The following is a 56,830-nucleotide window of genomic DNA, read 5'->3' on the forward strand; positions in this document are numbered from 1 at the left end:
CGGGCCGACGTCGTCGAGACCCACGGTCGCGGCGACGAGCGGTGCGGGGTCCACCGTCCCCTCAGCGTAGGCCCGGATCGTCGCGTCCAGGCCGGGGGACGCGGACAGGACGCCGACCGCCGTGACGTCCTTGAGCAGGAGTGTGCGGTGGTCGAGCCGGGCGGGTTCGCCGGCCAGGCCGATGTACACGACGCGTCCGGCCGGTTCGACCAACTCCAGTGCCCTGTTGGGCAGATGGGGCGCGGTCGAGGCGTCCACGACCGAGTCGAACGGCAGGTCCGGCAGCGTGTCCTCGGTCCAGGTGTGCGCGAACCCCAGGCCGCCGGCGAAGGCGAGGGAGGTCTCGGTGACGCCCATCAGGTGCACCTCGGCACCGGCGGCCCGCAAAAACATCGCGACCAGCAGCCCGATCGTCCCCGGGCCCAGCACCAGGGCGCGGTCGCCGGGCTCCGGCGCGGCGGCCCGCGCCGCGCGCAGGGCGTTGCCGCCCGGCTCCACCAGCGCCCCGAGCACGGCGTCGACGGAGTCCGGAAGGGTGTGCAACGAGGAGGCGGGTACGGCGAGTTGCTCCGCAAGCGCCCCGGCCCGGCCCCCGCGGATGCCGACCTCCTGCCGCTTCTCGCAGACATGTCCGCGCCCTCGCAGACAGCGGCGGCAGCTGCCGCAGCCGAGCATGGTGTCGCCCATGACCCGCCGTCCGAGCAGACCGGGGTCCACACCGGCTCCGACGGCGGCGACCCGCCCGGCCCACTCGTGGCCCAGCCGCATCGGGTAGGCGGAGTGTCCCTGGTGGAGGTAGGCCATCTCACCGGTGAAGAACTCCACATCGGTGCCGCACACCCCGACCCGCTCGACGTCGACGACGACCTCGCCGGGCCCGGCCACCGGCGCCGGGAGGTCCTGGACCTCGTACGTACCGGGGCCGGTCAGGACGAACGCGCGCATGACGGGCGGCTCACCGGTCCCCGAGCACGCCTCGGCGCCACGCGCCGGGCCTCTCGACGCCGTGGTCGACTCGGGCGGCGGGCTTCTCGGTGCCGGGGGCACCGGCGCGCATGAGGTGCACGGGCTGTCTCCAGGGGGCGAGGTGTCGGCTGCTCGGCTCGTGCCGCAGGGCGCGGATCTCGTCGAGGGGAACGATCAGGGCGGCGAGCGGTGTCCGGTAGGCGGCGCGCTGACGCTCATCGCGCCGCGGAGGGTGGCGGGGGAGGTGAGAAACGCCAGCAGGGCAAGGCAGTTGACGCCGTTCTCGTTCTGCTGGTCATCGACGCCGTACCCCCGCTCCCGCGTCGCGGCGAGTTCACGGTGCGACTCGGGCGCCGCGCACAGGTGACTGTCGGCCTGTCGGCCTGTCGGCCTGTCGGCCTGTCGGCCTGTCGGCCTGTCGGCCTGTCGTGCGTCTGCGTAGGCTTCATCGCGTTCCGAACAGTAGACCGCCGTACCGACTGTTGGAAGGGACCCTTGGTGAGGCTCCGCAGCGCGCAGTGGTACGAGGGTCAGGACCGCAACGCCTACATCCACCGCGCCTGGATGCGCCGGGGCGTGCCCGGCGACGCCTTCACCGGGCGGCCGCAGATCGCCATCGCCAACACCGCCTCCGATCTGACCCCCTGCAACGCCCACCTCGACGAGGTCGCCGCCTCCGTCCGCAACGGCGTCTACGAGGCGGGCGGCATCCCGCTGGACCTGCCCGTGGTGTCGCTCGGCGAGACCAACGTACGGCCCACCGCGATGCTCTGGCGCAACATGGCCGCGATGGCCACCGAGGAGATGCTGCGCGCCAACCCCCTTGACGGCGTGGTCCTGTTGGGCGGGTGCGACAAGACGATCCCGTCGCTGCTGATGGCCGCGGCCTCGGTGGATCTGCCCGCGGTCGTCGTGCCCGGCGGCCCCATGCTCAACGGCACGTTCCGGGGCGGCCTGCTGGGCTGCGGCACCGCGGTGTGGCAGCTGTCGGAGGAGGTCCGGGCGGGCACCCTCTCCCAGGAGGAGTTCACCCGCTCCGAGTCCTCGATGATCCGCAGCCGCGGCCACTGCAACACCATGGGCACGGCGTCGACGATGGCCCTGGTCGCCGAGGCGCTGGGCACGGTGATCCCGGGTGTCGCGGGCACCCCGGCCCCGGACAGCCGGCTCCTGGAGGCCGCGCACCGCACCGGACGGCTCGCGGTGGACCTGGTCGCCGCCGACCGGCGGCCGGGCACCTTCCTGACCAAGGCCTCCTTCCACAACGCGATCGTCGCGCTGGCCGCCGTCGGCGGCTCGACCAACGCGGTCGTCCATCTCCTGGCGATCGCGGGCCGGTTGGGCATCGAGTTGTCCCTGGACGACTTCGACCGCATCGGCTCCCGCGTGCCCGTCCTGGTCGACCTCCAGCCCGCGGGCCGCTTCCTCATGGAGGACTTCCACCGCGCCGGCGGTCTCCTCGCCGTCCTGCGCGAGGTCCGCGACCTGCTCGACCCCGACGCGCTGACCGTGACCGGCACACCCCTGGTCGACCACCTCGACGGCGCCGTCGTCTGGGACACCGAAGTCATCCGCGGCCGGGCCGAGCCGCTCGTCGCCGAGGGCGGGATCGCCGTCCTGCGCGGCAACCTCGCCCCCGACGGCGCCCTCGTCAAACCCGCCGCGGCCTCCCCGCACCTGCTGCGCCACCGCGGTCGCGCCGTCGTCTTCGACTCCGTCGAGGACTTCCGTGCCCGCGTCGACGACCCCGACCTCGACGTGGACGCCGACTCCGTCCTCGTCCTGCGCGGCTGCGGCCCCAAGGGCTACCCGGGCATGCCCGAGGTCTCCAACATGCCGCTGCCGAAGAAGCTCCTCGAACAGGGGGTGCGCGACATGGTCCGGATCTGCGACGGCCGGATGAGCGGAACGGCGTACGGGACGGTCGTCCTGCACGTGGCCCCCGAAGCGGCGGCCGGCGGTCCGCTGGGGCGGGTGCGCACGGGCGACCTCGTCATCCTGGACGTCGAGGCCCGCCGGATCGACGTCGACGTACCGGACGACGAACTCGCGCGCCGCGAGCCCGCCCAGGCCATGCTCGACGGCCTCGCCGCCCCGCGCCGCGGCTGGGAGCGGCTCTACGTCGACCACGTGCTGCAGGCCGACACCGGAGCCGACCTCGACTTCCTGCTCGGCTCCAGCGGTTCGGACGTCAGCCGCGAGTCGCACTGAGCGCCGACCCGCACATGACCGCCGATCACGCGTGAGGCGGCGGGGGCGCAACCCTCGGCCGGGTGCAGCCCCGGTCCGAGTGGCCCGTCACAGTCCTACGCCCCCGGGCGGTGACTGCGCGCGGAAGGTACGGCGATAGGTGTCCGGGGGCACGCCGACCGTGCGGTGGAAGTGCCGGCGCAGAGTCGTGGCGGTGCCCATGCCGGTGGCCGTCGCGACGGCGTCGACCCCCGCGTCGGTGGTCTCCAGCAACTCCTGGGCACGGCGGATGCGTTGGGTGAGCAGCCAGCGCAACGGGGTGGTGCCGGTCGCCGCCTTGAAGTGCCGGGCGAGGTGACGTGAGCTGATCCCCGCCCGGCGGGCCAGGTCCTCCACGGTCAGCGGCTGGTCGAGGCGGTCCAGCGCCCACGGCAGCAGCGCGCCGAGGGGGTGGTCGTCGCGGGCCGGCACCGGGGCGGCGACGAACTGGGCCTGGCCGCCCGCCCGGTGGGGCGGCACCACCAGACGCCGGGCCACGGCGTTGGCGACGGCCGATCCGTGGTCCAGGCGGACCAGATGGAGACACAGATCCATCGCGGCGGCCTTGCCGGCGGAGGTGAGCACGGTGCCGTTGTCGACGTAGAGCACGTCCGGATCGACCTCGACCCGTGGGTGGCGGGCCGCCAGCACCTCGGTGTGCGCCCAGTGCGTGGTGGCCCGCCGACCGTCCAGCAGCCCTGCCGCGGCCAGCACGAACGCGCCCGTGCACAGGGACGCCACCCGGGCTCCCGCCTCATGGGCCGCACGCACCGCCTCGACCAGTGCGGCGGGCGGTTCCACGTCGACGTCCGCCCAGCCCGGGACGATCACCGTGTCCGCGCGCCGCAGGGCGTCCAGCCCCTCGTCGGGCTCCAGCCGGAACCGGCCCACGCGCACGGCGCCGGAACCGCACAGGGTGACGTCGTACCAGGGGACGGTGACGCCGACCGGGGCGGCTTCGAACACCTCGTAGGCCATGGAGAGTTCGAAGTGCAGCATTCCGTCGGTGAGGGCGAGCGCGACCGTGGGCATGTCCGAAAGTGTACGGGACTCGTCGTTTCGGACACTCACAGGTGAGCCCCCGTCTTCGACAAGATGGTCCCAGTCGATCAGCGGCAGGTCAGCGAGCTGATCAGTGAGGACAGGGGGAGATCCGATGGGTACCGGACAGACGGTGACGGTGTACGGCGCGTACGGGCACACCGGGCGCTTTGTCGTGGCGCACCTTCGGGAGCGCGGGTTCGTCCCGGTGGCGTCCGGCCGCGACGCCGGGAAGCTGCGGGAGCTGGCCGCCGACTTCCCCGGTCTCGAGGTCCGGCCGGCCGCGGTCGACGACGCGGGCGCGCTGGACGACGCCCTGGCCGGCTCGGACGCCGTGATCAACGCCGCCGGGCCCTTCGCGACCACCGCCGCCCCGGTGATCGAGGCGGCGCTGCGCGCCGGGATCCCTTACGTGGACGTGGCGGCCGAGATCGAGGCCAACGTCGACACCTTCACCGGTTTCGCGGAGCGCGCCCGGGCGGCGGGCGCGGTGATCGTCCCCGCGATGGCCTTCTACGGCGGCCTCGGTGACCTGCTGGCCACGGCCGCGATGGGGGACTGGACGGTGGCCGACGAGGCGCACATCGCCTACGGGCTGAGCGGTTGGCACCCCACCGCCGGGACCCGCGCCGCGGGCGAGGTCTCCCACGGCCGACGGGGCGGACAGCGCGTCCGTCACACCGGGGGGCGGCTGGAGTACCACGACGACCCGCCGGCGGTCGTGAAGTGGCCCTTCCCGGAGCCGCTGGGCATCAGGGACGTCATGGCGGAGTTCACCATGGCGGACGTCGTCACCATCCCCAGCCACCTGGCCGTCCCCGAGGTGAGCACCCACATGGCGGTGGAGGCGGCCCGGGAACTCGCCGCGCCGGACACCCCGGCACCGGCCGCCGCCGACGACCAGGGGCGCTCCGACCAGACGTTCCTCGTCGACGCCGTCGTACGCTCCGGCGGCACCGAACGGCGGGCCGTGGCCCGCGGCCGGGACATCTACGCCGTCACCGCACCCCTCGCGGTCGAGGCGGTCCACCGCATCCTCACCGGCCGGACCAGGACGGTCGGGGTCGCCTCCGCGGGCGAGATCTTCGACGCGGCCGACTTCCTGCTCGCCCTGTCCGACCATCTCTCGGTCGAACTGCGCCAGTAGCGACAGCACGGCCCGGCGGCGCCACGCTCCCCGCCGACGCCCGCCCGGTCCGCTCGCACGCCACCGCCGACGCCCGCCCGGTCCGCTCGCACACCACTGGCGACGTCGTCGACGCACCACGGCACGGGCCGTCCGAGGACAAGGCCACCTGCACGGGGGCACGGGGCGGCTCAACAGGCCCGCGCGGGAGCGGAGTTGACCGAGGCCCGCGCCGGACGCGGCCCCAGACGGTGCCCACCGCTCAGGGCAGCACCTTCACCTGCACCTCCGCGATCCGCCCCCGCTCGTCGAAGCCCACCTCGACCGCGTTGCCGCCGCCGAGGTCCGCCACGATCCGGTCCTCCTCGACCTGCTGGGTCACACCGTGGTGGTCGAAGTAGCCGCCGACGACATGCCGGGCCGAGTACCCGACCAGTCCCGCACCGGTGAGCAGGGTGCGCGGCAGGGTGACCGGGTCCGGGCCGGGGCGCGGGACGCGGCTGTCGTCGGGCAGGAAGTAGACCTGGGTGGCCGGGCCGGCCGGGACGCCGATGTACCCGGAAGCCTCGGCGACTCCCATGCCTGTGAAGGCGAGCATCTCGGCCGCCCGCCGTGGGTCGTCGAACCCGGACAACGGCACGATCTCCTCGGCGAGTTCGGTGATCCCGTGCACCCGCCCGTACCGCCGGACGGCGCCGCCCAGCGCCACCACCTCGGTACCCCGCAGACCCGGGTTGGCCCAGCCCCACATCCAGGACTGCTGCTCCATGTCGTATGTGCCCAGCACCGCCACCCGCAGCTCCAGATCCCCCTGCCGGTAGGTGCAGGAGGGCAGGTCGGCGCTCCAGGGCCCCTCGGGCAGGAACGCGCCCAGCGCCTCCAGCTGTGCCGCTCCCCAGGCGGCATGCCGTTCGGTCTCGAGGAGGAACGCGTCGCTGAAATGGCTCACCATGCCCCGACCCTATGAGGCCCTCGCGATCACAGCTCGGGCAGGGTCGGTCGGCCGAGCTTGTCACCGCAACGGGGTCTTGCCCCCAGGCACGGGATCTCGCACGCTCGACACGCTGCGCTTCCTGCGTTCCGTTCCCTGCGTTCCCTGCGTTCCCTGCGTTCCTGCGTCGAGGAGGACCCGTGCCCGCTGAAGCCGACATCCTGGCGCCGCCGCGCCGAGTGGTCGAACAGGCCGCCCGTTGGGACGCGTTCGTCGACGCAGAGGTACCGGCGAAGGAAGACGGCGCCAACCTCCTCGTCGCCACCTGGAACCTGCGCGCCTTCTCCGACCTCACCAAGGCCTGGACCACCCCGCAAGGCGCTTCGCCGAAGCGGAACTTCACCGACCTCCACCTCATCGCCTCGGTGATCCGCAGGTTCGACGTGGTCGCGGTGCAGGAGGTGCGCGGCAATCTGCGCTCCCTGCGCCACATGCTGAAAGTCCTCGGTGAGGACTGGGCGTTCATCCTCACGGACGTGACGCGCGGCGAGGCGGGCAACAGCGAGCGGCTGGCATTCCTGTTCGACACGCGCCGGGTGAAGCCGTCGGGACTGGCCTGCGAGTTGGTGGTGCCCATCGAGGAGGAGGCGGGCGTGCCCGAGGGCGCGTTGCGGCGCCAGTTCGCGCGTACGCCCTACGCGGTCAGCTTCTTCTCCCAGGGGCAGACGTTCATCCTGGTCACCCTGCACGTCCTGTTCGGCGACCGGGCCGCGGACCGGGTCCCGGAACTGCGGGCGATCGCACAGTGGTTGGCGAGCTGGGCGGAACGGGAGTTCGGCTGGGACCACAACCTCGTCGCGCTGGGCGACTTCAACATCGACCGCGCCGGGGACCCGCTGTTCCAGGCTTTCACCTCCACCGGTCTGGTCCCGGCGCCGTTCCTGGACGGTCTGCCGCGCACGATCTTCGACGACCCGGGTGCCGAGCACTTCTACGACCAGATCGCCTGGTTCACCAAGGGGCAGCGACGCCGGCCGGTCCTGACACTGGAGGCCAGGACCGGGGGCCACCTCGACTTCGTGCCCGGGCTGCGGGGCGATCGGACGCTCAACGAGCTGTCCTGGCACATCTCGGACCACTACCCGCTGTGGGTGGAGTTCGGGATCCCGGCGCCCTGAGCTATTTACGCAGCCAGAAGCCCGACCGCTCCAGCCACAGCGACAGCAGGCCGGCGTCCCCGAACACCTCCAGCGAGGGGTCGGCCGGGGTGCGGCGGCCGTAGAGCAGCAGGACGAGGTCGCTGAGCGGGGCCCGTACCGCCACCGCGGCCTTCGCGTGGGTGTGGCTCCAGATGACGGGTACGCCGGTGAGGTCCACCAGCCACTCGGCGCGGGGCGCGTCGGTGGCGTGCAGATGGAGCGTGCGGCCGGGTCCGGTCAGGGGCGGGGCGTCGGGTCCGGCGGCCTCCAGGACCCGGGGCAGCGCGCCGAACCCCATCCACTCGTCCAGGGCGTCCCGGGCCAGTTCCTCGCGTACGGCGAAGGGGGCGCCCGTGACCAGGGCGGCGTCGGCGGCGTGCAGGGTCGTCTCGTGGGTCATGCGCCGGGCCCAGAACCCCGCGACACCGCTCGGCGCGACGGTCCACACCGGTGCCTCGGGACCGGCCTCGCGCAGGGCGCCGACCAGCTCCGCGGACCCCTCGGCGAGCCAGCCGTCCAGGTCGGCGGCGGCTTCGGGGCCGGGCGAGAAGACGTCGTCGACCATGTCGTGGGCGACGGGTCCGGTGGCCCGGGTGGCGACGATCCGCGCCGCCCACCGGTGGGTCCCGCCGACGTGCCGGGCGAGCTGGGTCAGGCTCCAGCCGGGGCAGCTCGGCACGACGGTCGCGGCCGGCCCCGCCTCGGCGGCCCTGACGGCGGCGCGCAACTCCTCGGTACGGATGACGATTTCGGTGCAGTACGTGTCATGCGTGACATCACTCACCGGGCCACCGTAAGCCGGACCCGGTCACGGCTCAACGCGGTTGGGACCCGCGCGCCGACGGAGAACGCCGCCCGCCGACCGGACCCGCGTCCGGTGTGACCGGGGGGCACGCGCCGCCGGACGACGGGGGCCCGGCCGGCGGACCCTAATGCCAGTCGCTGATCCGGACGTCGTCGGGAGCCGGCCTGCCGCGGCCGGTCTCGGCGTACTCCTTCAGGCTCATCAGGAAGATCGCCCACTTCGTGCTGCAGTGGTGCATGAACTCCACCGGTTCGCGCCAGCCTTCGTGCCTGAACAGGACGATGGTGTAGTCGTCGTGTCGGCTGAGCTTCCAGTCGATCTCGGTGCCGATCCACTCCGCGGGGCCGTCCGTGACGCGCCACCGCACATGACCGGCGGGGTCGAGTGCGAGGATCTCCATGTCGAAGCCGCCGACGTCGCCGAAGCGGAACGCCAGGCGGCCGCCGACCTCGCTCTTGCCGGTGGTGTCGGTGGTCCACCAGCCGGCGATGCCCTCGGGGGTCGCCAGCGCTTGGTAGACCTCGTCCAGCGGCGCGACGGCGCCGACGCGGTGCAGGATGTCGACCATCTTCATGCTCCTTCTGTGGTGGTGCGGCTTCGTTCGATGGCTTCCGCGAGGTGCTTGACGCGACGGAGCCGGGCGTCCCAGGTCGCTCCGACCGCGGCCAGTTGCCGGGCCGCGCGGGCGAGTTGGTCCTCGTCGACCCGGTAGCGCCGCTCCCGTCCGGCGGGCTCGGCGTGGACCAGCCCGACACGGTCGAGGACGGCGAGATGCTTCGCCACGGCCTGTCGGGTCACGGGCAGGCTCGCGCTGAGCGAGGTGGCGGTCCCGGGCCCGGAGGCGAGGAGGAGGTCGATCATCGTGCGCCGGGTCGGGTCGCCGATCGCCGACCACAGATCGTCGTCGAGCGGCGTGCTCACCGGGCCGACGCCAACCGTGCGACATAGGTGCCCAGCCGGGGGATGTAGTGGTCCCACGCACTCGCGTGCTCGCGGTACCGCTCCTCCAGCACCGCGGCCTCCCATCCCATCTCCCGGAACCCGGTCTCGGTCATCCGCACCAGGGTCCCCGTCGGGGTCGGCACGAGATCGAAGGTGACCAGCAGCGAGTCCCCGTCGCGCTCGGCGCCGGTGTGGCACCACCGAAAGGAGAACCGCTTGGGCGGGTCGACCTCGACCACGGTGAGCGCGACGGTCATGGTCTCGCCCGTCGACTCGTCCCGCCAGAAGAGCTCCCCGGGCGCCCCTTCCGCGGGCTCGAACCGGGCGTCGTCCGGCCACCACTCCCGCATGTGCTCCGGCCGGCTGACGACCTCGTAGACGACCTCGGGCGAGGCGTCGACGTGGATGTCGCGCTCGATGCTCCCGTACTCCATTACCGTACTCCCATTCGCAACCATCGGTTGCGTATCAGCCTACGCCGGGGTCGGGTGATGTGCAACCATCGGTTGCGGAAAGTCGGTGTCGGCGGCCGTCAGTTCCGGTTCAGGGTGCGAGTGACGCCCGCGAGCACCGCGGTCGTGAGGATCCAGCCCGCCGCGATGAGGGCGTACGACAGCCAGGCAGCCGTACCGCCGTCCCAGTACCAGGACGTGCGCTGGCCGAGACCGCCGATGGGGATCAGCAGGTCGAGGGTGTAGACGAAGGGGTTGAACGGCGGCACCTGGCCGGGGTCGGTCGCCTTCGGCGTGTGCGTGGCGAAGACCGTGCTGCCGAGCAGGACGAGCGCCGCGAGCCACACACCCGCACGCCAGGGCCGGTAGCCGTAACCGACCGTGGCCTCCAGGAGGTGGCCCCACAGCCGGGCGGGCGGGCTCAGCGTCCTCCTGCGGTGGCGCTGCTTGGCCAGCAGGACCCGGCGGGCATCGTCGTCATGGCCGATCTGCCGGTACCAGGCCGCCAGTTGCTCGTACGGCTGGGCCGCGTAGCCCGGGTGCCGTCGTATCCACGCCAGGCGCCGCTCCACGGCGGATGCCTGGTGTTCGCCGTTCTCGTGCAGGGAGCCGTAGGTGAAGCCCTGGAGCCGTAGCGTCTGCGGCCAGGCGTCCGCACGGTCGTGGAGGGTCGCGGCCCGGGCGTCCTCGAGGTTGACCACGCCGGACGGCGGTTCGGCCGGAGTGAAGACGAACCCTCCCGCCTGCATACGGGCGCAGTCCAGCGCCGTACCGGCGGCGCGCAGGACGGCGCCGTCGAGGGTCACGTGGTCGGAGATCTGGGTGTCCCGCAGGCTGACCGTCCCCTCGGCGGTGAATTCCTCGGCCAGGGTGAGACTGCGGATCACGGCATGATCGGCGAGGAGGGCGAACCCCTCCGGGTGGTGCAGTCGCGCCCATTCCATGTGCAGGCCGCCGGGCAGGTGGGCCCCGAGGAGCCGTACGCCGCCGTGCACCGTGGTCCGGCGGCAGAACATCCCGCCTTCGGTGACGAGCCCGCCGGCGAAGAGAGCCCAGCCGCCGGGGTGGGAGAGGACCGCGTCGGTGAGGATCAACTCGCCGGACAGACGGGCGTTGAGCAGCGCCACGCTGCCATCGATCACGGTCCGGCGCAGGGACAGCCTGCCTTCCACGCGGGCCGTGCTGAGGTCGAGCCCCGGCAGCCGGCTGCCCTTGATGGAGATCGTCCGGGTGGCGGCGCCGGCCAGCCCGACGCCCTGCTCGAACCAGCACCCCTCGAACCGCATCGCATGCCCGATCTCGGCCCCGCCGAGCTCCAGCGCCCCGCTGATCCGCGCGCCCGCGACCCGCAGCGCCGGCACGTGCCCCGGTTCGGCCGGGATCACCCCGAGGAGGAGTGCGGCCACGACGCCCGCCCTGACGGTCCGGTCCTCGCCCCACCCGTCCCCGTGCGCGGGGTCGTCCTCCGGGCCGCCCGTGCGGAAGTCCACCGTGCGGCCCTTGGGATAGGCGTCCCACAACTGTCGTTCCGGCGCGGTGAGTTCCTCGTACACGTGCACGCCGGAAGAGTAGCTGGCCGGGGCGCCGGTGCGACCGAGCGGGCGTGGGGTCGGCTAGGTTCGCGCCCTGGACCCTCGTCACGACCCGTGCGCCTGAACCGCCGGTGCGCCGAAAGGGAGAACACGTCGTGCCGCATGTGCTGACCCTCTGGCGTCAACAGCTGGGCGCCGTACCGGAGTCGGTGTGGGACCGGACCGACGTCGAGGTGCTGATCCTGGCCGACAACGGGCTCACGGAACTGCCGCCGGAGATCGGACGGCTGAGCCGGCTGACCACGCTGGATCTGGGACACAACCACCTCTCGGCCGTGCCGGCGGCACTCGGGCAGCTGACCGGCCTCGACGGCTGTCTCTACCTGCACGACAACGAGTTGACCGAGATCCCGGAGACCCTGGGCGACCTGACCCGGCTGCGCTACCTCAACATCGGCGAGAACAGGCTGACCGCCCTGCCGGACAGCCTGGGACGCATGACCGGACTGATCGAACTGCGGGCCCAGCACAACCGGTTGACCGAACTGCCGCACAGCGTCGGCGACCTCCCCGCCCTGCGCGAGCTCTGGCTGCGGGGCAACGCGCTGCGGAGCCTCCCGGCGACGATGGCCGGCCTGCACGAGCTGCGCCACCTCGACCTGCGCGAGAACGCCCTCCGTGAACTGCCGGAGTTCCTGACCACCTTGCCCCGCCTCGGCCGGCTCGACCTGCGGAGCAACGGACTCACCCGACTGCCGGAACACGTACTGCACATGCCTGCCCTGGAAAGGCTGGACCTGCGCTGGAACCCGTTGGAGCCCCCGGCCCCACTGCTCGCCGAGCTGGAACGGCGAGGGTGCTTCGTTCTCGTATAACGGGTTGGTGAGCGCAGAGAGGGCTTCCCGGAGGCGCCGCGGCAGACTCAGCCGGTCGGCGCTTACAGGTCCTGGGCAGGCAGCCTGCCGTCGGCGGCACGCGCGGGCGCAGGACGTGTCAGGTCAGGTTGAGTCCGCCGTCCAGGATGATGACCTCGCCGGTGAGGTAGGTGCTGGCGATGACCGAGGCCACGAGCCCTGCGACGTCCGAGGGCTGGGCGGGCCGGCCCATGGGGGCCCGGTCGCGCCACAGGGCGTGGGCGTGCGTCCAGTCCTCGGTCATGGGGGTGTCGACCAGACCCGGGGCGATGGCGTTGACGCGTACGTCGGGGGCGAGGGCGGCCGCGAGGAGACGGGTGACGTGGTTGAGCGCGGCCTTGCTCGCCGCGTAGGGCACCGAGGAACCCTTGGGACGCACCCCGGCGTGGCTGGTGATGTTGACGACGCTGCCACCGCCGGGGGACCGGCGCAGTGCGGGGAGCGCGGCCGTGCAGAGCACCCAGGGGGCGATCAGGTTGACCTCCAGCACCTGCCGCCACTCCGCGGGGGTCGCGGCGGCCAGGTCGTCGTGCGGGATGGGCCGGCTGATCCCGGCGTTGTTGACCAGCACGTCCAGCCGGCCGCAGTGGTCCAGGGCCTGCTCGACCAGGGCGCGGGCCTCGTCCTCGACCTCCAGGTCGGCCCGCACGTACACCCCGTCGAGCTCCGCCGCCAGCGCCCGGCCCGCGTCCGCGCTGCGCCGCGAATGCACGACGACCCGCATGCCGTCCGCCGCCAGCCGCCGCGCTACGGCCTCCCCGATGCCCGAGGTGGAACCGGTGACCAGGGCGACGGGGCGATCCGTGGATCCAGTGCTGCTCATGTCCCCGGATCCTGCCATGTTGATCAACACCGGGGACAGCCGGCTCCTGCGGATGCGGATGCGGACGTGGACGTGGACCCCGAGGCCCGTAGTGCGCTGGTCCTGGGTGGGGTGGGGCCGTCGAGTGTGGCGGGACGGCACGACCAGTGCGCCCGGCCGGGGTTCACTCCCGACGACCGCCGACGGTGACTATGCCGGTGATCTTCGAGCTGGTGGCGTTGTCGTAGACGACGTCACCGCCGGACTTCTTCCAGATCCTGAGGCGGAAGCCGTCCGGGGAATCGGTGGCGGTCACGCGGAAGGCGTAACCGCCGGTGCCGTTGACGGTGCCGGAGCCCTGGTAGACCGCCTGGGAGCCGGTCACCACGAGCCAGTCGGAGCCGGTGGAGCGGAACTTCAGTTTCGCCGGGGCGAAGTCGAAGGTCAGCTGACCGAGGGGAACGGTGCCCCATGTCGAGTAGAAGGCGGTGAAGAAGAAGCCGGCCGTGCCGGTCAGGGCCGGCTTGGCGGGGAAGGCGCCGGCCGGCGAGGTGAGCAGACCGGTGCCGAACGCGGGTCCGGCGGCGCGGTCGTAGACGATCAGCTCGGGCAGCGTGCGGCTGTCGGAGGCGCCCTCGTCGTCGGTGAGGGTGATCACCGGGTGCCGAATGCCCGCCTTGCGGAAGGTGTGTTCGGCGCGGCAGCCGTTGGCGGTGACGGTCCCGGCGCTGGGCTCGGTGCCGTCCTTCCAGTCGACCGCGCAGGTGTGGGTGTCCCGGGTGCCCGGGTCGGTGAACCCGGCGGTGACGACCGCCGCCTTGCCGACGGACACCGGCGACTTGGGACCGGCGGCGGAGGTGATGGCCGGCGCCGCGTCGGTGACCTCGACGGTGGTCGTGTCGCTGCTGCGGCCGCCGGTCAGGGTCATCTCGAAGGTGCCGTCGTCGGCGCAGGTGACCGTGGTGCTCGCGGACCCGGCGTCGGCGAAGGTGCAGGGTGCCCCCTCCTCGGCCGTCCACGTGGCCTTGCCCGCGCCGGAGAGCGTGCCGTTCAGCCGGATCGCGTCGCCCTCGGTGCCCTTGGTGTCGGGGCCGGCGTGCACGATGGACACCGGGCCGACGCCGGTCAGCGTCGGCACGACCTTCTTGATCAGACCGTCCGCGGCGAACTCCAGCTTGTCGATGGTGGTTTCGCGGTGGGTGCCGTCACCGCCGGGGATCGCGAAGCGGTGGTAGGCGACGTACCAGTCGTCGGTGCCCGGCACCCGGACGATCGAGTGGTGGCCGGGACCCTTGATCCCGAGGGAGAGGTCCTTCTCCAGGATCACGCCCCGCTTGGTCCACGGGCCGGTGGGCGAGGGGCCGGTGGCGTAGGCGACACGGTAGTTGGGGTCGCGGGTGTCGTTCTCCGACCATGTGAGGTAGTAGGTGCCCTGGCGCTTGATGACGAAGGTGCCCTCGTTGTAGCCGCTGGGGGTGATGTCCTTCATCCTGGTGAGGTCCAGCGAGGTCATGTCGCCGTTCAGCGGGGCCACGTAGGCGTGGCCGTTGCCCCAGTAGAGGTACGACTGGCCGTCGTCGTCGTTGAACACCGCCGGGTCGATCATCTGGCCGCTGAACTGGCCCGCCTTGAGCAGCGGTTGACCCAGCGCGTCCTTGAACGGGCCCGTCGGCGAGTCGGAGACCGCGACACCGATGTTGGCGTCGGCACAGAAGTAGAAGTAGTACCTGCCGTCCTTCTCGGCGATCGTGGGCGCCCAGGCCCTGCTGTCGGCCCAGGAGACGTCGGGGCCGAGGTCGAGGATGACGCCGTGGTCCTTCCAGTGGACCAGGTCGGTGGAGGAGTACGCCTTGAACTGCGTGCCGCTCCAGCCCTCGAAGCCGTCGGTGGTCGGGTAGAGGTAGAAGGTGTCGCCGAACCGCACGATGTTCGGGTCGGCGTTGAGACCCGGCAGCACCGGGCTCCTCATGACGAGCGCCGACACCGTCCAGGTGCGCTTCTTGCCGTCCGACCCGGTCACCTCGTACGTCACCGGCTCGCTGAAGTCGTGCACGCTGCCGGAGGCGGGGCTGATCGCCGCGCCGTGGGCGAGGGTGAACTCCGGTGCCAGGGAGGTGAGATCGGTGCCCTCGGCGAGCGGCAGGGTGACCTTGCCCGCGGCGGCGTCGACGATCGCGTCGACCTTCAGGTCCGGGTGCGTGGCCTTGGCGATGCCCGTGGTGTTGCCGCTGAGCTCCATCACCTCCGAGGCCGACAAGGCGCGGTCGTAGACGCGGAAGTCGTCGACCTCGCCGCCGAAGTAGGGGTCGGAGGAGTACAGGGAGCGGCCGATGTAGCCGCTGTGGTCCTTGTTCGCGTCGTACAGGTCGGACGGCCTGATGGTGGTCGTGGTGCGGGCCGCCTCGAGGCCGTCGACGTAGAGGACCATCGTGCCGGTCGACCCGTCGAGGGTGACGGTGACGTGCTCCCACTGGCCCGGCGTGAGCTGTGCGCCGCCCGTCAGCTTGGACTCCGCGGACCAACTCGCCTTGGTGATGGCGGAGTAGAGCGTGGAGCCACCGTTGGAGGGGGTGGCGAACAGGTACTTGTCGCTGTCGGGGCCGAGCCCGAACAGCCACTGGAAGCTGCTGCCACCCTTCCACTTGGCGTACGTCGAGACGGTGACGCTGTCGACGTCCTTCAGCACGCCGTTCGGGATCTTCACGTACGGCGAGTCCGAGGCGCCGGACATGGCGAGCGAGCCGCCGTGCACACCGGTGCCGAAGGCGGGCGTACGGACGTAGGTGCCGTGGTAGCCGTGTCCGCTGGTGTCCCGGGCGATGTTGCCGCCGGTCTCGTCGAAGTCGTACTCCAGCAGCAGGTCGGCCGGAACGTCCGGGCCCTCCTCGGAGACGGTGACCTCGGCCTGGACGGGGATCGCGGCGCCTTCGGGCAGGGTGCCGGTGACCGTGAAGACTCCGGCCCGGGCGTACGCGGATGCCGGTACGTCCGCCCAGTCGACGGAGACGGGGCGCTTGACGCCGTCGGCGTACTCGGCGATCACCGTGGCCGGCAGGACCGGCGCCTGGCCGATCCTGGTCTCCACCGAGATGTCCTCGACGCCGCTCACGAACTGGTCGGGCTGGTAGGCGCGCAGCAGTCGGTCGTACTCGGCCTGCGTGACCGGCAGGACCGTGCCGTGGCGCGGCTTGGACGGCAGGTCGTAGCCGGTGGACGGCGTCCAGGTGCCGGAGTCGAGGTCGGTCGTCTCGAAGGGGATGTAGCCGCGCCCGCCGAACTCGTCCAGGAACGCGTACCACTTGTCCTCGGTGTTGGACTTGAAGACCAGCGGCCCCTCGGCCGCGTTCATCGCGCCCTTGCCGATGCCCTCCGCGACCGCCGTCCACGACGGGGCGAGGATCGAGTCGCTCTTCTCCTCGAAGATGAACTTGCTGTTGGGCGTGGAGGAGGTGTTGTTGCGCTCGTCCTTCGACAGACGGTAGTAGGTGCCGTCGTGCTGGATCATCGTGGAGTCGATGACCGAGTAGCCGCGGTCGATCCAGACCTTGGGCTCGCTGAAGGTGTAGAAGTCACGGGTGGTGGCGTACATCATGCGGTTGTACGTGTCGCCCGAGTGCGCCTCGTTGTCGTACAGCTTCGACGCCCAGAAGACCACGTACGCGCCGAGCTTCGCGTCGTAGAAGGCCTCCGGTGCCCAGGTGTTGCCCGCGCTGTCGGGGGAGACCTTCACCAGCCGCTGGTTCGTCCAGTGCACCAGGTCGGTGGACTCCCAGACCATGATGGACTTGCTCCCGGTGCGCTGGGAGGCGTCCCAGTCGCCGTTGCCGTAGATCCTGAGGTCGGTGGCGATCTGGTAGAACTTGTCGCCCTCGGGGGAGCGGATGATGAACGGGTCGCGCAGGCCCTTCTCGCCGAGCGTGGAGGTCAGGACGGGCTTGCCGTCGTTCAACTCCCGCCACTTCAGCGGGTCGTTGCCCTTGCTGAGGGCGGCGTAGAGCTGTTCGCCGTCCGAGGTGCCCTCGCCGGTGAAGTAGCTGAACATGTAGCCCTTGAGGGCTTCCTGCCGCGGGAGTTCGGGAACCTTCGCGGTGAAGGACCGGCTCGTCGTCGCGGTGCCCTTGGTGACGGTGGCGGTCAGCTCGACGGTGGCGGCGCCGTCGCCGTGCGCGGGGCGGTGGACGACGCCGGCGGCGGTGATGACGTCCGGGTCCGCGGAGGCCCAGGAGACGTCCGTGCCGTAGTCGCCGCTCGCGGGGAGGGTGAGGTTGCCGCGGACGTCGTCGAGGTTGTGGACGGTGAGGGCGTCGGCGGCCCGCTCGGTGGCGGTCCGGTCGTCGAAGGCGGCCTTGACCGTGACGTCGAAGGACTTGGTGTCGGTCACGGTGCCCTTCTTCAGGGTCGCCGTGAGCGTGACGTGGGCGTCCGGTTCACCGGCGGCGGGCCGGGTCACCTCTCCGGCGTCGGTCACCACGTCGGTGTCGTCGCTGGCCCAGGTCAGGGCGGAGCCGCCCGCGGTGCCGGTGCTCGGCAGGTCCAGGTCGGCGGTCACGGCGCTGGTGTCGCCGAGGCTCAGCGCGGCCTTGTCGTCGACGACACCCTGGGTGGCCACGGGGCGGGAGAGCAGCTCCACCTCGTCGGCGTTCAGGGCGCGGTCGTAGACGCGGAAGTCGCGCATGCGGCCCTTGAAGAGCTTGTCACCGGAGTAGACCGACCTGCCCAGGTAGTTGGCGGTCGTGGTGCCGGAGCCGATGGCGCCCGGGGTGGTGGTGACCGCGGTGTTGCGGCCGACCTCCACGCCGTCCTCGTACAGCACGCCGGTGTTCCCGGTCTGGGTGTAGGTGAGGTGCTTCCAGACCGCGCGGGTGAGGTTGTGGGAGTCGGCGGGCTTGGTGGTCTGCTCCGTGGACCAGTTGCCGGTCGCGATGGAGGTACGCAGCGAGTTGCCGGTGGTGAAGAGGTAGCCGTTGCCGTTGCCGCCGCTGGAGTTGCCGAAGCCGTAGATGAAGTACGGCGTGCTCTGCGTCGCGTCGATCAGGACGTCCGAGGAGACGGTGATCGAGGCCATGCCCTTCATGACGTCGTTCGGCGCCTTGACGTAGGTGTCGGAGCCGTTGAAGACGAGCCCCTGACCGGCGTCGGACCAGTCGGCGGTGCCGACCACCGTGCCGTCGCGCCCGTGGCCGGAGGCGTCGGTGACCGTGCTGCCGGAGGAGCCGTCGAGTTTGTACCAGAGGGCCAGTCCGTCGGTGACGTCGGCGGTGCCCGCCGCCTGCGCGGGGAGGACGGGCGCGAGGAGGCCCAGGAACAGCGACGCGACGGTCAGGCCGGCGAGTCGGCCCGCCCGGCGTCTCGCGCGGGTGCGCGGACGTGCGAAGTACGTCATGTGGGGATTCCCTGCTGAGGCATGGCTGACGGGGGGAGGGACGGCATGGGGGAGCAGGCCGGCGACGACGGGGGTGTCCGCGGCCGTGGACACCTCGCGTTTCGGCTGTGTGACGTCGTGTTGCGAGAGTGTCAAACGGGGTGTGGGGCAGCGTCAAGAGTTTTCGAACCATGTCCGACAGGTCGAACGGCTTTGTCTCCTGGTCAACGGCCGGGGCGCGGCGCCCCGTTGCCGGGCCGTCGCGCCGTGGACCGGCCGCACCCCTACCGGTGCTCCTCCTGCCCCAGCTGCCGCCGGCGCTCCTCGCGGTGGAGGAACCGGCTCATCGGGTCCGCGGCCGACTGCTCCCCCGTGTCCGGGGCGCCCCCGGTGAGGGCCGGGAAGGGCTGGGTGTCCTCCAGGGGATAGGGAGAGATGGTGCTCGCCTCGACGGGCACGTCGGTCGACGCCGCGTACGTGATCGTGTGCGGCAGCATGATCAACGACGTCGTGCCCGACTGCGCGCCCGAAGGCCGCAGTTGCACCCGGATGCCGTGCCGGTCGGAGAGGCGGCCGACCACGAACAGGCCCATCTGGCGGGAGATGTCGGCGTCGACGGTCGGGGGATGGGCCAGCTTGTGGTTGATGGCCGCGAAGTCCTCCGCCGTCAGACCGATACCGCTGTCGTGGATCTCCACCATGACCCGTCCATCAGGCAGCCGGCCCGCGGTGACGTACACCCTGGTCTGCGGTGAGGAGAACGCGGTGGCGTTCTCCAGGAGTTCGGCCACCAGATGCACGAGGTCGCTCACGGCCCCGCCGTGGATCTCGGCGTCCGGGATCCCGGTCAGCTCGATGCGCTCGTACTGCTCCACCTCCGAGGCGGCGGCGCGCAGCACGTCGACCAGGGCGAGCTGCTGCATGCCGTGGTGGTTGGACTCCTCACCGGCCAGGACCAGGAGGTTCTCGCCGTTGCGGCGCATCCGGGTCGCCAGATGGTCCAGGCGGAAGAGGTTCTGCAGCTGGTCCGGATCGGCCTCGTTGTTCTCCAGGTCGGTGATCAGGGCCAGTTGGCCCTCGACGAGGGACTGGCTGCGGCGCGAGAGGTTGGTGAAGATGACGTTGATGTTGCCCCGCAGCGCCGCCTGCTCGGCGGCGAGCCGGACGGCCTCCCGGTGGACCTGGTCGAAGGCGCGGGCGACCTCGCCGATCTCGTCGGTCGAGGTGATGGGGATCGGCGCCACCTGCGTGTCGACGCGTCCGGGAGTGGCCCGGTTGAGCTGGGCGAGCAGGGCCGGCAGCCGCTGCTCGGCGATCTGGAACGCCGAGCCCCGCAGCACGCTCATCCGGCTGCTCATCGAACGCGCCACACTGGCGGCGATCAGGAACGCGGCCAGCGCCGCGCCGAGGACGACGGCCGACAGGACGATGGCGTCCCGGCGCGCGCTGTCGGCGATGTCCTCGGCGTTGGCGAGCGCGGTGTCGCTCAGATAGACCTCGACCTGCCGGTAGGCGTCGAAGGACAGAGTGGAGGCGCCGAAGAAGGAGTCGGTGGTGATGCCCTGCTCGGCAAGGTCCGCGGCGGACTTCCCCGACGCGATCTCGCTGATCATCGTCGTCATGCTCGGCGGGACGACGTACTCCTCACCGGCCTCCTCGGCCCGCACGGCCGCCGCGGCGACCCGCCGTTCGCCCTTGGTCCTGGCCTCGGCCAACGCCTTCTTCAGCCGCGCCGTGTCCTGACCGGTCGCGGCGCCGTCGAACTCCACCAGCGCGACCCGCTGGAGATAGGCGTACGAGCGGAACGAGGCCAGCTGGGAGGCGAGTTCACCCTTCTTGAGCGAGTCGCGGTCCTCGGCCAGGATGTGGGTGCCGATGGCCCGGGTCAGTGACTCGGCGGCCTGGGTCAGGGAGATGGCGTACAGGGCCCGGCCGAAGCTCGCCTGGTTGCTGCTGCCGAAGCCGAGTTCGTTGGAGAGCTCCATCAGCGGGTGCTGGATGAGGTGATACCGCTCCTCGGTCCGCACACCCGGCAGAGCGGACGTGAACGCGGCCTTGCGGATGCCGGCGAGCTGCTTGCCCCCGCTCTGCACGACGGCCACCCTCCTGAGCAGACGCGCGGTCTGCGGCATCCGCCCGACCGCTTTGTCGAAGGCCGCCCGGTCCTCGTCGGTGACCTTGCGGGCCTCGGCCACGACGTCGGAGTCGGTGTCGCCCTTGAGCAACGGGACGACCGAGAGATCGCGCTCGTTGATCGCGTCGCTGGCGTACTTGTTCGCCGTCTGCACCAGCTCCGCGACCCGGACCGCGTCGTCGGCGCTCTGCCAGGTGTCCACGGCGCGCGACACCCGGAAGCCGCCGAGCACGAGCGTGACGAGGACGGGGATGAGGAGGATGGCCCGCAGTCGACGGGCCACCCGCCAGTTGCGGGTGAAGGACCAGCGCCCCGAAGCCGCCGCCTCGGGCGCCGCTCGCCTTGCTTTCCTCACGTGACTACCGACCTCTCGACGGCGGTACGGCCATGTCGGGCCGATCAAGGCCCTTCTGAAGCGTTACGGAGAACGAGCACTCCGTGTTCAGGTCATGACAGAAACGGAGCGGGTTGAGCTGCCCGGCAGGGCGGCGAACCGAGGTTCAGCGGCTCAGTGGCCCTACAGTTCAGCGGCCCTGCGGCTCAGGGGCCCCGCGGCAAAGGGGCCCCGCGGCAAAGGGGCAGCGCGGCAGCGTGGCACCGCGCTTCGCCGCCACCACCGCGGGCCGCCTATGTTGAGCCCATGACGAGCCCGCATCACCCGCTCCTCTCCGGCCTGGGACGCAACCCCGCGGCCCCCGACCACGTCCTCCAACGGCTGGCCGCCCACAAGGCCGGCCGGCACGGAATGGCGCTGCGCGGCGGGCGCTTGGCGGACGTCGTGGTCGAGGCGCTGCTGGCCCACGGCGACGACGGCGTGGTCGGACTGCGCGCCGACCGGATCTCCCCGGCCATGCGCCGCAGGATCGCCGAGCATCCCGACCCGGCGGTCCGGGACGCCCGCGCGGACTTCGTGCGCCATCTCGTGGACCGTCAAGTGACCGTCGTCCTGGGTGACGTGGAGGAGGCGTACGGCCGACCTCGTGCCGCACTGGCCGGCGATCCGGATCCGAAGGTGCGCGCCGCGGTCGCGGACGCCTGGTACGACCGGCCGATGGCCGTACAGCGGGAACTGCTCGCGGACCCGGATCCGCTGGTGCGGGAGGCCGCCACCCGGCACAGGGACCCGGACATCCCGGCGGACTGGCGGGAGCGCTGTCTCGCCGACCCCGCGATGCGCGCCAACGTGGCCCGCCGCGTCCCGCTCACCTGGGACCAGTTCACCCGGCTCATGGACGTCGTAGACGAGGACCTCCATCAGGCCGTCGCCGCGAACCCGTACCTCTCCGCCGCCATGGTGGCCCGACTCCTGAACGTCGAGGACCCGATGGTCGTGGCCGCGGTGGCGCAGAGCCGCCACGTCGACGCAGCCACCCGTGACCGGCTCTACGCGTTTCTCGAAGCCCGGCGTGCCGAGGGCAGTGTCGCGGCCAACGTGGCGCTGACCTGGGACTTCACGGAACCGGACTGGCTGCGCGAGGCACCTTTGGACGAACGGCTGACCTATCTGGACTGCCCGTACGCGAAGTTCCGGCGTGTGCTCGCGGGCTGCCGCGACCTGCCCGAGGAGGCGTGGCGGCGCCTGGACCAGGACCCCGATCTGGGTGTCCGCCGTACCGCCGCCCGCCGCCCGGACGCGCCCCCGGCGGTCCTGGAGCGGTTGGTCCGCGCCCATGGCGAGGTCTTCCACATCCGGCCGCTGCTCGTCGAGCACCCCAACTTCCCTCGCCAGGCGCTGCGCACCTTCGTCGACGAGCCGGACGCGCACGTGCGTTACGTCGCCCTGCAGGACCCCGACCTGCCCGTACCGGCCCTCCGGCGGCTGGCCGAGGATGCGGACCCGTTCCTGCGCAGCGGTGTCGGCCGCCACCCCAACATCACCGAGGATCTGCTGGAGCGGCTGCTGGCGGACCCGGCCCCCCAGGTCGCCGACGACACCGCCGCCAATCCGGCCCTCAGCCTCGACCGAATGGAGCGCATCCTCGCGGACGCCGGCCTGTGACCAGGTGACGGTCCAGCTCGACGAGGTGGAGAAGGCCTTCGAGCGGATGCACGCCGGCGACGTCCTGCGCTCGGTGGCGGTGTTCTGATGACCGCGTGTATCGAACGCCTCGTCACCTCCGGGCAGTTCAGCCTGGACGGCGGCACCTGGGACGTCGACAACAACGTGCTGGCGCTGCACGCCGGCACGGTCGCCCACACCGGGCCCGAGGACACGGCCACGATCGCCGCCGAGGCCCCGCACCTTCCGGACGGGATCGACCGGGGTCACTGACCGGCCCTCCCGGCCACCGTCACGAGGCGCCTGATCCGCCTGTTTCCGCAGGTGGTTCGGGTGCTTGCAGCTGCCTGGCGGTGGCCCGGCCGGGCGGTGCGAACGAGGCCTGGGGACGCCTTGACAACGCTTCGGAGCCGCCCCCAGACTGACGTTGCGGCCACCGCAATCCGTTTCGCTATACGCACCGAGGTGTCATGATGATTCCCGCGTGCCGTCTCGCGGACCTTCCGCGAGGCGAGGCTCTCAGGCTCGACATCGACCCGCCCGTATCGGTGTTCCACACCGATGACGGCGAGGTCTTGGCGATCGACGACACCTGCACCCACCAGGACGCCTCGCTCGCCGACGGCTGGCTGGAGGGTTGCGAGGTGGAATGCCCGCTGCACGCCTCGAAGTTCGACCTGAGGACCGGCGCCGTCGACGCCCCGCCGGCGAAGCTCCCCGTCCGGACGCACGAGGTCGTCGTCGAGGACGGCATGATCTACGTCCGGGTGTCCACGGACGCCCCCAATCTGCCGCCGTGCGTGGCCGCCCGGCTCGCGGGCGGTCCCGCGTGAGGACCGTGGCCGTCGTAGGCGCCTCGCTGGCCGGTCTGTCGGCGGCGCGCTGCCTGCGCAAGCAGGGCTACGACGGTCGGCTCGTCGTCATCGGCGACGAGACCCACCGGCCCTACGACCGGCCGCCGCTGTCCAAGGAGTTCCTCGCCGGCACCCTCGGCGAGGCGGACCTCGCGCTGGAGACGGACGGCGAGGATCTGCGGGCGGAATGGCTGCTCGGCACCCGGGCCACCGCACTGGACGGCGCCGAGCGCACTGTCCGCCTCGCCGACGGCCGAGAGGTCCGTGCCGACGGTGTGGTCATCGCGACCGGCGCCGCCGCGCGCACGCTGCCGGGCGGCGAGGGGCTCGCCGGAGTGCACACCCTGCGCACCCTGGACGACGCCCGCGCCCTGCGCGACGAACTGGCCCGCGGTGGACGGCTGGTGGTGATCGGCGGCGGCTTCATCGGCGCCGAGGTCGCCTCCACGGCGTGCGCCCTCGGACTCGACGTGACGGTCGTCGAGGTCGCCCGGACACCGCTCGCCGGACCGCTCGGCGAGACCATGGGCGCCGTCGTCGCCGCGCTTCACGCGGACCACGGCGTACGGCTGTTGTGCGGTGTGGGTGTCAAAGGGCTGAGCGGTGAGCGGCGGGTGCACGCCGTGCTCCTGGAGGACGGGCGCAGCGTCCCGGCCGACATCGTCGTCGTCGGCGTGGGCGCGAACCCGTGCGTGGAGTGGCTCGCGGGCTCCGGCGTCGAGCTCGACAACGGCGTCAAGTGCGGTGCCGACGGCCGCACCAGCCTCGCCGGAGTGGTCGCGGTCGGCGACTGCGCCAACTGGTACGACCCCCGTGCCGGTGCCCACCGTCGCGTCGAGCACTGGACCGGTGCCCTGGAACGTCCCGCCGCCGCCGTCGCCGCGCTGCTGGCGGGCGGCGCGGGGGAGCCGGGGGTGCCCCGGCCGCCGTACTTCTGGTCCGACCAGTACGGCGTGAAGATCCAGCTCGCCGGTCACGTCGCCGACGCCGACCGCGTGACCGTGGAGGAGGGCGCCGTGGACGGCCGTGACGTCCTGGCCGTCTACCGCCGTGCCGGACAGCCGGTCGCCGTGCTCGGGATGAACCAGCCCCGGCTGTTCACCCGTTGGCGCAAGCAGCTCGCCGCCGCGCCGTCCTGACCCGCACCCGACGCCGCGGCCCGCCGCGGTGCCGCCACCCGCGGCACGCCGTCCGAAGTCGCTCTTCCCGGTACGTGAACGACCCCTCAACGACGTTTCCCGAGGAGTGCCCCGTGACCTCGCCCAGCCTTCCGGACAGCCTGATCGCCACTCTCCCCGGCTCCTCCTACACCGATCCCGGGGTCTTCGCCCAGGAGCAGGAGCGCATCTTCGAGACCATGTGGTTCTGCGTCGCCCGCGCCTCCGAGCTGGCGAGGCCCGGCGCCTTCCGGACCGTCGACGTGGGCCGCGAGAGCATCCTGGTCACCCGCGCCCGCGACCACTCGATTCGGGCGTACCTCAACGTCTGCCGGCACCGCGGCGCCCAGCTGTGCACCGAGCGGGCCGGCGAGGTCAAACGGGCCTTCCAGTGCCCCTATCACGCCTGGACCTACGGCCTGGACGGCAAGCTCGTCGCGGCGCCCAACCTCACCAAGATGCCCGACGTCGACCGCACCGAGTACGGCCTGGCCGGCGTCGCCGTACGCGAATGGCTCGGCTATGTGTGGGTGTGCCTCGCGGAGAACCCGCCCTCCTTCGAGGAGGACGTGCTGGGAGAGGTGGCGGGCCGCCTCGGGGACGTCGAGTCGATCGAGCGCTACGACATCGACAACCTCTCGGTCGGCAGGCGGATCACGTACGACGTGAAGGCCAACTGGAAGCTCATCGTCGAGAACTTCATGGAGTGCTACCACTGCGCCACGATCCACCCCGAACTCACCGAGGTGCTCCCCGAGTTCGCCGACGGCTACGCCGCCCAGTACTACGTCGGCCACGGCGCCGAGTTCGGCGAGGGCGTCCAGGGCTTCACCGTCGACGGCTCGGCGGGCCTGGACCGCATCCCTGGGGTGGCTGAGGACCAGGACCGCCGCTACTACGCGATCACCGTCAAACCGCAGGTGTTCATCAACCTCGTGCCCGACCACGTCATCTTCCACCGCATGTACCCGGTGGCCGTCGACCGCACGATCGTCGAGTGCGACTGGCTGTATCTCCCGCACGTCGTGGACAGCGGCAAGGACGTCAGCCGGTCCGTGGAACTGTTCGACCGCGTCAACCGCCAGGACTTCGAGGCGTGCGAGCGTACCCAGCCCGGCATGAGCTCCCGGCTGTATGCCAAGGGGGGCGTGCTGGTGCCCAGCGAGCACCACATCGGCGCCTTCCACGACTGGGTGAACGAGCGACTGGGCGGCGCCCAGGGCCGGTTCAGCCCAGGTAGCCCATGCGGTGGCTGATCTCCTCGGCGCCCTTGAGCAGCACCGGGGCGAGTTCGTGCAGCCGCTCCTCGGTGAAGCGGTAGGAGGGCCCGGAGGCGCTCAGCGCGGCGACGACCTTGCCGTCCCGGTCGCGGATCGGGGCGGCCATGGCGTGCAGGCCGATCTCCAACTCCTCGATGGTGTAGGCGTAACCGCGCTCGCGGGCCTCGGCGAGGTTCTTCTCCAGCTTGGTCTTCGCGGTGATGGTGTGCGGGGTGACCTTCTTCGTCCCGGTCTCCGTCAGCAGCGCGGCGCGCTGCTTGGCGGGCAGGTGCGCCAGCAGGATCTTGCCGCTGGACGTGGCGTGCAGCGGGGTCAGCTGGCCGACCCAGTTGTGCGCGGTGACGGCGCCCGGGCCGCGCACCTGGTGCAGGTTGATCGCGTAGTGCTCCTGCATGACGGCGATGTTCACCGTCTCGCCGATCTCCCCGGCGAGGCGCTCGCAGACCGGGCGGCCCTGCTGGGTGATGTCGATGCGTCCGGTGACCGCGCCCGCGAGCCGGACGATGCCGAAGCCGAGCCGGTACTTGCCGCGCTCGCCCGCCTGCTCCACCAGACCGCGTGCCTCCAAGGCGCCGAGCAGCCGGAACGCGGTGGACTTGTGAACGTCGATCTCGGCGGCCACCTCGCTGACGCCCGCCTCGCCACGCTGGGCGAGGATCTCCAGGACGCTGATGGCGCGGTCGACCGACTGCACTCCGCCGGACGGCGAAGTCGACGTTTCGGTGTCTTGGCTGTGGTTGCTCACAGCAAAACTATACGCGTAGTAAACAACGCGACGGCCAGCGACACCGCCGAAACGAAGACCTGTCAAGTTGCGCGTTTCGCAACCTGGTGCGTATAGCGGGACCGGTATTAGCATGCCTCGCATATCTCCGGCGCGAGTGAGACGAGGGACCATGGCTCCTCTGCACTACGACTTCGTCATCGTCGGCGGTGGGTCGGCCGGCAGCGCACTGGCGAACCGACTCTCCGCGGACCGGGCCAACCGGGTCCTGGTCCTGGAGGCCGGCCGCTCCGACTATCCGTGGGACGTCTTCATTCACATGCCCGCGGCGCTGACCTACCCGATCGGCAACCGCTTCTACGACTGGAAGTACGAGTCAGAGCCCGAGCCCCACATGGGCGGCCGGCGCGTCTACCACGCCCGCGGCAAGGTGCTCGGCGGCTCCAGCAGCATCAACGGCATGATCTTCCAGCGCGGCAACCCCATGGACTACGAGCGCTGGGCGGCCGACCCCGGCATGGAGCGCTGGGACTACGCGCACTGCCTGCCCTACTTCCGGCGGATGGAGAACTGTCTCGCGGCCGACCCCGACGACGAGTTCCGCGGCCACGACGGCCCCCTCGTCCTGGAGCGCGGCCCCGCCACCAACCCGCTCTTCACCGCCTTCCAGAAGGCCACCGAGGAGGCCGGCCACGCCCCCACCGACGACGTCAACGGCTACCGGCAGGAGGGCTTCGCCAAGTTCGACCGCAACGTCCACCGGGGTCGGCGCCTGTCCGCGTCCAAGGCCTACCTCAAACCCGCGATGAAGCGGCCGAACCTCACCGTCACCACCCGCGCCCTGGTCACCCGCGTCCTGTTCGAGGGCAAGCGCGCCGTCGGCGTCGAGTACCGGCGCGGTCGCGGCGCCCCGCGGCGAGTGCGCGCCACGGAGGTCATCCTCTGTGGCGGCGCCATCAACTCCCCCCAGTTGCTTCAGCTTTCCGGCATCGGCAACGCCAAGGAGCTCGGCGCGCTCGGCATCGACGTCGTGCACGACCTGCCGGGCGTCGGCGAGAACATGCAGGACCACCTCGAGGTCTACGTCCAGCACGCCTGCAAGAAGCCCGTCTCCATGCAGCCGTACATGGCCAAGTGGCGCGCGCCCTTCATCGGGCTGCAATGGCTCTTCCGCAAGGGGCCCGCCGCCACCAACCACTTCGAGGCAGGCGGCTTCGCCCGCAGCAACGACGAGGTGGACTACCCCAACCTGATGTTCCACTTCCTGCCGGTGGCGGTCCGCTACGACGGCTCCTCGCCGGCCGGCGGCCACGGCTACCAGGTGCACGTGGGCCCCATGTACTCCGACGCCATCGGCTCGGTGAAGATCAGGAGCAGGGACCCGCGCCAACACCCCGCGCTGCGCTTCAACTACCTCTCCACCGAACAGGACCGCCGCGAGTGGGTCGAGGCGATCCGGGTCGCCCGCAGAATCCTCAACCAGCCCGCGCTCGCCCCGTACAACGGCGGGGAACTCTCGCCCGGCCCGCGGGTGGAGAGCGACGAGGAGATCCTGGCCTGGGTCGCGAAGGAGGGCGAGACCGCCCTGCACCCGTCCTGCACCTGCAAGATGGGCACCGACGACATGGCCGTCGTCGACCCGGCCGACCTGCGGGTGCACGGGCTCCAGGGCCTGCGCGTGGTGGACGCCTCGGTCATGCCCTACGTCACCAACGGCAACATCTACGCACCGGTGATGATGATCGCCGAGAAGGCCGCCGACCTGATCCTCGGCAAGGAGCCGCTCGCGCCGTCGACGGCCGCGTACTACCGCCACCGCGACGCCCGACAGGCCGGGTAGCCCGGAGGACGCCGAGCCGGGTGCGGGCCCGAATCGGTAACGCAGGGTTTTCACACCCGCGTTCGGATCGGAGACGTCGAAGTGGACCCTCATGAAGAAGCGGCCCGCCTCTTGACGCAGGTCCGTGGCGTTCGCCATGGTGTTCCACCACAAGCAAAACAATGCATGATGCGCAACGCATTCCGGCTGAAGGGCTCGGCGCGTGGCAGATCTGTACGTGGGTGGCGCGTGGCGGGATCCGGTCGCCGGAGGGCGCCGGGAGATCCGCTGCCCCGCGGACGGCACGCTGAGCGCGACCGTATCGGAAGGAACCCGCGCCGACACCGAGGCGGCGATCGCCGCCGCCCGCCGCGCCTTCGACGAGGGCCCCTGGCCGAGCACCCCCGAACGGACGCGCGGCGCACTGCTGTTGCGCACCGCCGACCTGATCGAGCGCGACGCCAAGGACTTCGCCCGCGCCGAGTCGCTGGACACCGGCAAGCGGCTGGTGGAGAGCGAGTACGACATCGCCGACGTCGTCGCCTGCCTGCGCCACTACGGCGGACTCGGCGGCACCGACGCGGGACGCGTCATCGACACCGGCCGGGACGACGCCGTCAGCCGCGTCGTGTACGAACCCGTCGGTGTGTGCGCGCTGATCACCCCCTGGAACTACCCTCTGCTGCAAGCCAGTTGGAAGGTCGCCCCGGCCCTCCTCGCCGGCAACACGGTCGTGCTGAAACCCAGCGAACTCACCCCCTCCACCTCGATCCTGCTGATGCGGGCGTTGGAGGAGGCCGGACTGCCCGCGGGCGCCGCCAACCTCGTCCTGGGCACCGGCCCCGAGGTGGGCGCCCCGCTCGCCGAGCACCCCGACGTCGACATGGTCTCCTTCACCGGCGGCCTGGAGACCGGCAGACGCATCATGGCGAGCGCCGCCGTGACCGTGAAGAAGGTCGCGCTGGAACTCGGCGGCAAGAACCCCAACGTCGTGTTCGCCGACGCCGACTTCGAGACGGCCGTGGACTTCGCCCTCACGGCCGTCTTCCTGCACTCCGGGCAGGTCTGCTCGGCCGGCGCCCGGCTGATCGTCCAGGACTCGCTCCACGACGCCTTCGTCGACGAGGTCGTCCGCCGCGCCCAACTGATCCGCCTCGGCGGCCCCTTCGACCCCGAGGCCGACACCGGCGCCCTGATATCCGCCGGGCACCTGGCGAAGGTGGAGGCCTATGTCGCGGCGGGGACCGCGGAGGGCGCCGTCCTGCGCTGCGGCGGCGAACGCCCCACCGAACCCGCCCTCGCGGACGGCCACTACTACCCGCCGACCGTGCTCGACGAGTGCCGGCAGGACATGCGCGTGGTGCACGAGGAGTCCTTCGGCCCCGTGCTCACCGTGGAGCGCTTCACCGACGAGGACGACGCCGTACGCATCGCCAACGACACCGAGTACGGACTCGCCGGGGCCGTGTGGACCCAGGACGCGGGCAGGGCCCAGCGGGTCGCCCGGCGGCTCCGGCACGGCACGGTGTGGATCAACGACTACCACCCCTATGTGCCGCAGGCGGAATGGGGTGGCTTCGGGCATTCGGGCGTGGGCCGGGAGCTGGGACCGACCGGCCTCGGGGAGTACCGCGAACCCAAGCACATCTGGCAGAACATCCAACCCCGGCCGCAGCACTGGTTCCGCGGCTGAACGCCGAAGAGAGGTCGCTCGTGACCCCACCACAGACCGAGATGCCGCAGCGGCGCGGCACGCCCCAGGACGCGGACGGCACGCCGGTCATCTCCGTGCGCGGGCTGTGGAAGGTGTTCGGGCCCAAGGCCGAGAGGGTGCCGGAGTCGGAGGAACTGTGCGGGCTGACCCGCCGTGAACTGATGGACCGCACCGGTTGCACCGCCGCCGTGCGCGACGTGGACTTCGACGTCCGCCAGGGCGAGGTGTTCGTCGTCATGGGGCTGTCCGGCTCCGGCAAGTCCACGCTGGTGCGATGTCTGACCCGGCTGATCGAACCCACCGCCGGCGAGATCGTGTTCGAGGGCGAGAACATCCGCGAGGCGGACGCCAGACGCCTGCGCGAGCTGCGCCGCAGCAAGTTCTCCATGGTCTTCCAGCACTTCGGGCTGCTGCCGCACCGCCGGGTCGTCGACAACGTCGCCTTCGGGCTGGAGATCCGCGGCATGAGCCGCGCCGAGCGCGGCAAACGGGCCCTGGAGGTCGTGGAGTTGGTGGGCCTGGCCGGCTACGAGAACTCCTACCCCGACCAGCTCTCCGGCGGTATGCAGCAACGCGTTGGCCTGGCCCGTGCGCTGGCCGGCGACCCGGACGTGCTCTTCTTCGACGAGCCGTTCTCCGCGCTCGACCCGTTGATCCGCCGCGACATGCAGAACGAGGTCATCCGCCTGCACCACGAGGTCGGCAAGACCATGGTGTTCATCACCCACGACCTCTCCGAGGCCCTCAAGCTGGGCGACCGCATCCTCATCATGCGCGACGGCAGGACGGTCCAGTGCGGCACCGGCGACGAGCTGGTCGGGGCCCCCGCCGACGACTACGTCCGCGAGTTCGTCAAGGACGTCCCCCGCGGCGACGTGCTCACCCTGCGCTGGATCATGCGCCCGCCGGCGGACGGCGACGCGCTGGACGGCCCCGAGCTGGGCCCCGACGTCGTGGTGAAGGAGGCCACCCGCGCCGTCCTCGCGGCCGACAGGCCGGTCAAGGTCGTCGAGGACGGCAAGCTGCTGGGCATCGTCGGAGACGAGGAGATCCTCGCGGTGGTCGCCGGGGAGGGCGGCGCGTGATGGCCGTCGCGCTGGAGAAGGCGGCGTCGCCGGCGGGCGTACGGCGGATCAGCCGGCGCGCGGTGGTGGCGGCGATCCTGGTCGCCTGGCTGGTGCTCTTCGCCCTCCTGCGCGGCAGGCAGACGCTGACCCTGGCCGCGGCCGACCTCACCGACCTGCACCGGTGGTTCAACGACGTCAACGACTCCATCGGCGCGAACCGCGACTCCAACCCGCTCTTCCTGTACTTCTTCAACGAGATCCGGCTGGCCATCGACACCCTGGTCACCTTCGTCCAGGATCTGATCTCCCAGCCCGCCGCAGGTCGCCCCGTGCCGCAGATCGGCTGGCTCGGCGTCGTCGGGATCGTCGGCTACGTCTCCTGGGCCGTGGGCAACTGGCGGGTCGCCCTGCTGGCCGTCGCGGGCTTCACCTTCCTCGGCCTGCAAGGCCTGTGGCAGGAGAGCATGGACACCCTCGCGCTCACCCTCTCCGCGGTCCTGGTGGCGCTGCTGTTCGCGATCCCGCTGGGTGTGTGGGCGGGGCTGTCCGACCGGGTGGACCGGATCATGACGCCCTTCCTGGACTTCATGCAGACGATGCCGACCTTCGTCTACCTCGCCCCGCTGACCCTGTTCTTCCTCATCGGCGGCGCCTCCGCGACCATCGCCACCGTCATCTACGCCGCCCCGCCCGCGATCCGCATCACCGCGCACGCCATCCGGACCGTGCCCGAGGCCACCGTCGAGGCCGCCGACTCCCTGGGCGCGACTCGGCGGCAGACGCTGACGAAGGTCCTGCTGCCGATGTCCAAACGGACCGTGGTGATGGGCGTCAACCAGTCGATCATGGCGGCCCTCGCCATGGTGACCATCGCGGCCCTCATCGACGCGCCCGGTCTCGGCAAGACCGTCATCCAGGCCCTGCAGTCGCTCGACGTGGGCACCGCCTTCAACGCGGGCCTCGCCATCGTCGTCATGGCGATCGTCCTGGACCGGGTCACGACGGCGGCCGGCGCCCGCCAGGACACGGCCCGGCACGCGGGTGGCCGGCCGCTGCGGTGGCGGCGTCCGCTGCTGGGCGCGGGCGGTGTCGTCGCGGCGGTCCTCCTCTACCTGTCGCACACCTATTTGTGGGCGGCCGAGTTCCCCGGGGAGGGCGACCTCGGCAGCTCCCTCGCGAGCGGGGCCGACACCGCGACCACCTGGACGCAGGACCACCTGTCGGGCCTGACCAACGCCTTCCGCGACGCCCTCACCAACGGCCTGCTCAACCCGTTCCAGTCCCTGCTCACCGACTCGCCGTGGTGGCTCGTCGCGGCGGTGCTGATCGGGCTCGGCACGGTCCTCGGCGGTTGGCGCGCCGGCGTCACCACGGCGGTCTGTGCGGGCCTGCTCGTCGGCACCGGCCTCTGGTCGGACGCCATGACGACGATGGCCTCGACGTTGGTGGCGACCGTGCTGGTCATGGTGCTCGGCGTGGTCGTCGGGGTGTGGATGGGGCGCAGCGTGCTCGCCGACCGGCTGGTGCGGCCCACCCTGGACGCCGCGCAGGTCATGCCGCCGTTCGTCTACCTGGTGCCGTTCCTGGCGCTGTTCGGCGCGACCCGGTTCACGGCCATCGTCGCCGCGGTCGTCTACGCGGCCCCGGTCGCCATCAAGATCATCGCGGACGGGGTGCGGTCGGTACCGGCGGCCACCGTCGAGGCGGCCACGTCCGCGGGCTGCACCACCTGGCAGATCATCACCAAGGTCCAGCTGCCGATGGCCCGCAGCGCCCTGACGCTCGCCACCAACCAGGGCCTGATCTACGTGCTGTCGATGGTGGTGGTGGGCGGCCTGGTCGGCGCGGGCGCCCTCGGCTACGACGTCGTGGCCGGCTTCTCGCAGGGCCAGCTGTACGGGAAGGGCCTGGCGGCGGGCCTCGCCATCGTCCTTCTCGGCGTCATGTTCGACCGGATCACTCAGGCAGCGGCGCGACGCGTGAGCGCCTAAAGGAGCACTGACCATGGCAACACACATACGACGGTGGAGAGTCGGCGCGGCCGGCACAGCGGTCCTCGCCCTCGCCCTGACCGCCTGCGGCGGCGCGAAGGTCGGTGACAGCTCGTCGGACGCGGGCAGCTCGGGCGCGTGCGGCACCTTCAACCTGGCCGTCAACCCGTGGGTGGGCTACGAGGCCAACGCGGCGGTCATCGCCTACGTCGCGGAACACGACCTCGCCTGCGAGGTCACGAAGAAGGACCTGAAGGAAGAGATCGCCTGGCAGGGCTTCGGGACGGGCGAGGTCGACGCCGTCGTGGAGAACTGGGGTCATGAGGACCTGAAGAAGAAGTACATCACCGGCCAGAAGACCGCCGTCGACGCCGGCCCCACCGGCAACGAGGGGCTCATCGGCTGGTACGTGCCGCCGTGGCTGGCCGAGGCGCACCCCGACATCCTCGACTGGAAGAACCTCGACAGGTACGCGGCCGAGTTCAAGACCTCGGAGTCCGGCGGCAAGGGCCAACTCCTCGACGGCGACCCGTCGTTCGTCACCAATGACGAGGCGCTGGTGAAGAACCTCCAGCTGGACTACAAGGTGGTGTACGCGGGCAGCGAGACCGCGCTCATCCAGGCCTTCCGCAAGGCGCAGAAGGACAAGGAGTGGGTGATCGGCTACTTCTACGAGCCGCAGTGGTTCATGTCCGAGGTGCCGCTGAAGAAGGTCAAGCTGCCCGACTACAAGGCGGGTTGTGACGCGGACGCCGAGAAGATCGCCTGCGACTACCCGGTCTACAAGCTGGACAAGGTCGTCAGCGCGAAGTTCGCCAAGTCGGGCAGCCCGGCCTACGGCCTGGTCAAGAACTTCACCTGGAGCAACGACGACCAGAACACCGTGGCGAAGTACATCGCGGTGGACAAGATGACGCCCGAGGCGGCGGCCAAGAAGTGGGTCGAGGCCAACCGCGCCAAGGTCGACGCCTGGCTCAAGCAGGCCTAGCGAAACGGCTTTTCCCCTGCCCGGCGGGTGGTGCGCGACCGTGCGCACCACCCACCGGGCAGCGCCGTTTCCCGGGCCGTTCCCGGCGGTCACGGCCCCCTTGACACCCCCTCCCGGAGGCAGGCACATTGAGTTGCGCAGCCTGAAGCATGTTGCGTAAAAAGCAACTCACATGGCTTTGATCGCGGAGGTGCGGCGATGGCGGGACCCCGAGTGGTGATCATCGGAGCGGGTGTCGTGGGAGCGGCGCTCGCGGACGAGATCTCCGCACGCGGCTGGACCGAGGTGACCGTGGTCGACCAGGGCCCGCTGCCCGCCACCGGGGGCTCCTCGTCCCACGCCCCGGGCCTGGTCTTCCAGACCAACTCCTCCAAGACGATGACCGAGCTCGCCCGCTACACCGTCGAGAAGTTCTGCTCCCTCGACGTCGACGGCAAGCCCTGCTTCCTCCAGGTCGGCGGCCTGGAAGTGGCCACCACCCCCGAGCGGCTCGCCGAACTTCACCGCCGCCACGGCTGGATCACCGCCTGGGGCATCGAGGCCACCCTGCTCAGCGCCGATGCCTGCGCCGAACGGCACCCGCTCGTCAACCGCGACCGGATCCTCGGCGGCCTGCTGGTACCGACCGACGGCCTCGCCAAGGCCGTCCTCGCCGTGGAGGCACAGATCCGCCGGGCCACCGAACGCGGTGTGCGCTTCCTGCCCCGCCACGAGGTCCTCGACGTCCTGAAGGCCGACGGCACGGTGACCGGCGTCCTGACCGACCAGGGCGAGATCCCCGCCGACATCGTGGTGTGCTGCGCCGGCATCTGGGGCCCGAAGATCGCCCGCATGGCCGGCATGAACCTCCCGCTCACCCCGCTCGCCCACCAACTCGCCTGGACCGGCCCGGTCCCCGCGCTCGCCGGTCAGCGGGAGGAGGCGATCCGCCCGATCCTGCGCCACCAGGACGCCGACCTCTACTACCGCGACCGCTTCGACACCCTCGGCATCGGCTACTACGGCCACCGCCCGATGCCCGTCACGGCCGACGACATCCGCGCCTTCGACGAGAACGACGAGATGCCGTCGGTCCTGAAGTTCACCGAGGACGACTTCGCGCCCGCCTGGACCGAGACCCGGTCCCTGCTCCCCGCGACCCAGGACGCCAAGATCGAGGAGGGCATCAACGGCCTGTTCTCCTTCACCACCGACAACTTCCCGCTGCTCGGCCAGTCCCCGGACCTCAAGGGCTTCTGGGTGGCCGAGGCCGTCTGGGTCACCCACTCCGCGGGCGTCGGCCGGGCCATGGCCGAATGGCTGGTCGACGGCCACTGCTCCTCCTTCGACCTGCACGAGTGCGACGTCAACCGCTTCGAGCCCCACCAGCTGGCCTCGGAGTACGTACTGGCCCGCGACTGCCAGAACTTCGTCGAGGTCTACGACATCCTCCACCCGCTCCAGCCCTCCGACGACCCGCGCCCGATCCGCACCAGCCCCTTCCACACCCGCCAGCAGGAACACGGCGCGTTCTTCCTGGAGGCCAACGGCTGGGAACGCCCCCACTGGTACGAGGCCAACGCGCCCCTCGTCGAGGGCCGCACCATCCCCACCCCGAACGACTGGGCGGCCCGGTACTGGTCGCCCATCGTCGGCGCCGAGGCCCAGGCCACTCGCGAGACCGTCGCGCTGTACGACATGACGGCCCTCAAACGCCTGGAGGTCACCGGACCCGGCGCCGCCGACTTCCTGGAGGGGCTGGTCACCGGCAGGGTCGCCAAGTCCGTCGGCTCGGTCACCTACACCCTGCTGCTCCACCACGACGGCGGCATCCGCAGCGACATCACCGTCGCCCGCCTCGCCCGCGACCGCTTCCAGATCGGCGCCAACGGCAACCTCGACCTCGACTGGTTCACCCGCCACCTCCCCGCCGACGGCACCGTCCAGGTCCGCGACATCACCCCCGGCACCTGCTGCATCGGCCTGTGGGGCCCCCTCGCCCGCCAGGTCCTCCAGCCGCTGACGGACGAGGACTTCTCCGCCGACGGTCTGAAGTACTTCCGCGCCAAGCACGCCTACATCGGCAGCGTCCCCGTCACCGCGATGCGCCTGTCCTACGTCGGCGAACTCGGCTGGGAGCTCTACACCACCGCCGACCAGGGCCTGAAACTCTGGGACACCCTCTGGCGGGCCGCCCAGCCGCTCGGCGGGGTCATCGCGGGCCGCGGCGCCTTCAACAGCCTCCGCCTGGAGAAGGGTTACCGCTCCTTCGGCACCGACATGACCTACGAGCACGACCCCTACGAGGCCGGCCTCGGCTTCGCCGTCAGGCTCGACGAGGGCGACTTCATCGGCAGGGCCGCGTTGGAGCGCCGCAAGGCCGACGTCCGCCGCAAGCTGACCTGCCTCACGATCGACGACCCGCGGTCGGTGGTCCTGGGCAAGGAACCCGTCTACGACGGCGACCGCGCGGTCGGCCACGTCACCAGCGCCGCCTACGGTCACACCATCGGCAAGGGCATCGCGTACGCCTGGCTGCCGACCGAACTCGCCACCCCCGGAACGGTGTTGACCATCGGCTACTTCGACCGGCGCATCGAGGCCGTCGTCGCCGAGGAGCCGTTGTTCGACCCCACGATGTCCCGACTCCGCAGCTGACGCGACCGGCGCTCTCATCCGGTGTGAACTCGCCCAGCGCGTGGCCACGTTGATCACGACCGGCGCCCGCCCGACCGGCTCGGCACCGTCCTGGTCGGAGACGCCGGGCCGTTTGCGCCGGAGGCGCCCTCAGGGCACCTCCGGGCCGCCGTACTCGCTCATCGCATCGATCAGCCAGCGGGCGAGGTGGTCGGCGAAGGACGAACGGGGCAGCAGACGGTACGTCGGTCCCTCGTCGACCTGCCACAGCAGTACGGCGACGGGGCCCACCGTGGTCTGCACCGCCTGGCCGGGACCGAAGACCCGGGGGTGCAGATCCAGCGGGCAGCCCTTCTCCAGGACCTGCCGGGCGGACGGGCCGCTCAGCTCCAGGGTCGTCCGGTGGGCGGAGACGTCCACGACGGAGCCGGGGGCACCCGCGAGGGCCTCCCGCAACCCGGCGAGGACGCCTTCGTCGTGGGACACCACGAGCCACTCGTCCGGGCCCAGCCAGCAGACCGTGTGAGGGCCGGACGCCTCAGTCTGCCCGCACCGGCCGGGGAGCGGTGCCCCGAGAACCAGGCCGATACGGTCGGCCGCTTCGGAGGCGGGGGCGACCCGCACGTTCACCAGGGTGAGGAACGGCCGCTCGGTGAGCGCGACACCACGGGCTCCGGTCACCGCAGCGGCCCGCATCCGCTCCTCCAGGTGCGCCAGCGGGCTCACCCGTGCGTCGACCGTCAGCTGGGTCTCAGCCATCGCGCTTGGTCCCTTCGGGGTCGTAGAGGACGCAGTCGGCCACCTCAACGGGCACCAGGTCCTCGCCCACCGGGGCGAGCAGGGTCTGGCCGAGCCGCGCCCGCCCGTCGGCGACCAGGGCGAGCGCGAAGGGGCGGCCGAGGGCCGGGCTGTGGTAGCTGGAGGTGACATGGCCGAGCATCGGCACCGGCACCGCCGCCAAGTCGGCGTCCGACGCGAGGAGTTGGGTGCCTTCGGGCAGCCGGGTCGCGCGGTCGGCCGGGAGCAGTCCGACGAGTTGCTTGCGGTCGCTGCGGGAGGTGTCGGCGCGGGCGTGGGACCGCTTGCCGATGAAGTCCTTCTGCTGCGACACCACCCAGCCCATGCCCGCGTCCTGCGGGGTGACCGTCCCGTCGGTGTCCTGGCCCACGATGATGTAACCCTTCTCGGCCCGCAGGACGTGCATGGTCTCGGTGCCGTACGGGGTGATGCCGTACGGCCGGCCGATCGCGTCGACCTCCTCCCAGACCGCGAGGCCGTACCAGGCGCAGACGTTGACCTCGTAGGCGAGTTCGCCGGAGAAGGAGATCCGGCAGATGCGCGCCGGGATGCCGGAGGCGAGGGTGGTCTCGCGGAACGCCATGAACGGGAAGGCCTCGTTGGACAGGTCGAGTTCGGGGGCGAGCTGACCGACCACCTCCCGCGACCGCGGTCCGACGACGGCGACGGTCGCCCACTGCTCGGTCACCGAGGTGCAGTACACGTCGAGTTCGGGCCACTCGGTCTGCGACCACTCCTCCAGCCAGTCGAGCACCGCGGCGGCGTTACCGGTCGTGGTGGTCATGAAGTAGCGGTCGTCGTCGAGCCGGAGGGTGACACCGTCGTCGAAGATCATGCCGTCGGGCTTGCACATGACGCCGTAGCGGGCCGTGCCGGGCTTCAGCTTCTTGAAGGCGTTGGTGTAGACGCGGTTGAGGAACTCGCCCGCGTCCGCGCCCCGTATCTCGATCTTGCCGAGGGTGGAGGCGTCCATGAACGCCACGCCCTCGCGGGCCGCGCGACACTCGCGGGCCACGGCCGCGTCCATGCCCTCGCCGGGCCGGGGGTAGTACCGGGGGCGCTTCCACTGCCCGACGTTCTCGAACACCGCCCCCCGCGCCACGTGCCAGCGGTGGATCGACGTCGTGCGCTCCGGGTCGAACAGCTCGCCGCGCTCCCGGCCGGCCAGGGCGGCGAAGGCGATCGGCGTGTACGGCGCCCGGTAGGCCGTGGTGCCGATCTCACCCGGCGCGCCGCCGAGGATCTCCGCGATCACCCCGATCGCGTTGACGCCGGACGTCTTGCCCTGGTCGTTCGCCGTGCCGAGCGAGGTGTAGCGCTTGACGTGCTCGACCTCGCGCATGCCGGTGCCGGTGGAGCGCCGGACGTCGGCGACGGTGACGTCGCGCTGAAGGTCGACGAAGTGGGTGTCCCAGCCGTCGTCGGGGCCGGGCACCAGCCACAGGGCCCGCGTGGGACCTGGCGCGGGCCGTGGGACCTCGGCCGGTACGGCGACCGGGAACCCGGCCCTCGTCGCGGCCACCGCGCCCGCCCGCGCCCCCTCCGCCCGACAGGAGTCCAGCTCGTACGTCCCCCGCGCCGCCCCCACGACCTGCTGGTCCCGTACGGCCCCGTCGGGCACGAAGGCGACCAGCTCGGTGTCCCACCGCAGCCTGCCCTGGCGCTGGCTGTGCAGGTGCACGACCGGGCTCCAGCCGCCCGAGACAGCGAGGAGGTCGCAGTCGAACCGGCTGGGGTCGCCAACGAGTCGGCCCTCGGCGTCGAGGCCGCGCACGGTGACTCCGGTGATCCGACGGTCGCCCGCGGTGTCCACCACCGCACTGCCCGTCCGGACCCGCACGCCGGTCATGGCGGCGATCTCGGCGGCCCGGGGGGACAGTTCGGCGCGCGCGTCCACGACGGCGGCCACCGTCACGCCCGCCCGGTGCAGTGCGGCGACCGTGTCGTAGGCGCTGTCGTTGGTCGTGCTCACCACGGCCCGCGAACCCGGCACCACGGCATACCGGTCGAGGTAGGTGCTTACGGCCCCGGCGAGCATCACGCCGGGCCGGTCGTTGCCGGCGAAGACCAGGGGGCGCTCGTGCGCGCCGGTCGCGAGGATCACCTGGCGGGCCCGGATGTGCCACAACCGCTGCCGGGAGACGCCCTCGGGGGCGTCGGCGCCGAGGTGGTCGGTGCGGCGCTGGAGGGCCAGCACATAGTTGTCGTCGTAGGACCCGAAGGCCGTGGTGCGGTGCAGGACGACGGCCTCGGGGGCGGCGTCGAGGGCCGCGTGCTCGGCGGTCCGGTCCGCGCCTGCGGGCTCGGGCCGCTCGTCGACGAGGATCACGCGGGCGCCCGAGCCGGCCGCGACCGCGGCGGCCGCCAGCCCGGCCGGTCCGGCGCCGACGACCAGGACGTCGGCATGGGCGTACTTCTTGTCGTAGAGGGCGGAGTCGGGGGTCGGGTCCAGGGGGCCCATGCCGGAGAGCGTGGTGGCGGACAGGCCGTCGTAGAGCTCCACGGTCGTGGCGGGGAGCATGCTCTCCGCGCACGAACCCTCGATCCGGACCAGGGCGTTGGGCTCCTCGACACCCGCGGCGACGACGCCGCGCGGGCGGCCGCGGTAGAGCGAGGGGGCGACCTCGACGACGCCGTTCGCCAGCATCGCCGAGGCGAGGGTGTCGCCGGGGTGGCCGGTCAACTCCCGTCCGTCGAGGGTGAAACGCAGCAGTCTGGTCCGGTCGACGCGGCCGCCCTGGCGGAGCCGGAAGCGCTGGTCGGTCATCGGGTCCCTCCGGACTGGGGGAGTTCGGGGCGCGGCTCGTCGGGCCGGTAGGAGGTCAGCACCTCGTGGGTGGCGGTGTCGCGCAGGACGTTGAACCAGCGTCGGCAGCCCACGCTGTGCATCCACCGTTCGGCGAAAGGGCCCTTGGGGTTGTCGCGGTAGAAGACGTACGCGGCCCACTGCTCGTCGGTGAGATCGGCGGCGGACCCGGGGTAGGGGACATGGGCCTGTCCGCCGTAGTGGTACTCGGTCTCGTTCCGGGGCCCGCACCAGGGGCAGTCGATCAGCAGCACGGTGTCCTCCTCAGTGGGCCACGGCCGCGGCGCCGTGCTCGTCGATCAGCGCGCCGGTGGTGAACCGGTCCAGCGCGAAGGGGGCGTTCAGCGGATGCGGCTCACCGGTGGCGAGGGTGTGCGCGAAGGTCCAGCCGGCCGACGGAGTGGCCTTGAAACCACCCGTCCCCCAGCCGCAGTTGACGAAGAGGTTCCCGACGGGCGTGCTGCCGATGATCGGTGAGGCGTCCGGGGTGACGTCGACGATGCCGCCCCAGGTGCGCAGCACGTGCGCGCGGGCGAAGACGGGGAACAGCTCCACCGCGGCGGCCATCTGACGCTCGATCACATGAAAGGAGCCCCGCTGCCCGTAGCCGTTGTAGGAGTCCACGCCCGCCCCCATCACCAGCTCCCCCTTGTGGGCCTGGGAGACGTACACATGGACGTGGTTGGACATGACCACCGTCGGGTGCACCGGTTCGTGCAGCTCGGAGACGAGCGCCTGGAGGGGATGGGACTGCACCGGCAGCCGTACACCCGCCCGCTCGGCCAGCACGCTGCTGTGTCCGGCGGCGGCGAGGCCGACCCGACCGGCGAGGACGCGGCCACGGTCGGTCTCGACGCCCACGACCCGGTCGCCGTCCTTGAGGAACCCGGTGACCTCGCAGCCCTGGATCAGGTCCACGCCCAGCTCATCGGCGCGGCGGGCCAGCGCCCAGGCGACGTGGTCGTGCTTGGCGATGCCGGCGCGCGGCTGGAAGGTGCCGCCCAGGACCGGATACCGGGTGCGGGGCGAGACGTTGAGGATGGGGCAGACCTTGGCGACCTCGTCCGGCTCCAGCCACTCGGCGTCGACCCCGTTGAGCCGGTTGGCGTTGACGCGGCGCACGCCCTCGCGGACGTCCTGAAGAGTGTGCGCGAGGTTGAGGACGCCGCGCTGGCTGAACAGGAAGTCGTAGTCCAGCTCCTCGGGGAGCCGCTCCCACAGCTTGAGCGCGTGTTCGTAGATCGCCGCGCTCTCGTCCCAGAGGTAGTTGGAGCGGATGATCGTGGTGTTGCGGGCCATGTTGCCGCCCGCCAGCCAGCCCTTCTCCAGAACGGCCACATTGGTGATGCCGTGGTTCTTGGCCAGGTAGTAGGCGGTGGCCAGGCCGTGCCCGCCGCCGCCGACGATGACGACGTCGTAGGACCGCTTCGGCTCGGGGTTGCGCCACAGGAAGTCCGGGTGCTCCGGCAGGGGTTCGGCGCTCATGCCTGGACTCCGTCCAGAGGGAGGGGAGAGGCGGGGGCCGGGGTGGGCGAAGGGTCGGTTGCCATCTGTGCACCGTCCTGGGTGTCAACTAAGCAGCAACTGATATATCAGTCTGTGCGGTAAGGTATGAGAGCTCACCAGGACGGGTCAAGGGGACATCTCATGCAGCATTCGGCGACCGTGCCCGAAGGTGGCGAGGTGTCCCTCGCCGAGCTGGCCTACCGGGCCATCCGCGACCAGCTCGTCATGCTGGAGATCCGGCCGGGCGCGCCGATCAACGAGGAACACCTCGGGCAGTCCCTCGGCGTCGGGCGGACCCCCGTGCGCGAGGCGCTCAAGCGGCTCCAGTACGAGCGGCTCATCACGACCTACCCGCGACGCGGCACCTTCGCCACCGAGGTCAACATCACCGACCTGGCCCACATCTCCGAGGTGCGCCAGGAACTGGAACCCCTCGCCGCCGCCCGGGCCGCACGCCGCGCCACGGCCACCGACCGCGCCACCCTGACCGAGCTGCGGCGCGAACTGGAGAGCGCGGACCCCGGCGGGCGGGACGCGACCGAGCTCATGCGCCTGGACCTACGTATCCACCGCGCCCTGTACGCCGCGACGCACAACCCGTACCTCCAGGACACCCTCGTCCGCTACGACAACCTGGCCACCCGCATCTGGTGCCTGTTCGTCGACCGGCTGCCCGACATGGCCGGCCATGTGCACGAGCACCAGCCGCTGGTGAGCGCCGTCGTCGACGGCGACGCGGAGAAGGCGGCGGCGCTGGCCGCGAGCCATGTGCGGGGGTTCGAGACGGCGATCCGCGGGCTCATCTGACCGGCGCGCCTCGGTGGCGTCGTCCCAGGGCGACTGGACGATCGGGCGATCAGGTGGCGGACGTGGCCCTCGGTCCCTGGGGACGGGCGGGTCCGCGCGCCGGCTGCGGGCGGCCCGCGACGCAGCTGATCAGAGGTCGCGGAGATAGGCGTCCAGCTCCGCGGCCCCGGTCAGCATCGCGCGGCCGCGGGTGGCGAGCCGGTCGTGCCAGTCGCGCAGGACGACCTCCAGCGGTTCCGTCCCGCCGGCCGCCCGCACCTGGGTGATCAGCGGGGCGATCTGCTCCAACAGGTAGCCGCCGCGCCGGAGTTGGTGGGCCATGCGGGCATCGCGCACGTCGGCCTCGTCGTAGACGCGGTAGCCGGTGCGCGGGTCGCGCCGCGGGCGCACCAGCCCGGCGCGCTCCCAGGCACGCAGGGTCGCGGGGCGCAGGCCGAGCCGCCGCGCCAGCGGCCCGATGAACAGGTCGGCGGGAGCGGGGTCGGGGCCGGAGACGGGCTCCAGGTCGTGGAGGGCGCGCTCCACGGCGTCGAGGGTCCGCCGGTCGTCGAGGAGTTGGGCATGACTCTCGTCGACGAGGCGCAACGCCCCCTCTTCGTCACCGTCGTTCACCGCCCGCATGATCGAGCCCGCCGTCCGGTGGCCGTGGGCGGGCACCAGGGCGAGAAACGTGCGCAGGGCCCGCGCGTGCAGCGGGGTGTAGGTGCGGTAGCCGTGCGGGGTGCGGTCGGCGGGCGGGAGGATGCCCGCCTCTTCGTAGTTCCTGACCGCCTGCGTGGACAGGCCGTGCCCGCGGGCCAGGTCGACCGGCCTCAGCCCCCGCGTGGTTTGAAGCTTTCGTCCCATGGCCCCGCTGATTTCGTGGAAAAGTTTCAATCGAGACTTCAACGATAGCGTTGAAGGCATGGCAACCGACCTCACATCCGCCGTCCATTCCGTCGAAGCGGCCGCCGTCATGGGGCTGTTCCCGACCCGTCCGCGGGTGCTCGCGCTGGGGGAGCCCACCCATGGCGAGGACCTGCTGCTCGACGTGCGCAACGACCTCTTCCGGCAACTCGTCGAGCAGGAGGGCTACCGGACCGTCGCCATCGAGAGCGACTGCCTGATGGGCCTGACCGTCGACGACTACGTCACCTCGGGCACCGGCAGCCTCGACGACGTCATGGAGCGAGGGTTCAGCCACGGCTTCGGCGCCTCCGCCGCCAACCGCGACCTCGTGCGCTGGATGCGCGCCCACAACGAGGACCGCCCCGCGTCCGAGCACGTCCGCTTCGCCGGTCTCGACGGCCCGCTGGAGATCACCGGCGCCGCGAGCCCCCGCCAGGCACTCACCGCACTGCACGACCACCTCTCGGACCGGCTGGACGCGGACCTGCTCCCGTGCACCGCGGACACCCTCGACCGGCTCCTCGGCACGGACGACCGCTGGACCGAGCCCGCCGCGATGACCGACCCGACCCGCTCTGTCGGACGGTCGCCCGAGGCCGCCCAACTGCGGCTGCTGGCCGACGACTTGGTGGCGCTGCTCGACGCCCGGACCCCGCACCTGATGGCCACGGGCACACCGGAGGAGTGGCACCGGGCGCGCCTGTACGGACGTACCGCCGTCGGCCTGCTGCGCTACCACCACTGGATGGCCGACCCCACACCGCGGCGCATGGCGCGCCTGCTGAGCCAGCGGGGCCAGATGATGGCCGAGAACCTCCTCGCTCTCGCCGAGCGCGGCCCGGTCCTCGTCCACGCCCACAACGCCCACCTCCAGCGTCACCTGAGCACGATGCGCATGTGGGACCAGCCCCTGGTGGAGTGGTGGAGCGCCGGCGCGATCGTGAGCTCGCGCCTGGACCAGGAGTACGCCTTCCTGGCCACGGCCCTCGGCACCATCCGGCACCAGGGCGTCGACACCCCGCCCCCGGACACCCTCGAGGGCCTGCTGTACGCCCTCCCCGAGCACCCCTGCGTCATCGACGCGCCCCGCCTGGCCACCACCCTCGCCACGACTCCGCCCACCGCCCGGGTCTCCCCGTACTTCGGCTATGCCCCACTCGACCCGGCGCACCTGGCCGACCAGGACGGAATCGTGTTCGTCAGGGACGTCCCGCAGACCTAGCCGCGGCCTGCCGCCCTGCCCGGTGTCGCTCCGCGCGGTCAGCCGGCCGCGGTCACCGGTTGTACGCCGTCACCCCGTACGCGCGCGCAGGCGGCGCAGCATGCGGGGATCCGTGAAGCCCACCGAGCGGGCCGCCGCGTCGAGTGTGGCGCCGTGGCTGATGAGGTGCTGGGCGCGTTCGAGGCGCAGGGTCTGCTGGTAGCGCAGCGGGGTGAGTCCGGTGGCGCGGGTGAAGAGGCGGGTGAGAGTGCGCTCGCTGACGCCGACGGCCGTCGCCAGGGCCGGCAGGGGCAGCGGCTGGTCGAAGCGGGTGTCGATGAGGTCCTGGGCGCGGTGCACGGTGTCGTCGAGGTGGGAACGGTGCCGGAACATCGCGCTGGACTGCGGCTCGTGACCGTTGCGGCGGGCGTAGACGACCATGTCCCGGGCGATCTGGGCGGCGACGGCGGGACCGTGCCGGTCGGCGACCAGGTGCAGGGCCAGGTCGATACCGCTGGCGATGCCGGCGGAGGTGATCACCCGGTCGTCGGAGGTGAACAGCACGTCGCGGACGACGAGCGCGCCACGATGGCGCCGGGCCAGTTCGTCCTGCACGTCGTGGTGGGTGGTGCAGCGCCGCCCCTGGAGCAGTCCGGCCTGCCCGAGCGCCTCGGCCCCGGCGCACACGCTGGCCACCGTCCCGCCCCGGGCGTGGTGGTCCCGCAGCATCCCGAGGGCCGTGGCGCCGATGGCGGGCGAGTCGGCCAGCGTGACCGCACGCCAACCGGGCACCACGACCAGGTCCTCGGCCCCGAGCTGGGGCCACTCCAGCCCCGCCACCAACGGCACCCCCTGAGCGGTGGGGACCTGCGGCTGCTCGGCGACGTAGGAGAGCGTGTAGGGGTGCCCGAAGTCGGCGGCCGTGGAGAAGACCTGGGCGGGGCCGGCCAGGTCCAGCAGATGGACTCCGGGTACCAGGAAGAAGACGACGTGGCTCACGATCCGGTCATCATGCCGGATGGTCGGCCGCGGCTTCCAGCTCGTCGACCGTGGCGATGGTGGCGAAGCGCCCGGCCAGGACGTACTCGGTCCGCCGGACGACCTCCTGGGCGGGCAGGGTGCGGGGGTCGGCGAGGAGTTCGGCGACGCTCTGGTCCTCGGGGGCGTCGCGGTGCGGGATCGGGTTCGTCGCGGTCGCATCCACGACGAAGGTGACCTGGAACCCGAGGTCACTCCCCACGCGCGCGGTGGTCTCCACGCACTGCTCGGTGCGGATGCCGCAGACCGTGAGCTCACGGACACCCCGCTCGGTCAGGAGCTGGTGCAGGTTGGTGGTGGTGAACGCGTTGTGCGAGGTCTTGTGGATCAACGGCTCGCCGTCGGCGCGCTCCAGCTCCTCCAGCAGCCGCACCTGGCCAAGAGCCGGGTCGAAGGCGCCGCCGCTGCCCGGCTCGGAGTGCAGCACCCACACCACCAGGTCCCCGGCGCGGCGCGCGAGCCGGACCAGACGGTTCACCTTGTCGGCGATCTTCGGATCGGAGATGGCCTCCCACAGCGGCCGGGCGCGGAAGGACTCCTGGACATCGATGACGATCAGTGCTCGGGTCATGTCCCCAGCCTGGCCCGTCCGGGCCCACCGACGACAGGCCGCATCGGGTCCGGTGGCGGACCGATCCGGTCACGGCTGCTTCTTCCGGGGCCGCGGCGCGACACGGAACCCCGCGCCCTCGGCGTCCGCGAGGTCCCGGGTGAGGTCCGCGATCCTGCGCCGCTTCGCGGCGATGGCACGGGCGAGCAGGCGGACGTGGGTGGCGGACTCGGGCACGGCGGCCTCCAGCTCCGCGAGGCGCCGCCGCTCGACAGTGAGGCGGGTCCTGGGGCGGGAGCCGGGATCGGGCGGCGGAGGCGCGACGGGGCCGTTGAAGACCACGTTGTGGCGAGGCTGCTCGGCGTGGACGGCTCGACGTTCGGCCGCCTCCGGATCGTCGGGGTAGTCGATCCGGACGGCGATGACGCGCGGTCCCCAGGGCTGCTCGCGCAGATGGGTGCGGATGCGGGTGAGAGGACAGATCGTGATCCCGACGTACAGCAGGCCCTCGGGCCCGTAGAGCCGGTACAGAGCGGTTCGCCCGGCGGTGTGCAGGCTCCCTTCCTCGTCGAACAGGCTGCGCAGGAACTGTGCGTCCACGTTGGCCATGACCGGCCCTCCTACGGCGTAGCGATATACCGATGTATCGATGTACGACCGCTGCTCCGCCCCCACGGTGGCACGGGGGTCTGACAACGGGACGTCGGCGGGTCTGGCAAGTGACAACGGGCCGTGCGCGGATAATCGCTTGCCCGCCGGTGAGCGCGATGGGTGCAATGACCGGCATGATCAGCCAGGTGCGCCTGTCGCGGCGAGGCGGGACGTATGCGTACGAGCGGATGGACGCGACGTACGCGTGCGTGCGGCGGGGCGGGACGTACACGTACGGCCGGCCCGCGTCGGGCGGCGAGCCGGGCGGCCTGCGACTCAACCGCCACTCGGGAGACGCCACCGTATGAAGACGCCCTCATCGCCCCCTGAAGCGCAGCGGACCGCCGGGTCATCCGTCCAGGTCGGCGTGCTCGCCCCGCTGACGCGGCCCGGTTGGGCCGAGGCCGGCCGGCATCTGCTCGGCGGCCTTGAACTGGCCGCCGGAGAGGTGAACGACGCCGGAGGCATCCTCGGAAGCCCGCTGGAACTGGTGGTCCGGGACACCGCGGCGGATCCGCTGAAGGCCGCGGCGGCCGTGGACGAACTGGCGGACCTGGGTGTCGTCGCCGTGGCGGGGGAGTACCACAGCGTCGTGGCGCGTGCCGTCGCCGCCCGGGCCCACGCCCTCGGTCTGCCGTATCTGTGCTCCTCGGCGGTGCTCGACGCGCTCACCGACCGGCCGACGCCCTGGGTCGCGCGCCTCTCCCCGCCGCAGTCCCGCGGTTGGCAGGTGTACGCGGACTTCCTGCTCGGCGCGGGCCACCGGCGCATCGCCTTGGCGGTCCAGCCGAGCGTCTACTGGGCGGCCGGCACTCGCATTCTGCGCGACCACCTCGCACCGCGCGGCGGCACCGTCAGCGAGTTCGACATGACAGCCCTCACCCCGGCGGCCCTGTGCGAGGCATTGGCCGACAGGGGCGTGACCGCCCTACTGCTGCTGGTGGGCCACCCGGACCCGGCCGTACCGGTCGTCCGGGCCGTCCGCCGGGACCAGCGCCTGACCGACGTCCTCATCGGCGCCCCGGCCGGCCAACCGGAGTTCGCCGAATGGGCGACGCTGCTCGGCGAGGACGGCGCCGGGGTCCCCTTCCTGCGCTACCTTCCCGAGCGCCTCACCGCACTCGGCGTACGAGCCGAGAAGGGATTGCGTGAACTACTGGGCGGGACACCCTCGTTCGTCGCCTTCGAGGGGTACGACACGGTCGTCGTCCTCGCCGAGGTGCTGCGCTCTCACGGTACGGACCGGGGGCGCATCGCCGAGTCCTGGCCGCGTGTGGTGGCCGAGGGTACGCGGGGGACGATCCGGTTCTCCCGCGTACCGGGCATCGGCGTGTGGCAGTGGGCCGAGGCGCCGATCCAGGTCGTGGAACGAGATGCGGCGGAGCTCGGCCGCTTGCGGGTCCGGCACACCGGGTGAGCCGGGCACCCCGGACAGGGCCGAGCGCGGGGTCCCCGGTGGGGCGAGGCGGGACCGGGCTGCTCAGATCTTCGTCGTGTCCTGCTTCCAGTCCCGGGCGAGGAGCCCGAGCAGCACCTCGTCCATGAACTCGCCCATGACCCAGGCCGAGGAGCGCAGCACACCCTCGCGAACGAAACCGTTGCGCTCGGCGGAACGCAGCATCGCGGCGTTGTCCGACAGGGTCTCGATCTGGAGCCGTTGCAGACCGCGTACGACGAATCCGTAGTGGCACAGCACCGCCACCACGTCCGTGCCGTATCCCTTGCCACGGGCGGACGGCAGCAGGCCCAGCCCGATGTGCGCGAGGCGGTTATGGGTGTCGATGCCCCACAGCGTCGCCGTCCCGACCAGGGTGCCGCCCTCCAACTCCACCACGGAGAACGGGACATGGCCCTGCTCCTTGTCGTCCACGACGAGCCGCGGATCCTTCGACCCCGGGGAGATGGGCCGCCACGGACCGCTCTCCGCGCGGGAGGAGTTGACCACGTCGTCGTAGAGCTCGGCCCGCAGGATCGGGACGTCTTCCTCGTGCCGGGCCCTGAGCCCGACCTTGCTGCCTTGAAGCATGCTGGATTCCTACCGGCCGTGGCGCACGACGGCAAACGAATATGCGACCGCGCGGGCCGTACCCCGTGGGTCTTGGTCGGGCGCGGAGTGCAGGAAAATTCGCCGGCACACCGAGCCTCGGCCGTGTCGAACGCGCCGCTTCCCGATCGACGGGACAGTGAAGACAACGTGTCCCGAGCACCGAGGAGTAGCCATCGTGACCGTCACCGCGGATCTGGCCATGTCCCTCGACGGCTTCGTCGCCGGCACCGGCGTCAGCCTCGACAATCCGGGCGGCGACGGAGCCGAGCCGCTCTTCGAGTGGATCCACAACCTGGCGAGCTGGCGCGAGCGCCAGGGGTTGAGCGGCGGGGAGGAGAACCGTGACTCGGAGCTGATGCGTGAGTGGTTCGACGCCACCGGGGCGGTGGTCATGGGGCGGATGATGTACGACACCGGAGAGGAGTTCTGGGGCGACAACCCGCCCTTCCGCGCTCCGGTCTTCGTCCTCACCCACCGACCCCGCCCGACCCTGGTCAAGCAGGGCGGCACCACCTTCACCTTCGTCACCGACGGCATCCACAGCGCCCTCGACCAGGCGAAGGCCGCCGCCGGTGAGCGCAACGTCGACATCGCGGGCGGCGCGAGCACGGTACGGCAGTACCTCGCGGCGGACCTCGTCGACGAACTCCAACTGCACGTCGTACCGGCGCTGTTGGAGGACGGCGTACGACTCCTCGGCGGGCTGGACGCGGGGCGGCGGACCCTGGAAGTGGTGCGGGTGGTCGACACCCCGCTGGCCACCCACCTCAAGTACCGCTTCACCAGGTGAAGTCCGCCCCGCTTCCGGAGAGCCTCCGGCTCGGGTCAGCCGTGGTACGGCGCGGTGACGTCCAGGACCCAGGTGACGCCGAAGCGGTCGGTGAGCATGCCGTACAGGGGCGCCCACGGCGCGGGCTCCAGCGGACGTACGACGGTCGAGCCCTCGGCGAGCCGGTCCCACAGAGCGCCGATCTCCTCCGTGTCGTCGCCGCGCACGGAGACGAAGAACGGCCGGTCGCCCTGGCTCCACGGCAGCTGCGTGGGCACGTCGTAGGCCATGACGTGGAACCCGTTCTCGCCGACCACCTCGCCCCACATGAGCCAGTCCGCCTCGCTCTCGTCCTGGACGGCTCCGGCGTCCTTGTAGGTGACCGCGACGGCGCGTCCGCCGAAGACGGAACCGTAGAAGTCGAGCGCCTGACGTGCGGTGCCCCGGAAATTCAGGTGCGTGGTGGTGGTGACGGACATGTTCTGCTCCCTGCCTCGCTGAAGACATGTGCGGCCGCGGCCGTACGGCCGGGCGGCGCCACCGTGACCGGGAGAGGTGCTCCCGGGCGGCCTGATTGCCACGATGGCGGAGGTAGCGGACAGGGTGTGTCCGGTACTGCGGGGAGGATGAAACGCATGCACAAGACCTCCGCCCGGCTGCTCGCGCTGCTCTCCCTGCTGCAGACACACCGTGACTGGTCCGGCGACGACCTCGCCGAGCGTCTCGACGTCACCTCACGCACCGTGCGGCGTGACATCGACCGCCTGCGCCAACTCGGCTACCGGGTCACGACCGTCAAAGGGCCGGCCGGCGGCTACCGACTGGACGCCGGTGCCCACCTGCCGCCGATGCTGTTCGACGACGACCAGGCGGTCGCCCTGGCCGTCGCGCTGCAGACCGTGGTCTCCGGCACCACACTCGCCGAGGATGCCGGGCGCGCGCTGGCCACCCTGCGCCAGGTCATGCCGTCCCGCCTGCGCCGTCGCGTCGACCTGCTGCGCGTCACCGCCGTCCGGCCACCCGCCGCCCCGGATACCTCGGAGGTGGACGCGCACGTCCTGGTGGAGCTGAGTCGCGCCATCCACGCCCGCGAGGAACTGCGCTTCGACCACACCCCGCACGCCGGAACCGAAGCCGGCAGCCCACGCCGCGTGCAACCCCACCACCTGGTCACCTGGCTGGACCGCTGGTACCTCGTCGCCTGGGACCTCGACCGCGAGGACTGGCGCGTCTTCCGCGTCGACCGCATCCGGCCCCGCACCCCCACCGGCCCCCGCTTCACCCCGCGCGCCCTTCCCGGCGGCGCGGTCCCCGCCTTCCTCATCAGCCGGTTCCGCGGCGACGACGGGGCCGCCGGCGACTGGCCCTGCCGGGGCGAGGCCGTCCTGCACCTGCCCGCCGCCGACGTCGCGCCCTTCGCCCGGGACGGCGTCGTCGAGGAACTCGGCCCCCACCGCTGCCGGCTCACCCTCGGCTCCTGGTCATGGACCGGACTCGCCGCCGCCCTCGCCCGCTTCGACACCGAGATCGAGGTCGTCGGCCCACCCGAACTGGCGGCGGCGTTCGCGGACCTCGCCGCCCGCTTCGCCCGCGCCGCGGGCACCCCGGACCCAGCCCAAGCACCGCAAGGAGACCCCGCGTGACGCTCCAGCGGACGGACAACGTGCTCATTCGTCGTGGCCGACCTCGACGCCGCCGCAGCGCCGCCGCACCCGCCGCCGGTCGCCGTACCGCCGGGGGGCGTCGTACCGCCGGGGGGCGTCGTCCCGTGTGGACAGGTCTCCGGCCAGGTTCCGCACGGACGGTGATGTGCTTTGAGCTGTGTGACCCGGCGTGGCGTCAGCTGTAGCGGCGCCTGGTGCGACGCAGGAGGACGAACCCGCAGATCAGCAGGACCGCTCCGGCCGCGGCCGGCCACAGCTGCGTGCCGGTCTCGGCGAGAGAGTCGCTGCCGCCCTGCGGTTCGGTCTCGGCACCGGCGGGAGGCTGCGCCACGACACCCGTCGAAGGGCTCTGCGACGCGTTCGCCGCGTTGTCGTCCTGGGGGTACGACGTGGCGTCGGGGGACTGCGTCGCGGGCCGCTGGGTGGCCGAGGGCGAGCTGTACGTCTTGGGCTCGTCCTTGTCGGGCGCGGGGGCGGGTTCCGGTGCGGTGGATTCGTCGGCGGTCGGTGTCGCCTGCGGTTCGTCGTCGGACCCGCCGTCGCCCTCCGCGCCATTGCCGGGCGGGGGAGTGGAGCCGTTGTCGGAACCGGGTTCCTGACCGGAACCGTTGTCGGAACCAGGCTCCTGACCGGAACCGTTGTCCGAGCCGTTGTCGGCCCCGTCGTCCGAGCCGTCGTCGTTGTTGCCGTTGCCGTTGCCGTTGCCGTTGCCGTTGCCGTCGTCGCCGGAGCCGGGCTCCTCGTCGGCGCCCGCGCCGCACTTGCGGCCGTCGTTGATGCAGCCGACCATCTCGTTCATCAGGTCCTCGCCGAAGACGTTGATGAAGTCGCCGTGGTCGGTCACGGGCTTGTGCAGCTGCTCCGGGAAGGCGTCCACGGCGAAGAGCGGAGTGGTGCGGCCGCCGTCCTGGAGGCTCGGCGCGTCGACGTCGTAGACGATGCGCTGGACCAGTTGCGGGATGGCCTGGAAGCCGGCCGGGCAGGAGCCGTCGGCCTGAGCGAACGCCACGTGCGTGCGATGGTTGGCGCTGTCGATGTTGCGCCCGTCCCAGCAGCTCTGGAACCTGAACGTACGGATTACGTCACTGCCCTGCGGACATACCGGGTACTTGTCCTTCAACTGACGGTCCTCGAACCCGGTGCAGCTCCAGGACGCGTTGGCGTTGGCGGTGCCGTTGACGAACGCCTTGGCGTCGCCGGTGATGATGCGCAGCAGCCGCGGCATGGCCGTGACCTTGCTGGTCGGGTTGCCGACGAAGGTCAGGGTGACCTCCTTGGGCGTGACGATCTCACCGGCGTTGCCCTCGGTGCCGCCGCCGGGGGCGCCCGCGTCCTGTTCCTGGGTGCCGTTCTGCAGACGCAGGACGGGCCAGTAGTAGGAGGACCTGTCGCCCTGGTCCACGCAGCTGGTGGCACCGGCGGCCAGTTCGTTGTCGTCGGCGAAGGCGTTGTTGGCCTGGTTGCCGATGTAGTCGTGGAAGTGGTGGGCGCCGTTGGACACACCCGGGGCCACGATCACGTTGTCCGAGTTGAACAGGCCGTTGGCGTTGACTCCGCAGCTCGTGACGAAGGTGCCGCGGGAGGCGTCGGCTGCCGCGTTCGGCGGTTGCGCGGCGGGCGGGGCGGAGGCGATGTCGGCGTAGTCGGCGGCGACGGGGCCGTTGCCCGACTGCCCGCCGTTGCCCTGCTGTTGCTCGCCCTGACCGTCCTGGCTGTCCTGACCCTCTTGGCCACCCTGTCCGTCCCCGCCCTCCTGGCCGTTCTGGGCGCCGTCCTCCCCGTCGGCCGAGTCGTCGGACTGGCGCAGGGTGCAGGTCGCCAACTCGTCGACGCCCTCGGGACCCTGGCCGCCCGCGCGCTCGAGAGCGGCGGCGATGCGCTCGATCGTAGCCGCCCGGTTCTCCGCCAGCGGTTTCATGATCTGGCTCTCGGCGGCCTCACGGTCCTGCACCGGCCCTTGCAACTGCTGGTAGGCCTGGGCCGTCTGCTGGTCCAGACCGGCGAGTTCCTTGTCGACCTCCGCCCTCGCGCCATCGGGCACGCTGGTCAGCGCGCCACCCACGTCCGGGCAGCCGATCGTGCCCGCGCCCCAGCCGTCGGCGGACTGGCTGGACCCGGATCCGCTCTCGGTCGCGGAGGCGTACACATTCGCGGCGACCAGGCCACCACCTCCCAGCATGAGAGCTACGGCGGCAAAGGTGGCCCGCCGCGCACCTGTTGGGCGTCTGCGCTTGTTGCGTCCCACGGAAGTACTCCTGCGCGTGTCGTCCGTCCCGGCATGGAAATCCCCCGGCCCCATACGGATGCCGCACCACGACTGTTCAACCAGCTCGGAAATTCACAGCACCTTGATAGGTGGCACGGGCACCGTCGGATGCCCCGGAACCCTTCCGACCTGCCTGGAAACAGCACGACGATCACCGGGCCCAACCGCCGATCCGCACGCCGCCTTTCACCCGCCTTCCGCGCCCCGCCTTCCGCACCCCGCCTCCCGCGCCCCACCTCTCGCCCCGCCCCCGCCGAGCCCCCACCCCCGTCACACTTCCCACGCGAGCAGCTCGTCCAGAGGCACACCCTCCGCCCACCGCCGTAACCGCTCGTTGTCCAACAGATAGGTCCTGCCGTCGCGTTGGGCCCACCGAACGTCCCTGGGTCGGAACATGCCCCGGTGCACGACCAGGTGGAGAAGCGACTCCGGGTCCTCCCCGTGGGTGTCCGGGTGGGGCAGGTTCTCGTCGGGCAACGGCTCGGCGACCGGCCGGAAGGCCACGTCGAGCCGGCGGCCGTCCGGGTGCCGGGCACACAGACGCGGCCGGTCGGGTGCGGGCAGCAGCCGTACCTTCCACTGGTCGCGGCGCAGCATCCGCGCCACCGCCAAGGCCAGACCCTGGATGTCCAGCTCGGACAGTTCCTGCGGGGTGTAGCGGCCGCGGCGGCGACGCGCGTCCGGGCGACGGCGTCTGATCCCGAGCACCAGGACGAGCGTCAGCAGGAGGAGACCGGCGACCGGGACGAGCGCCCCGGCCGCTCGCGCACCCACGACAAGGGCGGCCACCACCGCGCACACCACCACCGCCAGACCCACGAACGCGGGCAGGACGTCCCGGAACCGGGGCCCGTAGAGCCCTTGGGCACGCAGTCGACGTACCGTGTCCCGTTTCGCGTGACGCTGTTCCTCAGCCGGATCGGACGTCCATAACGGGCGTGCCACAGTGTCAGCCCCCTGCGTCTGCTGCCGCCGATGCAGGGAGGGATACCCAACAAAGCGAACGGATGCTCGATCGGTGAGCCGGAACCGGCCAGGAGCGCCGGGCGCACGGAGTCACGAGACGGCGCGAAGAGCCGAGGGCGACCGCTCAGTGCGCCCGGCCGCTGATGGATGTGACGTGGATCATGAAGAGCGGGCCGGACTCTTGGAATGTTCGGTTCCGTTCCGCTGCTGGACTTGTTACGGGCTCACCATGCCCAGGGGGGCGCCGGGCAACGATGCCAGGCGTGACGGGCCAGAGGAGCCGCGCCACCGCGGCCGGCCGCCACCCCGCGCCCCCTCACTCCTTCTCGCACGCTGCCTCTGAAAGGTTCTCCTGCGCCATGCCACTGGCTCTCCTGGCCCTGGCTGTTGTCGCTTTCGGCATCGGCACCACCGAGTTCGCCACGATGGGCCTGCTGCCCCAGATCGCTGACGGCATCGGCGTGTCCGTGCCGCAGGCCGGCAACATCGTCTCCGCCTACGCCCTCGGCGTCGTCGTCGGTGCCCCCGTGCTGACCGGCATCGGCGCACGCATCCCCCACAAGCGCTTGTTGCTGCTCCTGTCGGGGCTGTTCGTCATCGGCAACGTCGCGTCCGCGCTCGCCCCCACCTTCGGTCTGCTCTTCGCGGCACGTTTCCTGGCAGGCCTGCCCCACGGAGCCCTGTTCGGCGTGGGCGCGGTCGTCGCCTCCCGCCTGGTGGCCCAGGACCGGGCCGCACGCGCGGTGTCGAAAATGTTCCTCGGCCTGACCATCGCCAACATCGTCGGCGTCCCGGCCGGGACGGCCCTCGGGCAGCAGCTGGGCTGGCGGTCCGCCTATGTCGCGGTGGCCGTCATCGGCGTCATCGCGCTCGCCGCGCTGGCCGTCTTCGTCCCCCACCAGCCTCGTGGTGAGCAGTCCGGCGTCCGGCACGAGCTGCGGGCGATGGGCAACAAGCAGGTCATGATCGGCCTGGCCACCGCGGTCGTGGGCTTCGGCGGGTTCTTCGCCGTCTACAGCTACCTCGTGCCCATGCTGACCAATCTGACGGGCCTGTCCGACTCCTCGACGACGTTGGTCCTCGCGCTCTACGGCGTCGGCATGACGCTCGGCACGCTGCTCGAGGGCCCGCTCACCGACCGCGCGCTGCGCCCCACGCTGTACGCGGGGCTCGCGCTGCTGTCCGTGGCACTGGTGGTGTTCTACTTCACCGTGCACAGCACCGTGCCGGCCCTCGTGACGATCACCTTCATCGGCGCGATGGGCGCCCTGATCACCACGCCTGTCCAGATCCTGCTCATGGCCAAGGCGAAGGACGCCCCGACCATGGCGGCCGCCTCCAACCACTCCGCCTTCAACCTGGCCAACGCCGGCGGTGCCTGGCTCGGTGGTCTCGCCATCTCGGCGGGCTGGGGCTGGGCCTCGCCCGCCCTGGTCGGTGCGGCGCTGGGCGCGGCCGGACTGGGGCTGGCGTTCATGGGCGGTGCCATGGACCGAGGCGGCCGGCGCTCCGAGGTGATCACGTCCTCGGGCAAGCAGACCGAGCAGGTCACCGCCGCCCGCTAGGAACGCCCGCCGGCCGTGCCGCCGACACGTCTCGGCCTTCCTGCGCGACCGTGCGGAACGGGCACCCTCAGTCCCGGCCGGCCCTCAGTCCCCGCCCTCAGTCCCAGAGCGGATAGGCCACGGTCCGCGACAACCGCTCCGGTCGGTCGTCCGCGTACACGAGCGTGATCCGGGAGTAGTGCGCGACCTGCGGCCGCTTCTCCCAGGGCTGCGGACGGTCGAGCTTCACGCTCACGCGATACGCGTGGAAGCGCCCGACCGCGCAGTACGGCTTGCAGTCGTTGACCCAGTTCACACCCTCGGCCCGCGCCGTGCCCGTACCCCAGCGGGACCAGTGCAGCGAGGCCAGACGGCTGTTGCCGTCGCCACAGGCGAGCAGGAAGTCGGACGGCCGCACCTGCGGGTGCCCCAGACAGTCGACGAGGACCGGCAGCGGGGCTCGCTGCTGCGCGCTGGCCGCGCTCTGGGCGGCGGCTACCGGTTCCGACCGGGCCGCTGGCGCGGTGCCTGCCGCCGTGGCGAGGGTGGCGACCGCGAAGAGCGTGATGGTTGTGGTGAATGCCCGTGTCTGCATGGCTGGCCCCGCTGCCGCTCGTGGGCGTATGTCCCGGTTCCGACGCTACGACCGGTGGCCCGCACGCACCACTCGAACGGAGCAGCGATC

47 protein-coding genes and 1 pseudogene (1 of these 48 running past the window's edge) are annotated in these 56,830 nt (G+C 71.6%); 22 read left to right on the plus strand and 26 right to left on the minus strand.

Translation table 11 applies throughout. From position 1 onward, the window contains the following. Nucleotides 1-945 carry the 5' portion of a zinc-dependent alcohol dehydrogenase gene (locus tag ACZ56U_RS03615; protein ID WP_469082377.1) on the minus strand. The gene continues 87 nt to the left of window position 1, outside the view, so 945 of the gene's 1,032 nt are visible here — the first part of the coding sequence; the start codon lies at nucleotides 943-945; the stop codon falls past the left edge of the window. Nucleotides 946-1,464: 519 nt separating this feature from the next. Here ACZ56U_RS03615 and ACZ56U_RS03620 point away from each other — a divergent pair. Then, nucleotides 1,465-3,177: an IlvD/Edd family dehydratase gene (locus tag ACZ56U_RS03620; RefSeq protein WP_469082378.1), complete on the plus strand. Its 1,713-nt coding sequence runs from the start codon at nucleotides 1,465-1,467 to the stop codon at nucleotides 3,175-3,177. Between the two features lie 87 nt (nucleotides 3,178-3,264). Here ACZ56U_RS03620 and ACZ56U_RS03625 read toward each other — a convergent pair whose 3' ends face one another. Then, the gene (locus tag ACZ56U_RS03625) at nucleotides 3,265-4,227 is read right to left on the minus strand and encodes a helix-turn-helix domain-containing protein (RefSeq protein WP_469082379.1); all 963 of its coding nucleotides are present in this window, start codon (nucleotides 4,225-4,227) and stop codon (nucleotides 3,265-3,267) included. A gap of 124 nt (nucleotides 4,228-4,351) precedes the next feature. Here ACZ56U_RS03625 and ACZ56U_RS03630 point away from each other — a divergent pair, with 124 nt between their 5' ends. Further along, nucleotides 4,352-5,383 (plus strand): saccharopine dehydrogenase family protein, encoded by a 1,032-nt coding sequence (locus ACZ56U_RS03630; protein ID WP_469082380.1) that lies wholly within the window; start codon nucleotides 4,352-4,354, stop codon nucleotides 5,381-5,383. Between the two features lie 241 nt (nucleotides 5,384-5,624). Here the strand turns inward: ACZ56U_RS03630 and ACZ56U_RS03635 are convergent, their stop codons facing one another. After that, nucleotides 5,625-6,314, minus strand: coding sequence for a DUF6882 domain-containing protein (locus tag ACZ56U_RS03635; protein WP_469082381.1), 690 nt, complete (start codon nucleotides 6,312-6,314; stop codon nucleotides 5,625-5,627). A 179-nt stretch (nucleotides 6,315-6,493) separates the two neighbouring features. Between ACZ56U_RS03635 and ACZ56U_RS03640 the strand changes: the two genes are divergently transcribed. Beyond that, a complete protein-coding gene (locus ACZ56U_RS03640; RefSeq protein WP_469082382.1) occupies nucleotides 6,494-7,471 on the plus strand; it encodes an endonuclease/exonuclease/phosphatase family protein in 978 nt (325 codons plus the stop codon). Nucleotide 7,472: 1 nt separating this feature from the next. Here ACZ56U_RS03640 and ACZ56U_RS03645 read toward each other — a convergent pair whose 3' ends face one another. The 5 genes from ACZ56U_RS03645 to ACZ56U_RS03665 all read right to left on the minus strand — a co-directional run bounded on the left by ACZ56U_RS03645 (nucleotide 7,473) and on the right by ACZ56U_RS03665 (nucleotide 11,250). Then, nucleotides 7,473-8,276: a maleylpyruvate isomerase family mycothiol-dependent enzyme gene (locus ACZ56U_RS03645; protein ID WP_469082383.1), complete on the minus strand. Its 804-nt coding sequence runs from the start codon at nucleotides 8,274-8,276 to the stop codon at nucleotides 7,473-7,475. Between the two features lie 145 nt (nucleotides 8,277-8,421). Further along, nucleotides 8,422-8,871, minus strand: coding sequence for an SRPBCC family protein (locus ACZ56U_RS03650; protein WP_469082384.1), 450 nt, complete (start codon nucleotides 8,869-8,871; stop codon nucleotides 8,422-8,424). Next, the gene (locus ACZ56U_RS03655) at nucleotides 8,868-9,218 is read right to left on the minus strand and encodes an ArsR/SmtB family transcription factor (protein WP_469082385.1); all 351 of its coding nucleotides are present in this window, start codon (nucleotides 9,216-9,218) and stop codon (nucleotides 8,868-8,870) included. The genes ACZ56U_RS03650 and ACZ56U_RS03655 overlap by 4 nt, the downstream gene beginning before the upstream one ends. Continuing rightward, nucleotides 9,215-9,673: an SRPBCC domain-containing protein gene (locus ACZ56U_RS03660; protein WP_469082386.1), complete on the minus strand. Its 459-nt coding sequence runs from the start codon at nucleotides 9,671-9,673 to the stop codon at nucleotides 9,215-9,217. The genes ACZ56U_RS03655 and ACZ56U_RS03660 overlap by 4 nt, the downstream gene beginning before the upstream one ends. 98 nt (nucleotides 9,674-9,771) lie before the next feature. Further along, nucleotides 9,772-11,250 (minus strand): oxidoreductase, encoded by a 1,479-nt coding sequence (locus ACZ56U_RS03665; RefSeq protein ID WP_469082387.1) that lies wholly within the window; start codon nucleotides 11,248-11,250, stop codon nucleotides 9,772-9,774. 128 nt (nucleotides 11,251-11,378) lie between these two features. Here ACZ56U_RS03665 and ACZ56U_RS03670 point away from each other — a divergent pair, with 128 nt between their 5' ends. After that, nucleotides 11,379-12,098 carry a leucine-rich repeat domain-containing protein gene (locus ACZ56U_RS03670; RefSeq protein WP_469082388.1) on the plus strand — a complete coding sequence of 240 codons (720 nt, stop codon included), beginning with the start codon at nucleotides 11,379-11,381 and terminating at the stop codon, nucleotides 12,096-12,098. A gap of 118 nt (nucleotides 12,099-12,216) precedes the next feature. On the opposite strand, the gene ACZ56U_RS03675 is transcribed toward ACZ56U_RS03670, so the two are convergent. From ACZ56U_RS03675 to ACZ56U_RS03685, 3 genes are all read right to left on the minus strand, one after another. Next, nucleotides 12,217-12,960 carry an SDR family NAD(P)-dependent oxidoreductase gene (locus ACZ56U_RS03675; RefSeq protein WP_469082389.1) on the minus strand — a complete coding sequence of 248 codons (744 nt, stop codon included), beginning with the start codon at nucleotides 12,958-12,960 and terminating at the stop codon, nucleotides 12,217-12,219. A gap of 163 nt (nucleotides 12,961-13,123) precedes the next feature. Next, a complete protein-coding gene (locus ACZ56U_RS03680; RefSeq protein ID WP_469082390.1) occupies nucleotides 13,124-18,322 on the minus strand; it encodes a family 43 glycosylhydrolase in 5,199 nt (1,732 codons plus the stop codon). Between the two features lie 263 nt (nucleotides 18,323-18,585). Then, on the minus strand, nucleotides 18,586-20,790 hold the full coding sequence (locus ACZ56U_RS03685; protein WP_469082391.1) for a sensor histidine kinase: 2,205 nt from the start codon (nucleotides 20,788-20,790) through the stop codon (nucleotides 18,586-18,588). A 285-nt stretch (nucleotides 20,791-21,075) separates the two neighbouring features. Between ACZ56U_RS03685 and ACZ56U_RS03690 the strand changes: the two genes are divergently transcribed. The 5 genes and pseudogenes from ACZ56U_RS03690 (at nucleotide 21,076) to ACZ56U_RS03710 (ending at nucleotide 25,701) form a co-directional block, all read left to right on the plus strand. Continuing rightward, nucleotides 21,076-22,434 (plus strand): hypothetical protein, encoded by a 1,359-nt coding sequence (locus tag ACZ56U_RS03690; RefSeq protein ID WP_469082392.1) that lies wholly within the window; start codon nucleotides 21,076-21,078, stop codon nucleotides 22,432-22,434. A gap of 87 nt (nucleotides 22,435-22,521) precedes the next feature. Further along, nucleotides 22,522-22,606: pseudogene (locus ACZ56U_RS03695) on the plus strand (MBL fold metallo-hydrolase); the annotation flags it as partial. A gap of 298 nt (nucleotides 22,607-22,904) precedes the next feature. Beyond that, complete coding sequence (locus tag ACZ56U_RS03700) at nucleotides 22,905-23,267, plus strand: bifunctional 3-phenylpropionate/cinnamic acid dioxygenase ferredoxin subunit (protein ID WP_469082393.1); 363 nt, start codon at nucleotides 22,905-22,907, stop codon at nucleotides 23,265-23,267. Continuing rightward, nucleotides 23,264-24,427, plus strand: a complete 1,164-nt coding sequence (locus tag ACZ56U_RS03705) for an NAD(P)/FAD-dependent oxidoreductase (protein ID WP_469082394.1) — start codon at nucleotides 23,264-23,266, stop codon at nucleotides 24,425-24,427. Before ACZ56U_RS03700 ends, ACZ56U_RS03705 begins: the two co-directional genes overlap by 4 nt. Nucleotides 24,428-24,540: 113 nt before the next feature. Continuing rightward, on the plus strand, nucleotides 24,541-25,701 hold the full coding sequence (locus ACZ56U_RS03710) for an aromatic ring-hydroxylating oxygenase subunit alpha (RefSeq protein ID WP_469082395.1): 1,161 nt from the start codon (nucleotides 24,541-24,543) through the stop codon (nucleotides 25,699-25,701). Here the strand turns inward: ACZ56U_RS03710 and ACZ56U_RS03715 are convergent. After that, on the minus strand, nucleotides 25,673-26,419 hold the full coding sequence (locus ACZ56U_RS03715) for an IclR family transcriptional regulator (protein ID WP_469082838.1): 747 nt from the start codon (nucleotides 26,417-26,419) through the stop codon (nucleotides 25,673-25,675). The genes ACZ56U_RS03710 and ACZ56U_RS03715 overlap by 29 nt on opposite strands. Before the next feature lie 202 nt (nucleotides 26,420-26,621). Here ACZ56U_RS03715 and betA point away from each other — a divergent pair, with 202 nt between their 5' ends. From betA to ACZ56U_RS03745, 6 genes are all read left to right on the plus strand, one after another. Next, nucleotides 26,622-28,289: a choline dehydrogenase gene (gene betA, locus ACZ56U_RS03720; RefSeq protein ID WP_469082396.1), complete on the plus strand. Its 1,668-nt coding sequence runs from the start codon at nucleotides 26,622-26,624 to the stop codon at nucleotides 28,287-28,289. A 202-nt stretch (nucleotides 28,290-28,491) separates the two neighbouring features. After that, a complete protein-coding gene (locus ACZ56U_RS03725; RefSeq protein WP_469082397.1) occupies nucleotides 28,492-29,961 on the plus strand; it encodes an aldehyde dehydrogenase family protein in 1,470 nt (489 codons plus the stop codon). A 20-nt stretch (nucleotides 29,962-29,981) separates the two neighbouring features. Beyond that, on the plus strand, nucleotides 29,982-31,067 hold the full coding sequence (locus ACZ56U_RS03730; protein WP_469082398.1) for a quaternary amine ABC transporter ATP-binding protein: 1,086 nt from the start codon (nucleotides 29,982-29,984) through the stop codon (nucleotides 31,065-31,067). Next, nucleotides 31,067-33,040 carry an ABC transporter permease gene (locus ACZ56U_RS03735; protein ID WP_469082399.1) on the plus strand — a complete coding sequence of 658 codons (1,974 nt, stop codon included), beginning with the start codon at nucleotides 31,067-31,069 and terminating at the stop codon, nucleotides 33,038-33,040. The genes ACZ56U_RS03730 and ACZ56U_RS03735 overlap by 1 nt, the downstream gene beginning before the upstream one ends. A gap of 13 nt (nucleotides 33,041-33,053) precedes the next feature. Further along, nucleotides 33,054-34,028 carry an ABC transporter substrate-binding protein gene (locus ACZ56U_RS03740; RefSeq protein ID WP_469082400.1) on the plus strand — a complete coding sequence of 325 codons (975 nt, stop codon included), beginning with the start codon at nucleotides 33,054-33,056 and terminating at the stop codon, nucleotides 34,026-34,028. 198 nt (nucleotides 34,029-34,226) lie between these two features. Further along, a complete protein-coding gene (locus ACZ56U_RS03745; RefSeq protein ID WP_469082401.1) occupies nucleotides 34,227-36,665 on the plus strand; it encodes a GcvT family protein in 2,439 nt (812 codons plus the stop codon). Nucleotides 36,666-36,794: 129 nt separating this feature from the next. On the opposite strand, the gene ACZ56U_RS03750 is transcribed toward ACZ56U_RS03745, so the two are convergent. From ACZ56U_RS03750 to ACZ56U_RS03765, 4 genes are read right to left on the minus strand one after another with little or no spacing between them, the layout of a single operon-like run. Then, entirely contained in the window at nucleotides 36,795-37,403 is a 609-nt protein-coding gene (locus ACZ56U_RS03750; protein ID WP_469082402.1) for a sarcosine oxidase subunit gamma, read from the minus strand. Next, nucleotides 37,396-40,209, minus strand: a complete 2,814-nt coding sequence (locus tag ACZ56U_RS03755; RefSeq protein WP_469082403.1) for a 2Fe-2S iron-sulfur cluster-binding protein — start codon at nucleotides 40,207-40,209, stop codon at nucleotides 37,396-37,398. The genes ACZ56U_RS03750 and ACZ56U_RS03755 overlap by 8 nt, the downstream gene beginning before the upstream one ends. Next, nucleotides 40,206-40,502, minus strand: a complete 297-nt coding sequence (locus ACZ56U_RS03760) for a sarcosine oxidase subunit delta (protein ID WP_469082404.1) — start codon at nucleotides 40,500-40,502, stop codon at nucleotides 40,206-40,208. The genes ACZ56U_RS03755 and ACZ56U_RS03760 overlap by 4 nt, the downstream gene beginning before the upstream one ends. Before the next feature lie 10 nt (nucleotides 40,503-40,512). Beyond that, nucleotides 40,513-41,733, minus strand: a complete 1,221-nt coding sequence (locus ACZ56U_RS03765; RefSeq protein WP_469082405.1) for a sarcosine oxidase subunit beta family protein — start codon at nucleotides 41,731-41,733, stop codon at nucleotides 40,513-40,515. Between the two features lie 162 nt (nucleotides 41,734-41,895). On the opposite strand from ACZ56U_RS03765, the gene ACZ56U_RS03770 reads away from it, so the two are divergent. Beyond that, nucleotides 41,896-42,561: a GntR family transcriptional regulator gene (locus tag ACZ56U_RS03770; protein ID WP_469082406.1), complete on the plus strand. Its 666-nt coding sequence runs from the start codon at nucleotides 41,896-41,898 to the stop codon at nucleotides 42,559-42,561. 129 nt (nucleotides 42,562-42,690) lie between these two features. Here the strand turns inward: ACZ56U_RS03770 and ACZ56U_RS03775 are convergent, their stop codons facing one another. Continuing rightward, a complete protein-coding gene (locus ACZ56U_RS03775) occupies nucleotides 42,691-43,407 on the minus strand; it encodes a TioE family transcriptional regulator (protein ID WP_469082407.1) in 717 nt (238 codons plus the stop codon). Nucleotides 43,408-43,465: 58 nt separating this feature from the next. Here ACZ56U_RS03775 and ACZ56U_RS03780 point away from each other — a divergent pair, with 58 nt between their 5' ends. Then, complete coding sequence (locus ACZ56U_RS03780; RefSeq protein WP_469082408.1) at nucleotides 43,466-44,671, plus strand: erythromycin esterase family protein; 1,206 nt, start codon at nucleotides 43,466-43,468, stop codon at nucleotides 44,669-44,671. Between the two features lie 69 nt (nucleotides 44,672-44,740). On the opposite strand, the gene ACZ56U_RS03785 is transcribed toward ACZ56U_RS03780, so the two are convergent. The 3 genes from ACZ56U_RS03785 to ACZ56U_RS03795 form a co-directional block, all read right to left on the minus strand. Then, a complete protein-coding gene (locus tag ACZ56U_RS03785; RefSeq protein WP_469082409.1) occupies nucleotides 44,741-45,649 on the minus strand; it encodes a GlxA family transcriptional regulator in 909 nt (302 codons plus the stop codon). Nucleotides 45,650-45,659: 10 nt separating this feature from the next. Further along, nucleotides 45,660-46,259 carry a cysteine hydrolase family protein gene (locus tag ACZ56U_RS03790; RefSeq protein WP_469082410.1) on the minus strand — a complete coding sequence of 200 codons (600 nt, stop codon included), beginning with the start codon at nucleotides 46,257-46,259 and terminating at the stop codon, nucleotides 45,660-45,662. 69 nt (nucleotides 46,260-46,328) lie between these two features. Beyond that, nucleotides 46,329-46,847 (minus strand): GIY-YIG nuclease family protein, encoded by a 519-nt coding sequence (locus tag ACZ56U_RS03795; RefSeq protein ID WP_469082411.1) that lies wholly within the window; start codon nucleotides 46,845-46,847, stop codon nucleotides 46,329-46,331. A gap of 176 nt (nucleotides 46,848-47,023) precedes the next feature. On the opposite strand from ACZ56U_RS03795, the gene ACZ56U_RS03800 reads away from it, so the two are divergent. Together ACZ56U_RS03800 and ACZ56U_RS03805 are read left to right on the plus strand one after the other, a co-directional pair. Then, nucleotides 47,024-47,197 carry a hypothetical protein gene (locus tag ACZ56U_RS03800; RefSeq protein WP_469082412.1) on the plus strand — a complete coding sequence of 58 codons (174 nt, stop codon included), beginning with the start codon at nucleotides 47,024-47,026 and terminating at the stop codon, nucleotides 47,195-47,197. Beyond that, the gene (locus tag ACZ56U_RS03805; protein ID WP_469082413.1) at nucleotides 47,194-48,306 is read left to right on the plus strand and encodes an ABC transporter substrate-binding protein; all 1,113 of its coding nucleotides are present in this window, start codon (nucleotides 47,194-47,196) and stop codon (nucleotides 48,304-48,306) included. The genes ACZ56U_RS03800 and ACZ56U_RS03805 overlap by 4 nt, the downstream gene beginning before the upstream one ends. Before the next feature lie 63 nt (nucleotides 48,307-48,369). On the opposite strand, the gene ACZ56U_RS03810 is transcribed toward ACZ56U_RS03805, so the two are convergent. Next, entirely contained in the window at nucleotides 48,370-48,915 is a 546-nt protein-coding gene (locus ACZ56U_RS03810; protein ID WP_469082414.1) for a GNAT family N-acetyltransferase, read from the minus strand. 196 nt (nucleotides 48,916-49,111) lie between these two features. Between ACZ56U_RS03810 and ACZ56U_RS03815 the strand changes: the two genes are divergently transcribed. Then, nucleotides 49,112-49,726, plus strand: coding sequence for a dihydrofolate reductase family protein (locus tag ACZ56U_RS03815; RefSeq protein WP_469082415.1), 615 nt, complete (start codon nucleotides 49,112-49,114; stop codon nucleotides 49,724-49,726). A gap of 35 nt (nucleotides 49,727-49,761) precedes the next feature. Here the strand turns inward: ACZ56U_RS03815 and ACZ56U_RS03820 are convergent, their stop codons facing one another. Continuing rightward, complete coding sequence (locus tag ACZ56U_RS03820; RefSeq protein ID WP_469082416.1) at nucleotides 49,762-50,184, minus strand: VOC family protein; 423 nt, start codon at nucleotides 50,182-50,184, stop codon at nucleotides 49,762-49,764. 156 nt (nucleotides 50,185-50,340) lie between these two features. On the opposite strand from ACZ56U_RS03820, the gene ACZ56U_RS03825 reads away from it, so the two are divergent. Further along, entirely contained in the window at nucleotides 50,341-51,348 is a 1,008-nt protein-coding gene (locus ACZ56U_RS03825) for a helix-turn-helix transcriptional regulator (protein ID WP_469082417.1), read from the plus strand. Nucleotides 51,349-51,372: 24 nt separating this feature from the next. Here the strand turns inward: ACZ56U_RS03825 and ACZ56U_RS03830 are convergent, their stop codons facing one another. From ACZ56U_RS03830 to ACZ56U_RS03840, 3 genes are all read right to left on the minus strand, one after another. After that, complete coding sequence (locus ACZ56U_RS03830; protein WP_469082418.1) at nucleotides 51,373-51,504, minus strand: hypothetical protein; 132 nt, start codon at nucleotides 51,502-51,504, stop codon at nucleotides 51,373-51,375. A gap of 40 nt (nucleotides 51,505-51,544) precedes the next feature. Continuing rightward, the gene (locus ACZ56U_RS03835) at nucleotides 51,545-53,548 is read right to left on the minus strand and encodes a DUF1996 domain-containing protein (protein WP_469082839.1); all 2,004 of its coding nucleotides are present in this window, start codon (nucleotides 53,546-53,548) and stop codon (nucleotides 51,545-51,547) included. A 357-nt stretch (nucleotides 53,549-53,905) separates the two neighbouring features. Continuing rightward, nucleotides 53,906-54,580, minus strand: coding sequence for a hypothetical protein (locus ACZ56U_RS03840; RefSeq protein ID WP_469082419.1), 675 nt, complete (start codon nucleotides 54,578-54,580; stop codon nucleotides 53,906-53,908). A gap of 380 nt (nucleotides 54,581-54,960) precedes the next feature. On the opposite strand from ACZ56U_RS03840, the gene ACZ56U_RS03845 reads away from it, so the two are divergent. Then, nucleotides 54,961-56,166 carry an MFS transporter gene (locus ACZ56U_RS03845; RefSeq protein WP_469082420.1) on the plus strand — a complete coding sequence of 402 codons (1,206 nt, stop codon included), beginning with the start codon at nucleotides 54,961-54,963 and terminating at the stop codon, nucleotides 56,164-56,166. Between the two features lie 97 nt (nucleotides 56,167-56,263). Here the strand turns inward: ACZ56U_RS03845 and ACZ56U_RS03850 are convergent, their stop codons facing one another. Continuing rightward, entirely contained in the window at nucleotides 56,264-56,740 is a 477-nt protein-coding gene (locus tag ACZ56U_RS03850; RefSeq protein ID WP_469082421.1) for a hypothetical protein, read from the minus strand. Nucleotides 56,741-56,830: the final 90 nt, after the last annotated feature.

It is taken from the genome of Streptomyces sp. NPDC034103 (assembly GCF_055575395.1).

What these genes read in the sequence shown, in the direction of transcription:
- ACZ56U_RS03740 (WP_469082400.1), top strand. Translation starts at nt 33,054, where the DNA reads ATGGCAACACACATACGACGGTGGAGAGTCGGCGCGGCCGGCACAGCG.
- ACZ56U_RS03795 (WP_469082411.1), bottom strand. Translation starts at nt 46,847, where the DNA reads ATGGCCAACGTGGACGCACAGTTCCTGCGCAGCCTGTTCGACGAGGAA.
- ACZ56U_RS03675 (WP_469082389.1), bottom strand. Translation starts at nt 12,960, where the DNA reads ATGAGCAGCACTGGATCCACGGATCGCCCCGTCGCCCTGGTCACCGGT.
- ACZ56U_RS03660 (WP_469082386.1), bottom strand. Translation starts at nt 9,673, where the DNA reads ATGGAGTACGGGAGCATCGAGCGCGACATCCACGTCGACGCCTCGCCC.
- ACZ56U_RS03800 (WP_469082412.1), top strand. Translation starts at nt 47,024, where the DNA reads ATGATCAGCCAGGTGCGCCTGTCGCGGCGAGGCGGGACGTATGCGTAC.
- ACZ56U_RS03850 (WP_469082421.1), bottom strand. Translation starts at nt 56,740, where the DNA reads ATGCAGACACGGGCATTCACCACAACCATCACGCTCTTCGCGGTCGCC.
- ACZ56U_RS03845 (WP_469082420.1), top strand. Translation starts at nt 54,961, where the DNA reads ATGCCACTGGCTCTCCTGGCCCTGGCTGTTGTCGCTTTCGGCATCGGC.
- ACZ56U_RS03625 (WP_469082379.1), bottom strand. Translation starts at nt 4,227, where the DNA reads ATGCCCACGGTCGCGCTCGCCCTCACCGACGGAATGCTGCACTTCGAA.
- ACZ56U_RS03690 (WP_469082392.1), top strand. Translation starts at nt 21,076, where the DNA reads ATGACGAGCCCGCATCACCCGCTCCTCTCCGGCCTGGGACGCAACCCC.
- ACZ56U_RS03790 (WP_469082410.1), bottom strand. Translation starts at nt 46,259, where the DNA reads ATGACCCGAGCACTGATCGTCATCGATGTCCAGGAGTCCTTCCGCGCC.
- ACZ56U_RS03835 (WP_469082839.1), bottom strand. Translation starts at nt 53,548, where the DNA reads ATGCTGGGAGGTGGTGGCCTGGTCGCCGCGAATGTGTACGCCTCCGCG.
- ACZ56U_RS03805 (WP_469082413.1), top strand. Translation starts at nt 47,194, where the DNA reads ATGAAGACGCCCTCATCGCCCCCTGAAGCGCAGCGGACCGCCGGGTCA.
- ACZ56U_RS03700 (WP_469082393.1), top strand. Translation starts at nt 22,905, where the DNA reads ATGATGATTCCCGCGTGCCGTCTCGCGGACCTTCCGCGAGGCGAGGCT.
- ACZ56U_RS03810 (WP_469082414.1), bottom strand. Translation starts at nt 48,915, where the DNA reads ATGCTTCAAGGCAGCAAGGTCGGGCTCAGGGCCCGGCACGAGGAAGAC.
- ACZ56U_RS03750 (WP_469082402.1), bottom strand. Translation starts at nt 37,403, where the DNA reads ATGGCTGAGACCCAGCTGACGGTCGACGCACGGGTGAGCCCGCTGGCG.
- ACZ56U_RS03780 (WP_469082408.1), top strand. Translation starts at nt 43,466, where the DNA reads ATGGCAACCGACCTCACATCCGCCGTCCATTCCGTCGAAGCGGCCGCC.
- ACZ56U_RS03755 (WP_469082403.1), bottom strand. Translation starts at nt 40,209, where the DNA reads ATGACCGACCAGCGCTTCCGGCTCCGCCAGGGCGGCCGCGTCGACCGG.
- ACZ56U_RS03825 (WP_469082417.1), top strand. Translation starts at nt 50,341, where the DNA reads ATGCACAAGACCTCCGCCCGGCTGCTCGCGCTGCTCTCCCTGCTGCAG.
- ACZ56U_RS03735 (WP_469082399.1), top strand. Translation starts at nt 31,067, where the DNA reads ATGGCCGTCGCGCTGGAGAAGGCGGCGTCGCCGGCGGGCGTACGGCGG.
- ACZ56U_RS03765 (WP_469082405.1), bottom strand. Translation starts at nt 41,733, where the DNA reads ATGAGCGCCGAACCCCTGCCGGAGCACCCGGACTTCCTGTGGCGCAAC.
- ACZ56U_RS03680 (WP_469082390.1), bottom strand. Translation starts at nt 18,322, where the DNA reads ATGACGTACTTCGCACGTCCGCGCACCCGCGCGAGACGCCGGGCGGGC.
- ACZ56U_RS03630 (WP_469082380.1), top strand. Translation starts at nt 4,352, where the DNA reads ATGGGTACCGGACAGACGGTGACGGTGTACGGCGCGTACGGGCACACC.
- ACZ56U_RS03745 (WP_469082401.1), top strand. Translation starts at nt 34,227, where the DNA reads ATGGCGGGACCCCGAGTGGTGATCATCGGAGCGGGTGTCGTGGGAGCG.
- ACZ56U_RS03770 (WP_469082406.1), top strand. Translation starts at nt 41,896, where the DNA reads ATGCAGCATTCGGCGACCGTGCCCGAAGGTGGCGAGGTGTCCCTCGCC.
- ACZ56U_RS03650 (WP_469082384.1), bottom strand. Translation starts at nt 8,871, where the DNA reads ATGAAGATGGTCGACATCCTGCACCGCGTCGGCGCCGTCGCGCCGCTG.
- ACZ56U_RS03635 (WP_469082381.1), bottom strand. Translation starts at nt 6,314, where the DNA reads ATGGTGAGCCATTTCAGCGACGCGTTCCTCCTCGAGACCGAACGGCAT.
- ACZ56U_RS03775 (WP_469082407.1), bottom strand. Translation starts at nt 43,407, where the DNA reads ATGGGACGAAAGCTTCAAACCACGCGGGGGCTGAGGCCGGTCGACCTG.
- betA (WP_469082396.1), top strand. Translation starts at nt 26,622, where the DNA reads ATGGCTCCTCTGCACTACGACTTCGTCATCGTCGGCGGTGGGTCGGCC.
- ACZ56U_RS03820 (WP_469082416.1), bottom strand. Translation starts at nt 50,184, where the DNA reads ATGTCCGTCACCACCACCACGCACCTGAATTTCCGGGGCACCGCACGT.